At 33.7% G+C, this 57,671-nt stretch carries 58 protein-coding genes (2 of these 58 running past the window's edge); 34 read left to right on the top strand and 24 right to left on the bottom strand.

What is annotated here, in order from left to right:
• Together GQR60_RS04115 and GQR60_RS04110 are read left to right on the top strand one after the other, a co-directional pair.
• Positions 1 to 2,711 carry the 3' portion of a ligand-binding sensor domain-containing protein gene (locus GQR60_RS04115; protein WP_124991709.1) on the top strand. 478 nt of this gene lie to the left of the window's left edge, so 2,711 of the gene's 3,189 nt are visible here — the last part of the coding sequence; the start codon falls outside the window, past its left edge; the stop codon is at positions 2,709 to 2,711.
• A 162-nt stretch (positions 2,712 to 2,873) separates the two neighbouring features.
• Complete coding sequence (locus tag GQR60_RS04110; protein ID WP_160463408.1) at positions 2,874 to 3,554, top strand: TonB-dependent receptor plug domain-containing protein; 681 nt, start codon at positions 2,874 to 2,876, stop codon at positions 3,552 to 3,554.
• An 89-nt stretch (positions 3,555 to 3,643) separates the two neighbouring features.
• Here GQR60_RS04110 and cysK read toward each other — a convergent pair whose 3' ends face one another.
• Positions 3,644 to 4,555, bottom strand: a complete 912-nt coding sequence (gene cysK / locus GQR60_RS04105; protein WP_124991707.1) for a cysteine synthase A — start codon at positions 4,553 to 4,555, stop codon at positions 3,644 to 3,646.
• A gap of 13 nt (positions 4,556 to 4,568) precedes the next feature.
• Positions 4,569 to 5,408 (bottom strand): serine O-acetyltransferase, encoded by an 840-nt coding sequence (locus tag GQR60_RS04100; RefSeq protein WP_101311488.1) that lies wholly within the window; start codon positions 5,406 to 5,408, stop codon positions 4,569 to 4,571.
• A gap of 415 nt (positions 5,409 to 5,823) precedes the next feature.
• Between GQR60_RS04100 and GQR60_RS20340 the strand changes: the two genes are divergently transcribed.
• From GQR60_RS20340 to GQR60_RS04085, 3 genes are all read left to right on the top strand, one after another.
• Entirely contained in the window at positions 5,824 to 6,018 is a 195-nt protein-coding gene (locus GQR60_RS20340) for a zinc ribbon domain-containing protein (RefSeq protein ID WP_124991706.1), read from the top strand.
• Between the two features lie 80 nt (positions 6,019 to 6,098).
• Positions 6,099 to 6,569 (top strand): low molecular weight protein-tyrosine-phosphatase, encoded by a 471-nt coding sequence (locus GQR60_RS04090; RefSeq protein WP_124991705.1) that lies wholly within the window; start codon positions 6,099 to 6,101, stop codon positions 6,567 to 6,569.
• Positions 6,566 to 7,435, top strand: coding sequence for a fructosamine kinase family protein (locus GQR60_RS04085; protein ID WP_124991704.1), 870 nt, complete (start codon positions 6,566 to 6,568; stop codon positions 7,433 to 7,435). The genes GQR60_RS04090 and GQR60_RS04085 overlap by 4 nt, the downstream gene beginning before the upstream one ends.
• Here GQR60_RS04085 and GQR60_RS04080 read toward each other — a convergent pair.
• Both GQR60_RS04080 and GQR60_RS04075 read right to left on the bottom strand, forming a co-directional pair.
• Positions 7,432 to 8,730: a cobyrinate a,c-diamide synthase gene (locus tag GQR60_RS04080; RefSeq protein WP_124991703.1), complete on the bottom strand. Its 1,299-nt coding sequence runs from the start codon at positions 8,728 to 8,730 to the stop codon at positions 7,432 to 7,434. The two genes, GQR60_RS04085 and GQR60_RS04080, sit on opposite strands and share 4 nt — an antisense overlap.
• Before the next feature lie 132 nt (positions 8,731 to 8,862).
• Entirely contained in the window at positions 8,863 to 9,567 is a 705-nt protein-coding gene (locus GQR60_RS04075; RefSeq protein WP_124991702.1) for a TapB family protein, read from the bottom strand.
• 202 nt (positions 9,568 to 9,769) lie between these two features.
• Between GQR60_RS04075 and GQR60_RS04070 the strand changes: the two genes are divergently transcribed.
• Positions 9,770 to 10,273 (top strand): CAP domain-containing protein, encoded by a 504-nt coding sequence (locus GQR60_RS04070; protein ID WP_124991701.1) that lies wholly within the window; start codon positions 9,770 to 9,772, stop codon positions 10,271 to 10,273.
• A 100-nt stretch (positions 10,274 to 10,373) separates the two neighbouring features.
• On the opposite strand, the gene rplI is transcribed toward GQR60_RS04070, so the two are convergent.
• Genes rplI through rpsF form a run of 3 tightly spaced genes read right to left on the bottom strand, consistent with a single transcriptional unit; the run spans position 10,374 to position 11,460 of the window.
• Entirely contained in the window at positions 10,374 to 10,817 is a 444-nt protein-coding gene (gene rplI, locus GQR60_RS04065) for a 50S ribosomal protein L9 (protein ID WP_124991700.1), read from the bottom strand.
• A gap of 22 nt (positions 10,818 to 10,839) precedes the next feature.
• Positions 10,840 to 11,109 carry a 30S ribosomal protein S18 gene (gene rpsR / locus GQR60_RS04060; protein WP_101263476.1) on the bottom strand — a complete coding sequence of 90 codons (270 nt, stop codon included), beginning with the start codon at positions 11,107 to 11,109 and terminating at the stop codon, positions 10,840 to 10,842.
• 3 nt (positions 11,110 to 11,112) lie between these two features.
• On the bottom strand, positions 11,113 to 11,460 hold the full coding sequence (rpsF, locus tag GQR60_RS04055) for a 30S ribosomal protein S6 (RefSeq protein ID WP_197092725.1): 348 nt from the start codon (positions 11,458 to 11,460) through the stop codon (positions 11,113 to 11,115).
• A gap of 227 nt (positions 11,461 to 11,687) precedes the next feature.
• On the opposite strand from rpsF, the gene GQR60_RS04050 reads away from it, so the two are divergent.
• Positions 11,688 to 12,812, top strand: a complete 1,125-nt coding sequence (locus GQR60_RS04050; protein ID WP_124991699.1) for a universal stress protein — start codon at positions 11,688 to 11,690, stop codon at positions 12,810 to 12,812.
• Between the two features lie 49 nt (positions 12,813 to 12,861).
• Here the strand turns inward: GQR60_RS04050 and mtaB are convergent, their stop codons facing one another.
• From mtaB to bioA, 8 genes are all read right to left on the bottom strand, one after another.
• The gene (mtaB, locus tag GQR60_RS04045) at positions 12,862 to 14,142 is read right to left on the bottom strand and encodes a tRNA (N(6)-L-threonylcarbamoyladenosine(37)-C(2))-methylthiotransferase MtaB (RefSeq protein WP_124991698.1); all 1,281 of its coding nucleotides are present in this window, start codon (positions 14,140 to 14,142) and stop codon (positions 12,862 to 12,864) included.
• Positions 14,139 to 15,482, bottom strand: a complete 1,344-nt coding sequence (gene miaB / locus GQR60_RS04040; RefSeq protein ID WP_124991697.1) for a tRNA (N6-isopentenyl adenosine(37)-C2)-methylthiotransferase MiaB — start codon at positions 15,480 to 15,482, stop codon at positions 14,139 to 14,141. Before miaB ends, mtaB begins: the two co-directional genes overlap by 4 nt.
• 105 nt (positions 15,483 to 15,587) lie before the next feature.
• Positions 15,588 to 16,232 (bottom strand): ferredoxin--NADP reductase, encoded by a 645-nt coding sequence (locus GQR60_RS04035; protein WP_124991696.1) that lies wholly within the window; start codon positions 16,230 to 16,232, stop codon positions 15,588 to 15,590.
• A 405-nt stretch (positions 16,233 to 16,637) separates the two neighbouring features.
• Complete coding sequence (gene bioD, locus GQR60_RS04030) at positions 16,638 to 17,321, bottom strand: dethiobiotin synthase (protein WP_124991695.1); 684 nt, start codon at positions 17,319 to 17,321, stop codon at positions 16,638 to 16,640.
• A 7-nt stretch (positions 17,322 to 17,328) separates the two neighbouring features.
• On the bottom strand, positions 17,329 to 18,090 hold the full coding sequence (gene bioC / locus GQR60_RS04025) for a malonyl-ACP O-methyltransferase BioC (protein WP_124991694.1): 762 nt from the start codon (positions 18,088 to 18,090) through the stop codon (positions 17,329 to 17,331).
• The gene (locus GQR60_RS04020; protein ID WP_124991693.1) at positions 18,071 to 18,763 is read right to left on the bottom strand and encodes a DUF452 family protein; all 693 of its coding nucleotides are present in this window, start codon (positions 18,761 to 18,763) and stop codon (positions 18,071 to 18,073) included. The genes bioC and GQR60_RS04020 overlap by 20 nt, the downstream gene beginning before the upstream one ends.
• Positions 18,753 to 19,874 carry an aminotransferase class I/II-fold pyridoxal phosphate-dependent enzyme gene (locus tag GQR60_RS04015; protein WP_124991692.1) on the bottom strand — a complete coding sequence of 374 codons (1,122 nt, stop codon included), beginning with the start codon at positions 19,872 to 19,874 and terminating at the stop codon, positions 18,753 to 18,755. Before GQR60_RS04015 ends, GQR60_RS04020 begins: the two co-directional genes overlap by 11 nt.
• A gap of 7 nt (positions 19,875 to 19,881) precedes the next feature.
• Positions 19,882 to 21,171, bottom strand: coding sequence for an adenosylmethionine--8-amino-7-oxononanoate transaminase (gene bioA, locus GQR60_RS04010; protein WP_124991691.1), 1,290 nt, complete (start codon positions 21,169 to 21,171; stop codon positions 19,882 to 19,884).
• Between the two features lie 192 nt (positions 21,172 to 21,363).
• On the opposite strand from bioA, the gene GQR60_RS04005 reads away from it, so the two are divergent.
• The 20 genes from GQR60_RS04005 (at position 21,364) to GQR60_RS03910 (ending at position 40,193) form a co-directional block, all read left to right on the top strand.
• Positions 21,364 to 21,849 carry a thioredoxin family protein gene (locus tag GQR60_RS04005; protein ID WP_124991690.1) on the top strand — a complete coding sequence of 162 codons (486 nt, stop codon included), beginning with the start codon at positions 21,364 to 21,366 and terminating at the stop codon, positions 21,847 to 21,849.
• 118 nt (positions 21,850 to 21,967) lie between these two features.
• Positions 21,968 to 22,510 carry an FKBP-type peptidyl-prolyl cis-trans isomerase gene (locus tag GQR60_RS04000; RefSeq protein WP_101311511.1) on the top strand — a complete coding sequence of 181 codons (543 nt, stop codon included), beginning with the start codon at positions 21,968 to 21,970 and terminating at the stop codon, positions 22,508 to 22,510.
• Positions 22,511 to 22,615: 105 nt separating this feature from the next.
• On the top strand, positions 22,616 to 23,914 hold the full coding sequence (locus GQR60_RS03995; protein ID WP_124991689.1) for a dicarboxylate/amino acid:cation symporter: 1,299 nt from the start codon (positions 22,616 to 22,618) through the stop codon (positions 23,912 to 23,914).
• 116 nt (positions 23,915 to 24,030) lie between these two features.
• Entirely contained in the window at positions 24,031 to 24,318 is a 288-nt protein-coding gene (locus GQR60_RS03990; protein WP_101311505.1) for a hypothetical protein, read from the top strand.
• 51 nt (positions 24,319 to 24,369) lie between these two features.
• Complete coding sequence (locus GQR60_RS03985; RefSeq protein ID WP_124991688.1) at positions 24,370 to 25,092, top strand: M48 family metallopeptidase; 723 nt, start codon at positions 24,370 to 24,372, stop codon at positions 25,090 to 25,092.
• 1 nt (position 25,093) lies between these two features.
• Complete coding sequence (locus GQR60_RS03980; RefSeq protein WP_124991687.1) at positions 25,094 to 25,465, top strand: hypothetical protein; 372 nt, start codon at positions 25,094 to 25,096, stop codon at positions 25,463 to 25,465.
• Between the two features lie 1,048 nt (positions 25,466 to 26,513).
• The gene (locus tag GQR60_RS03975; protein WP_124991686.1) at positions 26,514 to 26,942 is read left to right on the top strand and encodes a helix-turn-helix transcriptional regulator; all 429 of its coding nucleotides are present in this window, start codon (positions 26,514 to 26,516) and stop codon (positions 26,940 to 26,942) included.
• Positions 26,943 to 27,004: 62 nt separating this feature from the next.
• On the top strand, positions 27,005 to 27,766 hold the full coding sequence (locus GQR60_RS03970) for a dihydroorotate dehydrogenase electron transfer subunit (protein ID WP_124991685.1): 762 nt from the start codon (positions 27,005 to 27,007) through the stop codon (positions 27,764 to 27,766).
• On the top strand, positions 27,760 to 28,674 hold the full coding sequence (locus tag GQR60_RS03965) for a dihydroorotate dehydrogenase (RefSeq protein ID WP_124991684.1): 915 nt from the start codon (positions 27,760 to 27,762) through the stop codon (positions 28,672 to 28,674). The genes GQR60_RS03970 and GQR60_RS03965 overlap by 7 nt, the downstream gene beginning before the upstream one ends.
• A gap of 169 nt (positions 28,675 to 28,843) precedes the next feature.
• Positions 28,844 to 29,872 (top strand): pyridoxal phosphate-dependent aminotransferase, encoded by a 1,029-nt coding sequence (locus tag GQR60_RS03960; RefSeq protein WP_124991683.1) that lies wholly within the window; start codon positions 28,844 to 28,846, stop codon positions 29,870 to 29,872.
• Entirely contained in the window at positions 29,851 to 30,798 is a 948-nt protein-coding gene (gene cbiB / locus GQR60_RS03955) for an adenosylcobinamide-phosphate synthase CbiB (RefSeq protein ID WP_124991682.1), read from the top strand. The genes GQR60_RS03960 and cbiB overlap by 22 nt, the downstream gene beginning before the upstream one ends.
• 99 nt (positions 30,799 to 30,897) lie before the next feature.
• Positions 30,898 to 31,410 (top strand): bifunctional adenosylcobinamide kinase/adenosylcobinamide-phosphate guanylyltransferase, encoded by a 513-nt coding sequence (gene cobU, locus GQR60_RS03950; protein WP_124991681.1) that lies wholly within the window; start codon positions 30,898 to 30,900, stop codon positions 31,408 to 31,410.
• A 136-nt stretch (positions 31,411 to 31,546) separates the two neighbouring features.
• Positions 31,547 to 32,599 carry a nicotinate-nucleotide--dimethylbenzimidazole phosphoribosyltransferase gene (gene cobT, locus GQR60_RS03945; RefSeq protein WP_124991680.1) on the top strand — a complete coding sequence of 351 codons (1,053 nt, stop codon included), beginning with the start codon at positions 31,547 to 31,549 and terminating at the stop codon, positions 32,597 to 32,599.
• A 42-nt stretch (positions 32,600 to 32,641) separates the two neighbouring features.
• Positions 32,642 to 33,691 carry a nicotinate-nucleotide--dimethylbenzimidazole phosphoribosyltransferase gene (cobT, locus tag GQR60_RS03940; protein WP_124991679.1) on the top strand — a complete coding sequence of 350 codons (1,050 nt, stop codon included), beginning with the start codon at positions 32,642 to 32,644 and terminating at the stop codon, positions 33,689 to 33,691.
• Entirely contained in the window at positions 33,692 to 34,453 is a 762-nt protein-coding gene (locus GQR60_RS03935) for an adenosylcobinamide-GDP ribazoletransferase (protein ID WP_124991678.1), read from the top strand. It abuts the gene before it with no gap.
• A 1-nt stretch (position 34,454) separates the two neighbouring features.
• The gene (gene cobC, locus GQR60_RS03930) at positions 34,455 to 34,991 is read left to right on the top strand and encodes an alpha-ribazole phosphatase (protein WP_124991677.1); all 537 of its coding nucleotides are present in this window, start codon (positions 34,455 to 34,457) and stop codon (positions 34,989 to 34,991) included.
• 185 nt (positions 34,992 to 35,176) lie between these two features.
• Positions 35,177 to 36,019, top strand: coding sequence for a glucosaminidase domain-containing protein (locus tag GQR60_RS03925; protein ID WP_124991676.1), 843 nt, complete (start codon positions 35,177 to 35,179; stop codon positions 36,017 to 36,019).
• Between the two features lie 126 nt (positions 36,020 to 36,145).
• Entirely contained in the window at positions 36,146 to 36,877 is a 732-nt protein-coding gene (locus GQR60_RS03920; RefSeq protein WP_124991675.1) for a tetratricopeptide repeat protein, read from the top strand.
• Positions 36,878 to 37,222: 345 nt separating this feature from the next.
• Positions 37,223 to 39,481 (top strand): NADP-dependent malic enzyme, encoded by a 2,259-nt coding sequence (locus GQR60_RS20480; protein ID WP_124991674.1) that lies wholly within the window; start codon positions 37,223 to 37,225, stop codon positions 39,479 to 39,481.
• 106 nt (positions 39,482 to 39,587) lie between these two features.
• Positions 39,588 to 40,193, top strand: a complete 606-nt coding sequence (locus GQR60_RS03910) for a trimeric intracellular cation channel family protein (protein WP_124991673.1) — start codon at positions 39,588 to 39,590, stop codon at positions 40,191 to 40,193.
• A gap of 41 nt (positions 40,194 to 40,234) precedes the next feature.
• Here the strand turns inward: GQR60_RS03910 and GQR60_RS03905 are convergent, their stop codons facing one another.
• Complete coding sequence (locus tag GQR60_RS03905) at positions 40,235 to 40,636, bottom strand: hypothetical protein (RefSeq protein WP_124991672.1); 402 nt, start codon at positions 40,634 to 40,636, stop codon at positions 40,235 to 40,237.
• A 222-nt stretch (positions 40,637 to 40,858) separates the two neighbouring features.
• Between GQR60_RS03905 and GQR60_RS20475 the strand changes: the two genes are divergently transcribed.
• The 4 genes from GQR60_RS20475 (at position 40,859) to GQR60_RS03890 (ending at position 45,484) form a co-directional block, all read left to right on the top strand.
• Entirely contained in the window at positions 40,859 to 41,233 is a 375-nt protein-coding gene (locus tag GQR60_RS20475; RefSeq protein ID WP_442358281.1) for a DUF7670 domain-containing protein, read from the top strand.
• A 94-nt stretch (positions 41,234 to 41,327) separates the two neighbouring features.
• Entirely contained in the window at positions 41,328 to 42,494 is a 1,167-nt protein-coding gene (locus GQR60_RS03900) for an adenylate kinase (RefSeq protein WP_101309572.1), read from the top strand.
• Positions 42,495 to 42,705: 211 nt separating this feature from the next.
• Entirely contained in the window at positions 42,706 to 43,764 is a 1,059-nt protein-coding gene (locus GQR60_RS03895) for an FIST signal transduction protein (protein ID WP_160463407.1), read from the top strand.
• Positions 43,765 to 44,275: 511 nt separating this feature from the next.
• Entirely contained in the window at positions 44,276 to 45,484 is a 1,209-nt protein-coding gene (locus GQR60_RS03890) for a response regulator (protein ID WP_160463406.1), read from the top strand.
• Between the two features lie 136 nt (positions 45,485 to 45,620).
• Here GQR60_RS03890 and GQR60_RS03885 read toward each other — a convergent pair whose 3' ends face one another.
• Both GQR60_RS03885 and gyrA read right to left on the bottom strand, forming a co-directional pair.
• Entirely contained in the window at positions 45,621 to 46,790 is a 1,170-nt protein-coding gene (locus GQR60_RS03885; protein ID WP_124991669.1) for a tetratricopeptide repeat protein, read from the bottom strand.
• A gap of 100 nt (positions 46,791 to 46,890) precedes the next feature.
• A complete protein-coding gene (gene gyrA / locus GQR60_RS03880; protein WP_124991668.1) occupies positions 46,891 to 49,383 on the bottom strand; it encodes a DNA gyrase subunit A in 2,493 nt (830 codons plus the stop codon).
• Between the two features lie 303 nt (positions 49,384 to 49,686).
• Here gyrA and GQR60_RS03875 point away from each other — a divergent pair, with 303 nt between their 5' ends.
• From GQR60_RS03875 to GQR60_RS03865, 3 genes are all read left to right on the top strand, one after another.
• Positions 49,687 to 52,188 carry an ATP-dependent Clp protease ATP-binding subunit gene (locus GQR60_RS03875; RefSeq protein WP_124991667.1) on the top strand — a complete coding sequence of 834 codons (2,502 nt, stop codon included), beginning with the start codon at positions 49,687 to 49,689 and terminating at the stop codon, positions 52,186 to 52,188.
• Between the two features lie 114 nt (positions 52,189 to 52,302).
• Positions 52,303 to 52,818 (top strand): thiol peroxidase, encoded by a 516-nt coding sequence (tpx, locus tag GQR60_RS03870; RefSeq protein ID WP_124991666.1) that lies wholly within the window; start codon positions 52,303 to 52,305, stop codon positions 52,816 to 52,818.
• Between the two features lie 58 nt (positions 52,819 to 52,876).
• On the top strand, positions 52,877 to 53,521 hold the full coding sequence (locus tag GQR60_RS03865) for a 3'-5' exonuclease (protein WP_124991665.1): 645 nt from the start codon (positions 52,877 to 52,879) through the stop codon (positions 53,519 to 53,521).
• Here GQR60_RS03865 and rimO read toward each other — a convergent pair.
• The 6 genes from rimO to GQR60_RS03835 all read right to left on the bottom strand — a co-directional run.
• Complete coding sequence (rimO, locus tag GQR60_RS03860) at positions 53,501 to 54,799, bottom strand: 30S ribosomal protein S12 methylthiotransferase RimO (protein WP_124991664.1); 1,299 nt, start codon at positions 54,797 to 54,799, stop codon at positions 53,501 to 53,503. The genes GQR60_RS03865 and rimO overlap by 21 nt on opposite strands.
• A gap of 147 nt (positions 54,800 to 54,946) precedes the next feature.
• The gene (gene ftsY / locus GQR60_RS03855) at positions 54,947 to 55,897 is read right to left on the bottom strand and encodes a signal recognition particle-docking protein FtsY (RefSeq protein ID WP_124991663.1); all 951 of its coding nucleotides are present in this window, start codon (positions 55,895 to 55,897) and stop codon (positions 54,947 to 54,949) included.
• A gap of 164 nt (positions 55,898 to 56,061) precedes the next feature.
• On the bottom strand, positions 56,062 to 56,214 hold the full coding sequence (locus tag GQR60_RS03850) for a DUF4295 domain-containing protein (RefSeq protein ID WP_101309562.1): 153 nt from the start codon (positions 56,212 to 56,214) through the stop codon (positions 56,062 to 56,064).
• A gap of 7 nt (positions 56,215 to 56,221) precedes the next feature.
• Complete coding sequence (rpmG, locus tag GQR60_RS03845) at positions 56,222 to 56,404, bottom strand: 50S ribosomal protein L33 (RefSeq protein ID WP_101309561.1); 183 nt, start codon at positions 56,402 to 56,404, stop codon at positions 56,222 to 56,224.
• A gap of 13 nt (positions 56,405 to 56,417) precedes the next feature.
• A complete protein-coding gene (gene rpmB / locus GQR60_RS03840) occupies positions 56,418 to 56,660 on the bottom strand; it encodes a 50S ribosomal protein L28 (protein ID WP_096432400.1) in 243 nt (80 codons plus the stop codon).
• A gap of 291 nt (positions 56,661 to 56,951) precedes the next feature.
• A protein-coding gene (locus GQR60_RS03835; RefSeq protein WP_124991662.1) for a YitT family protein crosses the window boundary here: on the bottom strand, positions 56,952 to 57,671 show its 3' portion. It continues 183 nt past the right edge of the window; 720 of the gene's 903 nt are visible here — the last part of the coding sequence; the start codon falls outside the window, past its right edge; it ends in the stop codon at positions 56,952 to 56,954.

Here is a 57,671-nt window from a genome sequence, read left to right as displayed (position 1 = left end):
ATTTTTTGGAAGGTTTATTTCCTGTTTTTTCCTTTGAATTTATTAATTCTAATGAGCTTATAGTCGGAACCATAGATGGTTTAAAACATTGCCTGATCAATGAAAATAAACAACTGGTTGTTGTTAATGACATTGACGGAATCAATAAGAATAAAATAAATTGTATTTGCAAAGCTAGAAGCGGGAAGGGTTTCTTTATTCTAAGCGACACCAACAGTATTTATTTTTTAGAAATAACAAAAAATGGTTTTACTACGTCTAAAATTGGTGAAGATACCGGTTTGCAGATGGAAGGGATTCAAAACATTTTTGAAGATCAAGATTCTAATTTATGGATTTCTACATTTGGAGAAGGAATTCATAAACTAGCAAAAGATGCAAAAGGATTTCATTTGGTTAAAACTTATGATACAAGTAATGGACTTCAAAGTGACAATATAAAGCTCGTTTTTGAAGATTCTGAAGGAAATATATGGCTAAGCGTTTATGGGAAAGGTTTAGCGCGTTTAATTGATCCTGCATACACATTCTATTCTCCGGAAGGAGAGCAATACGGTTCTGAAATTTCAGCTATTTCAATAGATGGAAAATACGAATGGTTTGGCTCAGAGAAAGGCTTACTGCGAAGGAACATTTCCAATCACAACGAAATTCGTTTTTTCGATAGTTACAGAGGATTGCCCTTTGATAAAATTACAGCATTATATCCTAGAAATGAGAATGATTTATGGATTGGTACTGAAAAAAATGGTGTTTATCGATTAAATATCAAAAATGACAAATTAGTTCGTCAATTTATTGCCAATGGAATATTGGAGAATTCTATTAATTCAATTACAGGAACTAAAGATCAGATTTGGATTGCAACTAAAAAAGGAGCTTGCTCCTATGATGTGTCTGCAGATGAATTTAATTGGTATACAATTAGTAAGGGCGGATTACCTCACAACTGTGTTAATCACATAATGATAGATTCTAAAGGTCGAATTTGGTTGTCCACACTTAGTAATTCTATAGCTTTTATTCAAAATAATGAAATTGCAAAATTCAATTTATCAGCAGACAATTCGTTTATAAATATTCGTTCTATTGCAGAAGACTCAAAAGGGAATATTTGGGTCGGAACATTAGGCAATGGGGTTTTTATCTATCAGGAAGATTCCATTACAAATATTACCTCAAATGATGGACTTTTATCTGATTATTGTTATTCTCTGACTCCTGATAAGCAGAATAGAATGTGGGTAACTCATCGTGGTGGATTAAGTAGGATAAATATATCTGATTTTAAAATTAAACTACTCCAAGAAAATATTGGGATTAGTAAAAGTGATGAATTTCAAGTTAATTCTAGTTTTAGGGATAGAAATGAAAATCTGTGGTTTGGTCTAAATAAGGGAGTGCTAAGATTTAACCCTTCACTTGAAAAAGTAACAACTCCACCTCCGGTACTCAAAATTAAAGCTGTTAAAATAAATGATGAATTAGTACCTGTAAGCGAAAAAATAGTACTTTCTCCAGGACGATATAAAATAAAAATAGAGTTTGTTGGTGTATATTTTAAGGAACCTGAACTAGTCAAATATCGTCATACGCTTGAAGGATATGACGAAAAATGGACTGATTTTTCAACGACAAGTGAGGTTACCTACCATGGAGTAAGTGATGGTCGTTTCAAATTCTTATTAGAGGCCTCAAACGGTGATGGTGTTACGTGTGAATATCCTGTAAGTATTAATATTTATATTAAAACTCCTTTTTGGAAGCAGGCATGGTTCTATTTGGTTCTATTTTTCTTTTCACTATTAGTAATAGTATTTTACATTAAAAACAGAGAAAAAAAATTAAAGAAGGAAAACAGAATTTTAGAAGAGAAAATCAATGAAAGAACTATCGAAGTAGTCAGACAAAAAGAAGAAATTGAGAAACAGAAAGACCTTATAGAAAGTGCTAACAAAGACATCACCGATAGTATTAAATATGCCAGTAAAATTCAGGCTGCTGTTATTCCGCCCACTAAATATTTAGAAAAGGTTCTTAACGAAAGCTTTATAATAAATAAACCAAAGGCAATTGTAAGTGGTGATTTTTATTGGGTAACTAAAGTTGATGACAAAACTATTGTTGCCTTGGCTGATTGTACAGGTCACGGTGTTCCCGGAGCCTTTATGAGTATGCTGGGTGTTACCCTTTTGAACGAAATAGTAAACCACAAAAAGATTACCGACACAAGCGAAATTTTAAATATTCTACGTAAGAATATCATCATTTCACTTCGACAAAGCCATGAAGATACCACGCCAAGTGATGGCATGGACATATCTTTAATAGTACTTGACCATGCCAATAGTAAATTAACTTTTTCAGGGGCTTTTAATCCCCTTTTAATATTGCGAAATGATAAGATAATTACCTTGAAGGCAGACCGAATGCCTATTGGAATTTATCATCAAAATAATATAGATTTTACCAGTCATGAAATTGATTTAAATAGTGGAGATATGCTCTATCTGTATACCGATGGATATCCTGATCAGTTTGGTGGGGAAGAAGATAAAAAATTTACTACCCGTCAATTTAGAAATGTTTTGCTGGATATACATCAAAAACCTATGATGGTGCAGAAAATAATTTTAGAAAACACGATGGAGAAATGGATGAATGATACCGAACAATTGGATGATATCACTGTTATGGGTATTCGAATTTAAATATATTTCAAATTAACCAAGCTTTGATTTTTTAAATAAATATATGGTTGTTAGTTCATATAATTAGAGGAAGACAATCTATTTTGTTTTAACTTAGTTCAAAGTCATGAAAAATAAAAGGCTTAATTTTAGATGTCAATTACGAATCAAATCTATCGTAAAATGAAAAAACTAAACGTTTATGGATTGTTAATTTTATTTTTATTCATTTTTTCATCAAGCTATGGTCAGAAAAAAACATTTACAGGAACCATTTTTGTTTTTGATAGTATTCCAGTCATGAATGCAGAAATTCTGATTTCCAGCTCAAAACAGATTGTAAAAAGTGACTCAGAAGGGAATTTTAGTTTTGAAGGAATATTAAATGAAAAAATAAAAATAAGTGCGGATGGATTTGTAAATGAAAGTCAAAAATTAACAGGAGATTCAAATTTTTACAAAGTTAACCTTAACTTAAAAAATTCTAAAAAATCTCAGAAGTTAGCCATTGATTCCGGGCACATAAAGGATTCAGATCAATTTTCCACTTTAATACTGTACTTTAAAAACAACACTGATTATTCGCATTATACAGACGCTCTTCAGATTATTAAGGATAAATATCCTGGGGTAAGAATAGAAGATAACAGAGTTATAATTAGAGGAAGACAATCTATAAATGGCCCTATCAACGCTATTGTTGAAATTGACGGTATAATTGTTGATTTTGATGCTCTTACGAGTTTACCAACTGCGACAATAAAAAGTATAAAAATATTGACACCAAGCTCATCTGGAATGTATGGATCACGAGGAGGTAACGGAGTTGTTGTTGTTAAAACAAAACAAGGTGTTAGAAAATAATTGTTCTAATTAAAAAAGGAAGAGAATATTAAACTTGCAACATCCAAAATTTCATACTACTGTTGCAAATTTAATATTCTCTTTCCAGTCTAAAACAATCCGTCAATTGAAAGGTATCTTTCACCAGTATCATAATTAAAGGTGAGTACAGTGGCACCATTTTCAATTTCAGTAAGTTTTTTGGCAACTGCAGCCAGTGATGCTCCCGTCGAAATTCCAGCGAGAATCCCTTCCGAGACAGCTAATTCTTTCACTTTCATGAATGCTTCCTCTTTCCCAACAGAAATAGCACCGTCTAAAATCTCAGTATTCAGATTTTTTGGTAAAAAGCCCGCACCAATACCTTGTAATGGGTGAGGCCCCGGTGCACCCCCTGCAATAACAGGTGAAGCTTCGGGCTCAACAGCAAACACTTTTAATTTAGGAAATTTAGCTTTCAATATTTCTGCGACACCGCTAATGTGGCCTCCGGTTCCAACACCTGTAATAAGATAATCCAGACCATCAGGAAAATCAGCAATAATTTCTTTAGCGGTTGTAGTTCTATGAATCTCAACATTTGCTTCATTGTCAAATTGTGAAGGCATCCATGAATTTTCATTACTGGCAAGTAACTCTTCTGCCTTTTGAATAGCACCCTTCATCCCAAGTTCTCTTGGCGTAAGTACAAATTCAGCTCCATAGGCAGCCATTAAACTCCTCCTTTCAACCGACATGGACTCAGGCATTACCAGAATAATTTTATATCCCTTAACGGCAGCAACCATTGCTAATCCAACTCCTGTATTACCAGAGGTCGGCTCAATTATTAAAGATCCTTCTTTAAGGGATCCATCCTTTTCCGCTGTTTCGATCATTGACAGAGCAATTCTATCCTTAATACTTCCACCAGGATTAGATCGTTCCAACTTCATCCATACGTTAGCATTTTTACCAAAAACTTTATTAAGTTTTACTATTGGAGTATTCCCAATCGCCTCTAAAATGTTATTTATTTTCATACAACTAAAATTTTTATATTTGAAAATTTATAATTTTACTTTCATCAAGGTTTGTTCTAACCTTAGTCTCATGTTTATGATATACAATACTATTTGATTCTACACTTGACGTTAACCAAACATTACCGCCAATAATACTGTTTCTTCCAATTACTGTATCACCTCCTAAAATGGTTGTGTTCGAATAGATAATTACATTGTCCTCAACAGTAGGATGTCTTTTTTTCTTGGCAAGACTCTTCTTTACCTGCAAAGCTCCAAGGGTAACTCCTTGGTAAATCTTAACGTTGTTTTTAATAATTGCCGATTCTCCAATAACAACACCTGTACCATGATCTATAAAAAAAGATTCCCCGATAGTTGCTCCGGGATGAATATCTATGCCTGTTTTTGTATGCGCGTACTCACACATTAAACGTGGAATTAAAGGAACATTTAAAAGATAAAGTACATTGCTTAGGCGATAAACCATAATTGCAAAAAAACCAGGGTAAGCAATAATTACTTCACCTATACTTCGCGCAGCAGGGTCAAATTTCTGAATTGCTTCAGCATCCATTAATAAATCACGATATACTTTTGGTAAGGTCTTCATAAAATCATGAGTAATCTTTTCCAGTGGCACATCCAGTTCATTTTTGACCGGAAGTAACAATAATCTTAATAATGACTCCAATTGATATAATAATGACTCTTGTTCATAGCAGCTATTAGATCTGCGGGCATTAATTGGAAACAATGAATTCATTGCTTCTTCCACAAACCGGTGGGCTAAATCCCTTCCAGGCATATCGTATTCTGAATTTTTTCTGGAAGCTTGCAGTTCTTCCATAACTTTGGACAAATAGGACATTGTTTTCTTGATTTAGAAAGTGATGAAAACACGTATGGAAAACTTATGGAATACAAGAATCCCCAGTGCAATATTTAATTATTTTGAAGTGGTTTGTCTTAATATTACCAACAACAAGAATACAAGTTACAACAACAACAACATATTTGATTGTTATTATAGTTGAAAGCAAATAATCTATGGCAATGCATTGGAGATTGAAATTCAGTAGAGTGCATAACTAACTTATCCGAAGAGATTCGGATTTGATTTTTGTTCGCGATATGCTTTAATTCTCTTTCCATTTAGAAATTTCTTGCTACAAACTTATAAAAAAAAAATTAATAAGGAGTTATAGGTCTTAATTTTTCTGTTAATAGAATGTTATTAATTTAGATAATGAAAGCAACAGTACAATTTTGTTATTATATTAATCATGAATCAGACAGGCTATAAGTGTCCTAAATGCGGGAATTCAAATTACGAATCAGTTGAATTCAGAGTCGCTGGTGGCATTTTTTCAAATATATTTGATGTTCAAGATAAGAAATTCACCACTATGAGTTGCATCAAATGTTCATATACTGAAATTTATAAGGCAAGTAAGTTGTCAATTGGAAAATATATTTGATTTCTTCACAAATTGATTTAGTAAATTTTCATTTTAGAATTCATATTTATACTTTGCTGAATAAACTTTAAAAACTTTGGATGAAAAAACGATTACTTTTTGTTTGTTTGGGAAATATTTGCCGATCTCCAAGTGCAGAAGCTGTAATGAATGCATATATAAAAGAAAATCAGCTTAATGATGAATTTGAATGCGATTCAGCAGGAACAGGAGGGTGGCACACTGGCGATAGAGCCGATGAAAGAATGCGGCGACACGCTTTACGAAGGAATTATAATTTAACGAGTATTGCCAGGCAGTTTAATGAGAAAAACGATTTTGATAAGTTCGATCTTATTTTTGGAATGGATCAGCAAAATGTGAATGATCTTAAAGCTTTAGCAAGAAATGAATCCGATTTAAAAAAGATCAAATCCATTACAACTTATTGTTCCCGTTTTTTAAATTACAGCTCAGTCCCTGATCCATATTATGGTGGTGATGACGGATTTGAATTAGTACTTGATATTCTTGAAGATGCCTGCGAAGGTTTACTTAATGATTTAACATGAGAATTGAGGGAGTTTTTTCTAGAATTGAAGATTTAGTTGGTCAGAAAATTACTGGTTTTAAATCTATTTCTGGTGGGAGTATTGCCACAACAAATCAAATTCGGTTTGAGAATGGTCGTTACGCCTTTTTAAAAACAGAACCTTATTCTGATGATATGTTTTTTAAGGAAGCAAATGGCTTAAAGGAAATTCGTAAAACTACCTGCATAAGAGTTCCAGAAGTTTTATTGGTTGATTCAGACGTTTTATTGCTTGAATTCATTGAGGAGGGGAGAAAGGACAAAGATTTTTTTAGTCGTTTTGGTACACAAATGGCAAATTTGCATAAAATAAGCGCAGGTAAATTCGGATTTAAAGAAGACAATTACATCGGAGCTACACCTCAATTAAACATAGCTGTAAATACAGAAAGTGATAATTGGTGTGATTTTTACTATAATAAACGTTTATTGTATCAATACAAGTTGGCCGAAAAAAACGGGCTGGTTGGTAATGAATTGAAAAATGGTTTTTTGGTTTTAGAAGGACGAATAGAAGAAATTTTAGAAGGAAGTGAAGAAAAACCAACTTTATTGCATGGAGATTTATGGAGTGGTAATTTTATTTGTGATAAAGATTCGAATCCGTGCTTAATTGATCCTGCAGTATATTACGGTCATCGTGAAGCCGATTTGGCCATGACAAAGCTATTTGGAGGCTTCAGCAGTGATTTTTACAGTTCATATCAAAAAAGGAAGCCTCTTCCACAAGGATATGATTACAGAGAGAATATCTATCTTTTATATCATGTTCTTAATCATCTGAATCTATTTGGGAACAGCTATTATGGGCACGCGGTTCGGCTTGTGTGGTCTTATCTTCATTAAAATAACAAATCCATAATGTTTTTTTCGCCCCAATAAAAATGGATATAAGAAGCAATTGTATTGTTTTTTCTAAACAAAAACGTGTCTGATTTTTGATCTCTGGCCGAATAAATTTCGCCAACCGAGAATTTCATTGATGGATTAATAATGTGAGAATAATGAAATTCGTGTCCCAAAAATACATCCTCATTTACGTGAATTTTACGGTATCCCAATTTTAATTTCATGTTTTCCATACTGGTTTTTTGATCAAAATAGCCAACCATTGGGAATTCATTTGAATCTGAATCGATTATACTATCACCTAAATACATCATACCACCACATTCCGCTAACACACGTCCTCCTTTTAAACAAAACTCCTTAACGGCTTTTTTCATAGATTCATTTGAACTCAATTCATCAAGATAAAGTTCAGGATAACCGCCTGCAAAATAGAGCAAGTCCGTAGCCGGTAAATGCTGATCCCTCAGGGGAGAAAAGAAAGTAACTTCGCCTAATTTTTCTAACGCAGCTAAATTTTCATGATAGGTAAAATTAAATGCTTCATCTTTGGCAACTGAAATTTTAAGATTACCTCGTTCAATAGTTTCATCAATTTTCGGTTCATGAAATGGAATTGTAATTAATTCCAATAGTTTCTCAATATCAACTGTTTTAGAGATATGTTTGGCAATTTCTTCAATAGTAGAGTTATATTGCGACGAATCGGAAATCTGCAAACCAAGGTATCGGGAAGGCAGATGAAGCTTTTCATTTTTAGGAACGTAACCAAGCGGAGTCACTCCAACATCTTCACATGCATCTTTTAAAAACTGATAATGTGATTCGCTGCCTACAAAATTAAAGATTACCCCGGCAATTTTAATACCTGGATAAAAGTTTTTAAATCCAAATAGTAAGGGCGCAACCGAATAAGCCGTTGCCTTTGCATTAACCACAAGAATAATTGGAATATCTAACAATTCAGCAATTTGTGCAGAACTTCCTTCCATTTTCTTTGCCCCGTCAAACAAGCCCATTACGCCTTCAACTACAGAAACATCAGCTTCAATAGAATATTTACCGTAAATACTCTTAACATGACTCTGACTGCTCATAAAGGTGTCTAAATTGATTGAGACATTGCCAGCAGCCCAGGAATGATGTTTTGTGTCAAGATAATCCGGACCGCACTTAAATGGCTGAACTTGCAGCCCTTTGTTCTTTAAATAGCGTAATATACCTTGAGTAATAGTTGTTTTTCCTGATCCGCTGGAAGGTGCAGCAATTAAAAACTGAGGTTTCTTCTTCATATCTAACTTTCAAAAACGAAATGTCAAAAATAAATGAATATTCTTAGCATTAAAGCAAGATTTGGAATTCATTTCGAGAAAAGTTGAATGTTCGCGGTTAAGAAAACGATAAAATCTGTTGTATAATATATCTTAGGGCAATAAAAAATCTTCGGCGAGAGATTCCAATATCTTATATGAAATTAATTTTCCATTAGGATGATATTCCTCCATTCGAACCAACCCCACATTAATAGCATACCATTCAAATATCTTGGTTTTATTTTTTGAAATTCCTCCATAGGTAATTTTATCCGACGAAATTTTGAAACAGTTAAAGTTTCCTGCCGGAGTTCTTATATTTTCAATCGCATCTACCTTTCTATTAATAAGAAGAACATTCATAGACATCAAAACAGATCCGGTTCCTCTTAATATACTAGCCTCACAACCCGATTCCGGCAGTATTTGTCCAACCGTTGGTTGAATAGGAATAGCAACACTATCCGACGAAATTTTTATAACCATCTTCTGATAAGAATCCAATTTTATAGGATCCATATATCGCTCTGAACCCACAAAAAAAGTAGAGTCATTGCTAACCATGCGAAAATACTGATAAAAGGTGTTTTGCTTTCGGGTAGTAATCTCTGACTCAATGTTATACTGAATTAATCCATCTAGTTTTGATTTACCAACCAATTGCCAAACCTCTGAATATTGTCTTCTATCTTTAGAATCGTATGAAATGTATTTAATTCTGAAATTCCTTTTCGAAGGCAGATAAGTATTGTCCCTTTGTCCGAAAGAAGAAAGTGAAATTGAAAACAATAGTAATGTGGTGTAAAATATTCTCATATACAGTATTTTATGGCTTATCCATAGCTTATCAGTACTTAAAATTACACATAATCCTTCAAGTTGAAAATAATATTTTACATATTTCTGATAATTTAGAAAATCAATCTAAATTAACCTCTTATTGAATTAGAAATATAGAAAATATTTATCTTTCCTCAATATCAGAGCTAATGCGCAAGCAATATTCAAATTATTTGTCATGAATAAAACCTTTTTTACAGTTTCCCTGATATTAGTATCAGGTATATTTATTTCTTGTTCCAAAGATGATATCGATCTTAATGAACCTATTACTGAAAATAAAATTGATATACAAAAACTATTAGATTTAGTTAACGATGTAAGATCAGCAGGGACTACCTGCGGAACTACATATTACCCTCCGGTTAATGCAATTGTTTGGAATAGTAAACTGGAAGATGCAGCTCTAAAGCATAGTAAAGATATGATGGACAACAACTTTTTTAGTCACACATCATCGAATGGAGATAAATTTGTTGACAGATTGAATGCTGCAGGTTATTTCTACAACAGTGCAGGTGAGAATATTGCCAAGGGATATTTATCAGAGGAAAGTGTTATTAATGGCTGGTTAACCAGTCAGGGACATTGTGCCAATATAATGAATCCTGATTTCACCGAAATGGGAGTAGGGCGAATAGGCGACTACTGGACTCAGGATTTTGGAAAACCTAAGAAATAAAAAACCACTCCAAGCGTTAATCGGAGTGGTCTTAATCTGTCTGTTTGAAAAGATTTAAGTTTGTCTGTTATAAACTTAAATTAATTAATTATCGAAGCGATTATTCAGAAACAACGTCAAATTCGATATCAACCTTAACTTCTTTGTGAAGTTTGATAGTTGCGGTGTATTTACCAATCTCTTTAACTGCGTCTTTAATTGCAATCACTTTTCTGTCAATTTCAAATCCCTGAGCAGTTAATGCTTCAGCAATCTGAATGTTGTTAACAGAACCGAAAATTTTACCGGTAGTACTGGTTTTAGCACCTACACTTAAGGTAACGCCTTCAAGTTTTTTAGCAATTTCTAAAGCTTCGTTTTTGATTTTTTCTTCTTTATGAGCTCTTTGTCTCATATTTTCAGCATTCATTTTCTTAGCTGATTCTGTTGCCAAAACAGCTATTCCTTTAGGAATTAAATAATTTCTACCGTAACCGTTTTTTACAACTACGATGTCATTCATATATCCTAAACTATGAATATCTTGTTTTAAGATTACTTCCATTTCGTTTCCTCCAGTTTAAAAATTATTTCATCATGTCAGTTACGTATGGCAGCAATGCAATGTGACGAGCACGTTTAACAGCTGTAGCTACCTTTCTTTGGTATTTCAAAGAAGTACCAGTGATACGACGAGGTAAAATTTTACCTTGTTCGTTTAAGAATTTTTTCAAAAACTCAGGATCTTTATAATCGATGAATTTAATCTTGTTTTTCTTGAAACGACAATACTTTTTCTTTTTAATCTCAACTGACGGAGGTGTCAAATATCTGATTTCTGATTGATTCTGTGCCATAGCTTACTTCTCCTCTTTAGATTTAAGTTTTCCTTTTCTTTTAATAGAATACTCAAAAGCATACTTATCAAGTTTGAAAGTTAAGAAACGGATGATTCTTTCATCACGTCTGTAGTTAAGTTCCAATTTCTCGATTAGTTCGCCTGGAGCATCAAATTGAAGCAATTGGTAAAAACCAGTGCTTTTCTTTTGAATTGGATAAGCCAGCTTGCGCAGTCCCCAGTTCTCCTCATTAACCATCTCACCACCATTCTCGGTGATAAGGGCTTTAAATTTTTCTACCGCCTCCTTTACCTGAGCCTCAGATAAAACGGGAGTTACAATGAAAACGGTTTCATAATGATTCAACATAACTTTAATTGTTTAATTAATTACTTAATAAGTAACTGTTTTTTATTGAGCCGCAAAATTAACGATTCTTTTTTGATATTTCAAGAATGCCATAGATTTATTGCGATTTAGAACACATATTTATCCTACAAATCTATTTAAGCATGTATTTGGTGCACCATAATCCTCTTGTTAGCTTTGGCTTTTTTTTGTAACTTAAACGTAAGGATTAACTTAAACCCACAGCTATGAAGGACAGGATGATAACATTAGCAACTTATGGTTACGCCAGAGCACAGTTGCTTAAAACTCGTTTAGAATCAGAAGGTGTGGAGTGCTTTCTGAAAAATCTTAATTTAATTCAATCTGTAGTTGGAGGTGGCGTAAAATTAAGAATAAAAGCGCAGGATTTAGCTAAGGCTCTCAAAATAATTGAGGAATTAGAATTAAGCTATGCTCAGGAGGATTTTGAAAAATCATTTCCCCGAAAAAAAATAGATGTAAACCGCATTTTGGTCCCCGTTGACTTTTCTGACTTTTCGCCACGCTTATGTGAGTATGCAATGAATATTGCGAAGAAGTTTAATGCGGATATTTTGTTATTTCATACCTATTTTGCTTCAGCAATCGAGACAATTCCATTTTCTGATAGTTATACTTATAATGCTACCGTTGTAGAAGTTCTTTCGGAAGTAGAAAAAAATGCCAAAGCTAGAATAAAGGAATTGTATTATGATATACGCAATAAATTGGAATTAGAGAAAGTTGAAGGAATTGAAGTCGATTATGCTTTAAGCGGAGGAACAGCTTCTTCTGAAATATTGAATATTTGCAACACTTACCAACCCGATTTAGTAATTATGGGAAGTCGTGGTGAATCTGCAGGAACAACTAACCTTTTGGGCAGTGTTGTTTCCAACGTTATTGAGGAGTCCGAGGTTCCAATTCTAATCTTGTCTGATCAAGGAGAGAATATAAGCATTGATCATATAGATAACATCATGTATGCGACAAACTTTGATAAGGCTGATTTTAGAGCAATTGCCAATCTTAAGTTTATCACCAAGCCTTATGATATGAAAATTCATTGTGTCCATTTTAACGATATTGAGGATGACAATGTAATGGAAGAACATCAAATGGAAGTATTGAGGAAATATTTAGATAAAACACTTGGCGATTCAAATGTTAATTGCTCCATAATACAGATTGAGGAAAAAATGAAGGGAATTGAAGAGTACGTGCAGAAAAATGATATTGGTATGATTGCCATTTTAGCAAGAAAACACAATTTATTAGAGCGTTTATTTTTTGGACAAATGTCAAGAAAACTATTCATAAAAACTCATATCCCAATTTTGGTATTTCATTAAGTTATGGTATCAAAAAAGGGCACAATTTATAAATTGTGCCCTTTTTTCGTTATAATATTTCTCCTTTTAATACAGGGTCAGAGCCGTCTTCAATATCAGTAATCTTTACTTTATAGAATTGATTCTTTTCGATGTTTTCACCAGTGAACTGAACAGGAATATAATGTTCCCCGTAACCATTGGCAATATTTCCGTCAATCTTTTCAACCAAAACAGATTGGGTTTTCCCGATGAAACTTTTTCTATAATTAACTTTTATCTCATCAGATAGATTTCTAAGAATCTCACTTCTCTCAGTTTTTATCCTCTCATCTACCTGATTAGGCATTCGCTCAGCTCTTGTTCCTTTTCTAATGGAATATTTAAAAGTATGAACATGTCCAAAATTCAATTCTTTAATTGCATCACAAGTGGCTGAAAAATCTTCTTCACTTTCATTTGGAAAACCAATTATGATATCGGTTGTAATATTAAAATCAGGGTTTTTAGCTCTTACGGTTTGCACTATTTCTTTAAACCTTTTGGCTGTGTACATTCTTCTCATTTGAAGTAAGACAGGTTCCGATCCACTCTGCAAACACAAGTGCAAATGCGGTGTCATTTTAGGATGGTTCAAAAGTCCAAGAAATTTCTCTCCAAAACCATCAGGTTCTATAGAGGAAATACGAAGTCTAAAATCACCTTCAAGGTTAAGAATTTGCTCAACAACATCATCAAATTGATATCCTTCATACTCATATCGTCCAATATTTACGCCGGTTATTACAATTTCCTTCGCTCCATGAGAAATTACTTCACGAATATTTGTCAGAATATCCTGTATCGGTCTGCTTGCGGCTCTTCCGCGAACCGAAGGAATAATGCAAAATGTGCAAAAATTATCACAACCATCTTGTATTTTAATCATACTTCGGGTATGAAAACCTTTATCTGTAGCTCCATAGGAAAACAGATCCGCATTCAATTTCGAAGGATGAATAATTTCGCCATCAAAATGTGCTTCAACCAAAGAAAAAACAGAAGTTTTCTGATCATTTTCAACCACATAATTAATTTCTTTCCTATTTTCTAACTCTTCCTTAGCATTATTAGCCATGCACCCTGTAACAACAAGAACGGAATCTTTATTTCGTCTGTTTGCCTGATTAATAAAATTTCTCGATTTGTGATCGCTTTGATGAGTTACTGTACATGAGTTAATTACGTATACGTCAGCAGACTCATCAAATTGAACAAGCTCATAACCTTTATCTTGAAATTGAGATGCCAATGCATCCGTTTCATATTGGTTTAATCTACACCCTAAGGTTTTAAACGCCACTTTCTTCACGCTACACTTTCTTTTATCGTTATCATTTCACCTTCAACTGAAAAATCAGCGGCTGATGTAATTTTTACATCTACAAATTGGCCGATCAAATTCTCATCCTGTGATAAAAACCGTACATTAATTCTTCCCTCTGTTAATCCCGCAAGGTAACCATCATGTTTAGCCTGGCCTTTAACCAATACCCGATAAGTTTTACCCACCATTGAAGAATTGTAATTTTTAGAATGAATCTTCAAATCCTGAGTTAAAATATGGTGTCGCTCTTTCTTAATATCCAGACTTACATCATCAAACCAACGATGACTTAATGCTCCCGGACGAGGAGAGTACATTGCAATGTACGCCATATTATATTTAAACTCATTCATTGCTTTTCGGGTGTTTTCAAATTGATCATCACTCTCACCAGTAAAACCAACAATAATATCTGTAAAGAGGGTAGCCTCAGGAATTAAGCGTTTAATTGTATGAACAATTTGCCTGTATTTTTCCATACCATGCTTGCGATTCATGTGGATAAGGACTTTATCATCACCCGATTGAATTGGTAAGTGAATTTGTTTAGCGAGACATTTATACTGGGCAATTACTTCAATAACTTCATCTGTCATATCGCGCGGATGCGGAGAAGTAAAGTAAATCCAAAACTCTTTATTAAGTTGATTTCCCAAATTTCCAACTCTACGTAATAATTCAGGAAAATCAATTTCATCACCTTTTTTATCAAGACCATATGAATTTACATTCTGTCCAAGTAAGGTAATTGATTTAAATCCACACTCCACCAAACTTTGAACTTCAGTTACAATTTCATCGGAGGGACGGGAGACTTCTCGTCCTCTGGTATATGGAACCGCACAAAATGAACAAAACTTATCACAACCGTTTTGAATAGGGACAAAAGCCTCAAATTCTGAAGTATAACTAGGTTTTACATGCCAGAATTCAGAAATATTTTCATTCTGAGAATCAAACCCCTGCTGCAATCCTACAGGAGTGGTAATTCCATATTGCTGAATCATTTCCGGCAACTTTGGTAAATCCTTCATCTGAAAAATGATGTCAAATAACTTGAGAAATTTATCCAAATCGGAGGGGAGGATACAACCGGAAACAAAAGTGATTAGATTCCGTTTGTTTTTCCACAAATTCCACTTATGAATTTTAGAATAAACCTTGTCGATTGCCTTTTGACGCACAGAACAAGCTAAAATCCCAATTAAATTAGCCTCTTCTTCGTTATCTGTCCATTGGTAGCCCATATTTTCGATTACCGAACGAACTCTTTCTCCATCCGAAGCATTCATTTGACAACCTAATGATACAAGATGATATTTCATTTTTAATAATTATAAATTACAAGTTAAGAATTATGAATTTGGAAATATTCCACTGCTATATATTGAACTACCTTAGCTCAATTTTCATAATTCTTCATTCTCCGTTTAAAAATATACTTCAGTGTGAATTGGACCTAATGAAATTCCTTGCTTTTCAAGAATATCGTAAGCCTCATAAATCATATGACAATTACCACATAAATAACAAACTGTATCTGAGGGGATTGGATTTTTCATTAAATAATCAGTTACTCTTCCATGATAATCACCTGATTTTTCGCGGGAGGTACATAAAATATACTTTCCATTCGGATAACTATCTTTTTCATACGCTTCTTCTTCAATTCGCACGCCATGCAACACTTGATAATCCATTTCAGGATGCGTTTCAACAAAACTGTGAATTGGAGATATACCGGTACCAGTTGCTATAAAAAGGAATTTTTTCCTGCCGATTTCAGACTCCTCTAATGAGAAATGGCCAAAAGGTCCATCAACATCTAAATAATCACCAGGCTTACATCGTTTTAGTTTTTTTGAAACCAAACCGTTTTCAACTTCTTTAATTAACACTTCTAAAAAATTATCATTTTCAGAACTATATATAGAATATTCTCTTCGATCAATACTTCCGGAAAATCCAAGGGTTATGTATTGCCCTGTTTTAAATGTAAAATCATTTTTTTCCATCCTTATAACATAGGTGGAAGAAGTCAAATTTCTTATCTCAATAACTTTGTGTGATCTCATTCTTAATTTATGTATTCAATTTTGTTCTTCCATAAATTCATTCGCATTTAACTCAATAATAAACCGAATTATTTATATGGAATCGTTACAAATAAGCGAGTACAAAAAAAGATAAAATCCATCTAATAAACAAGAATAATAGGATCTTTAGATCTGTTTTAACAAAAATCAATAATATAATGTGTGAAATTCCGAAAAAAAAACCAATTTCTTCTAGAATGTACATAAATCAGACATTAGTAGATTCTATTTTATTTATTGATTATGTGATCTTTAATCTGCTATTTTTATTTTTTAAGCGCCTGAGAATTGAATAAATTACATGCTCGTTGAAGTAGGGTAAGACTATTTCTTTCTGAAAGGCTTTAAAAATAATCTGGATTTTGTGATATTACTCACATGCTATTATTCTGCAAAAAACAGTTTGCTAAAATCAACATTTGACAGTTCGTTTTTCTTCAATTCCGGAATCTCGATAATTGGACAATCAAATCCATATTTTTTCAAGTAAGTTTTAAAAACCTGAACAGAATCTTTTAAAATGAATTCACTGTTTGCAGGATATTGATTGTAGATTAATCCTTTAATTGGAATTTGTCTTTGTTTCGCAATTTCAAGACTGAGAAGAGTGTGATTAATACTACCAAGCTTTGATGAAGTAACTAAAATTACCGGATATTTTTTCTCTTCCATGAAATCAAGAAGCGAATAATCCAAAGTTATTGGAACATGCATACCACCAACTCCTTCCAAAAGAAGGTAATCAAATTGATCTTCAAGAATTGCAGTCGATATTTCAATTCTTTTAATATCAATTTCTTGATTTTGCATTTGAGCGGCAAGATGTGGTGATGCAGGATAATCAAAAACATACGGACAAGTAGTTCCGTCTTTATCAACCTCTTGAATTTCCATTCCCATTATTTCCCGATGCATTAAAATATCTTCAGAGATTCCTTTGCAACCGGTTTGTGCAAATTTTTGAGTTATCACTGATTTTTTCTGATCCGATAAATACTTGGCCATTAAGCCTGTTGCAAATGTTTTACCGGTATCAGTATCAATTCCTGCAATAAAATAGGTTGGCATTATTAATTTATTTTTTAGGTTTCGCAATAAAATATAAGGGTTGATAGGTGAGGGGGACACCCAAATCGGTACCAAACAAATCCTGATAATCCTCTTTAAAATTCTTCAAATCACTTTTTGTCCAAGCCTTTCCAGGAATTCCGTTTACACCTGTTTGCTTCATATGATAGAGGACTCCAAGAGGATCTGAAAAAAAACGGGTAATTATTTCTTTGTCACTCCAAATAATTTCAAATTTATCAGACAAAAGCCTTTCATGCTTTCCAAAAGACAAATAATTTAATCCTTTCCCATTCACTTCGCGTATTTCTCTGTAATTATCAGGACCAAAAGTGCTAAATACAAGTAACCCGTCAGGCTGTAAAGCTTTGTGTATTTTTGTCAAAAAACCATCTAAGTTATTGAACCATTGGAATGTTGAACTCGAAATAATTAAATCCAAAGAATCTGGTAAGTCCATAGACTCAATATCTCCACCCAAAAATTGTATGTCCGAATGAATAGAGCTAAGAATGTCTGAATATTCTTCTACAATATCATTTGCATAATACAAATCGGTATTGAATTTTTGGAAAAATTTATCAGTAAGTACAGCCGGACCGCACCCAATCTCCAGAACTTTCGAAAAATGGCTTACGGGTTGACGCAACAATTCATTAATCAATCTGGAGGCGATAGCTTCCTGAACAATAGCATGTTTACGATAGGTTTCGATACTTTTTACGAATCCTTTTTGTACTTTATCTTTATTAATATTTTGATGCTGCACTTTTACATTCCTCCATTAAATCATCCCACGAATTCCAACTGTAAAAACAAAAGTGAGGAGTATTTTCCATTTTAATTATATTATTTTGCTCACGCCATGCATTTTCTAAATTTTCAAATGGAAAAATTAAATCGTTTTGCCCCAATAATACCGAATCATATACATTCCAATCAATAAAATGATTTTGTACAAGCTCTTGAAGTACAATTAATTCTTCCTTTTGATCCTCAATATTCCGTTGTGGCATTTGCATTTTGAAACGATCAAACCCATTTTTACCGCCACACATTCGAAGCCAAAACTTCTCAATAGTTCTTGAATTCAATCCATTTATAGTACCCTGAAAAATAGCAGGAGGAATGCCTTTCAAATTATCAATTGCTTGTAAAGTTCCATTTATGGCAATTTTACTGGCGAATAGATCCTTCCATTGGTGGTAAAGCATGTTCGCGACATAAACACCAAGTGACCATGCAACCAAATGTACTTCCTGATAATTTTCAAACAGCCTTTCAACCTGTTTAGGAATTAATATGTCCCGGTAATCAAAACACATAAGCACATCGTACTCTTTTGAATTTATTGATTGAAAAGGATTTGCATCGCATCCCCAACCATTCATAAACAAAATGCACTTCTCGTTAGCAGATTTATGTAACCATTCACTTTTCATCGCAATAATTCTTTATCAGTTCTGGTAAATCTTTAAGATCTTCCCAATCCATATCTGCACAAACAGAAATACGCAGTCTGGCAGTATCTTTAGGCACTGCAGGTGGGCGGATAGGGAATACCAAAAATCCTTTTTTTTGCAAATACTCAGCTAAATTAACGCATTTTTGACTGTCTCCAACCAGAACAGGAATAATATTTGAGCTTCCCATTGTTTCTATTCCGGCATTCTTCAGGCCTTCTCTTAATTGTTCTGATATTGATTGTAAATGCTCCCGTTCCATTTTCATTTTTACAATGGTTCGCAACATGATATAGTTCCAGCTGATTACAATTGGAGGTAGAGCAGTGGTGAAAATCAAAGAACGCATTTTGTTAATTAAATACTCTTTAAGAATAGCATCACAAATAACATATGCACCAATTGAGTTCATTGCTTTACCGAAAGTGCCAATCAGTAAATCAATTTCTTTAAGACATGATTTCTCTTCCGATAAACCAAGACCTTTAATTCCTCTAACTCCTAGAGCATGAGCTTCATCAATATATAAAAAGCAATCAAATTGTTTTTTAATTTCAATCAGTTTTTCAAGATTAGCTTCGTCGCCATCCATACTAAAAACGGATTCACTTACAATAAAAACACGATTGTAATCTTTTCGTTTTGTAGTAAGAATATGTGTTAAGTGATTGTAATCAGCATGTTTAAAACGAACTTGTTCGGCACTACTTAAACGAATACCATCAATTATACTGGCATGATTCAACTTATCAGATATTATCAAATCATCTTTTCCTGCTAATGCTGCCAAAATACCAATATTAGCATGATATCCCGAATTAAAAAATAATGCAGGCCGGCCATACAAATTTTCGAGTTCAGTTTCCAGCAACTGATATTCCTTAAAGTTTCCGGTAAGCAGGCGAGATGATCCTGAGCCAAAAGAATTCCCCTTTGGCCGCGGTATATTCTTCTTACTAACCCCTAAATAATCATTTGAAGAGAGGTTAACCTTATAGTTACTTTCTGAAATCATTTTTAGGGCACGAAGGTTACCAGATTCCTCAAGCTTCTGTAATTCCTCTTTGTATTTAATCAGTTTTTGATCCATTTCGAATTTATTGCATTGCTACTACTTTAACCAAAGCTTTGCAAAGGAAAGATAAATCTTCTTCAGATATAATAAATGGAGGCATAATGTAAACTAATTTTCCAAACGGGCGAACCCAAACTCCATTCGCCACAAATTGCTTTTGAATAGAAGCCATATTTACCGGTTCATTCATTTCGATGACTCCAATAGCACCTAAAACTCGAACATCCTTTACTTGTTTTAATTCTTTCGCCTTCGATAAATTTCGTAATAATTGTTGTTCAATATTACGAACCTTCTCCAAACACGATGATTCTAATAGTAAATTGATACTCGCAACGCCAACAGCGCATGCCAAAGGATTTCCCATAAATGTGGGGCCATGCATAAAACAACCTGGTGCACCAGCTGAAATCCCATCACTTACTTTTTGTGAAGTTAAAGTGGCTGCAAAACTTAAATAACCACCAGTTATGGCTTTTCCTACGCACATAATATCCGGAGATATATCGGCATGTTCGCAAGCAAATAATTTCCCAGTTCTACCAAAACCTGTGGCTATTTCGTCGAGAATGAGCAGTATGTTGTAAGTATCACAGGCTCTTCGTAATTCGATTAAATATTGAGGATGATAAAACTTCATTCCTCCAGCCCCCTGAACAACAGGCTCTAAGATGATCGCAGCAAGCTCCTCATGATGCGCTTCAATCATATTTTGCATAGACTGAAAGGAGTTGGAATCCCATTCATCGTAAAACCCACATCTTGGCGATTCTGCGAAGTAATTAACAGGCAAAACTCCTCTGAAAATTTCATGCATTCCGGTTACAGGATCGCAAACAGACATGGCGTTAAAAGTATCACCATGATATCCTGAGCGAATGCTTAAAAATTTATTTTTATTTGGATTCCCTTTGGTGAACCAATATTGAAGAGCCATTTTCATTGCCACCTCAACAGACACAGAACCAGAATCGCAGAAGAATACTTTTTCCATTCCATCCGGACTTATATCAACCAATAATCTGGCCAACTCAATTGCAGGTTTATGAGTAATTCCGCCAAACATCACATGCGACATCTGTTTTAATTGGTTTTGAACAACTTCATTCAAAACAGGATGATTATATCCATGAACAGCACACCACCACGAGGACATACCATCAATAATATCTTGACCTGAATCCAATGTAAATCTTACACCATTGGCCGAAACCACAGGGTAGACGGGTAGTGGCTCATGCATTGAAGTGTATGGATGCCAAATATGTTCTCTATCAAAAACGAGATCAGATGGCTTAAACTGTTCCGACATAGGAGTTTTTTTTTCATGTAAATTCTTTGTAAAACTAGGGTTTATCCGTCTAAACCGTGCTAATTCTAAAGTATTTTTACAACATATGTTGTTTCGCTTAACCTTTAAAATGTTATTTGTTCGTTAAAAATCTGAAATCTTCTTGATTTCCCTTCAATTTAATTTAAATTGCTTCAAATTTAAAATGCAAACATGAAAACGAAAAAAATTGCCCTTCTAGTAAGTTTATTCCTTGTATTTAGCCTGACTACAATAGGTCAAAAGCCCTACGATCCATCTCTTAACGGGAAAGAAGAAATTGCGAAAGCAGTTAGTAAAGCTAAAAAAGAAGGAAAACATGTTCTGCTTCAGATAGGAGGAAATTGGTGTCCTTGGTGCATAAAAATGCATAACTACCTGCATAGTGAAACAACATTAAATAAGCTTCTCGAGGATAATTATATCTTCCTTGAGGTAAATTACAGTAAGGAAAATAAAAATTTAGATGCACTAGCAGAACTTGGTTATCCTCAGCGTTTTGGATTTCCTGTTATGATCGTTTTAAATGGAGAAGGAGAAAGACTTCATACACAAAACACTGGTAATTTAGAACAAGACAAAGCTTACAATTTCGAGAAAGTTAAATCATTCCTATACAATTGGCGTCCTGATGCTTTAAATCCTGAACATTACAAATAAATTTAGACTATCAACTCCTTTTTTATTTGAATAAAGAAATAATTGTACTTTCTTTGTACAGAATTCTCTGGTTTTAGGATTCAAATTGAGGATATAATACTAAAAAAAAGAAAATATTATGACAATTTCAAAAGATAAGGTTGTTTCAGTTATTTACGAATTAAAAACTGATCTTTCGGGAGAGATTATTGAAAAAGCAGTAGCAGAAACTCCACTTACATATTTATGTGGTGCTGGACAGATGTTAGAAAAGTTTGAAGAAAAATTGATGGGGCTGAAAGTAGGTGATTCTTTTGATTTCAAATTGGAAACTGAAGAAGCATACGGTGAGGCATCAGAAGAAGCAGTAATCGATCTTCCTAAAAATATATTTGAAGTTAACGGTGAATTTGATTCAGAAGTTATTGCAGAAGGAAATGTAGTACCAATGCAAGATAACTCAGGTCGCAGAATGAATGGAATCGTTCTTGAAGTAACAGATGCTACTGTAAAAATGGATTTCAATCATCCACTTGCCGGAGATGCTCTATTCTTTAAAGGTGAAGTTATTGAAGTTAGAGATGCTTCAGAAGAAGAAATGAAAGAAGCTTATGCACCTCAGGGCGGTTGTGATAGCGGAAGTTGTGAAAGCGGCGGATGTGGCAGCGGATGCGGATGCTAATTAGTTTCTGAAAAGATATTTCAGCCCGAAAGCCTTTGGTTTTCGGGCTTTGTTTTTCTAGTCTTATCAAGTATCTTTAAAGCAAAATAAAAAAACATATCGATTATGTGGAAAAGGCTGCCTCTTTACGTGAAAATTTTAGTTGGAATGGTATTTGGAATTATAGCGGGATTAATTGCCGTTTATTTTGAATTATCTGAATTAACCAACGATTGGATTAAACCTTGGGGTGATATTTTCTTAAACTTATTAAAATTAATTGCAGTTCCTTTAATTTTTGTGTCGCTGGTAAAAGGAATATCAAGTCTCTCCAACATTTCAAAATTATCACGAATAGGAATTAAAACCATTTCCCTTTACGTTCTATCAACAGTAATTGCTGTAAGTTTTGGGTTAATACTAGTAAATACCATAGAACCAGGCAATACTTTCCCCAACTATAAAAAGGTAGAGTTACAAGAAAAATACCATACAACAATTGATTTAAAGAAAAATCAGGCTTCAGATTTGAAAAATGAGTCTCCACTCAAATTTCTTGTAGATGTTGTTCCATCCAATTTCTTTCAGGCAGCCACAGATAATTCTAAAATGCTTCAGATCATATTCTTTGCGATTCTATTTGGCATTGCAATGGTTGTTTTGGAAGAAAAGAAAGTCAAGGTAGTCAGAGATTTTTTTGATGGGATAGATGCAATTATCCTTAAGATAATTGACCTCATTATGCTTTTTGCTCCTTATGGAGTATTTGCCCTTATTGCTGGTTTAATAGTCGATTTTTCCGGTGATCTTGATTTATTTTCGGCTTTAGGATTGTATGCAATAACTGTAATTCTAGGGCTTTTAATAATGATATTTGTAATCTACCCTTTATTCCTAAAAATCTTTACTCCAGTAAGATACTCTGATTTTTACAAAGCCATTTCGCCTGCTCAGCTGTTAGCATTTTCAACAAGTTCAAGTGCGGCAACCCTTCCGGTTACTATGGAGTGTGTTGAAAAAGAAATAGGTGTTGCTAATGAAGTTGCGAGTTTTGTACTTCCGGTTGGTGTTACTATTAATATGGATGGAACCAGTTGTTATCAGGCAATTGCTGCAGTCTTTATCGCCCAGGTGTTTGGTGTAGATTTAGATATTTACGACCAATTGATAATTGTGGTGACAGCTACACTGGCATCTATCGGAACACCCGGAGTTCCAGGCGGAAGCATTGTGATGTTAATTATTGTTTTAACATCAGTGGGAATACCCATTGAGGGACTGGCATTAATATTAGGTATTGACCGGCCGCTTGATATGCTTCGAACAGTGGTTAATGTTACAGGTGATGCTACTGTTGCAACAATAGTGGCCACAAGTGAAGGTAAATTAAATACTGCCCGGAAAATTCAAGTCGAAAAAATCTAGATAATAATAATATCAATCCATATTTTCAAAGGAACAAGGAAATTCAATAAGTGTTTATTATCTTTGTCATCGAATAGCAGTATCTTCTGTTATACAACTTATTCAAAAATATAGATATGGCAAGTAGAAAACGCTTAAAAAAGGATATCGATTACCTTAGCTTTGAGGTAATTTCAGATTGCTACAATTACAATTATTTACATCCTGAGAACAAGGATAAAGTAATGGAAATTGTAAAGAATACAATTGTTTCCCGTAATCAGTTAATTGCACGTGTAAATCATCCGGATGGTAAGGACAATCCTAAAATTGTTAAAGCTTACTACAAGGCTGTATATACTGATTTATTCAAGAATGTTGACGAATCTTTTACAGAATTGAGCAATTTAATTAAAGAGAAATAATTTCTTTCAAAAGATATTTCTGATAGCTTTGCGTATTGCAAAGCTTTTTTTATGCCCGAAGAAAAAATTATACTATTAGAGGATATTGGGGATATTCTCTTTAAAAAGAGTCGGAGATTCAAACGTTTATCGGTACGGATAGCACCTAAAAAAGGAATTTGGGTTAATGTACCATATGGTATAAGCTATCAGGATGCGATTAATTTTGCCAAGCAAAATAAAGCATGGATTATCAATAATAAGGCAAAAACAAAATTAAAAGAGAACAAACAAACAATTTTCACTCCTGAGATCCAATTTAAAACACGTTTCCATCAATTAAAGCTAAGTCCAGGAGAGGTGAGTTATTATTCCGCAAAACTCTCTAACGGAGTATTGGAAGTAAGGTATCCTGCCAATACCGAGATTCAAAATTCAGACTTACAAATATTCATTCAAAATTCTATTATAGAAACCTTGCGCAGAGAAGCAAACCATCATCTTCCAATTAGAATCAAGGAATTAGCAAAACTTGGTGGGTTTTCCTATAAATCCCTTAAAATTAAAAATACAAAAAGTCGTTGGGGGTCATGTTCACATGACAATAATATTAACCTCAATCTTCATTTAATGAGGTTACCTAATGAACTATGCGATATGGTAATTCTGCATGAGTTATGCCATACTAAAGTTAAAAATCATTCCAAAGAATTCTATCAATTACTGGAAATCCATTGCCCGGAATTGACCAGAAAAAGAAAAGAAATTAAAAAATACTCTACAACAATTTATTAATATGAATAAGGAAATTTATATTTTAGTTGGCATATGTGTATTAACATTCTTAATAGGACATAAACTAAAACAAAAATTAAGCAACCCGGAACCAAAGAAGCTGACAAAAAGAGGCAAAAAGACAAAAAATAACGTTGCTTTATCACCACTGGCTTCCCGCAGAAAAGAAAAGCTAAAAGTTATCTTTTTATACTTACAGCTTATTTTAGTATTTGGCTTGTTAATCTTTATGATTCCTGCCTTATCGCGCGATATCCTCGCAAACAATCATGATAACTACCAGAATTTAATACTTCGAATACTAATCGTTGCGTTCGCTGCTTACATTTTATTTATTGGTTTCTTACAACTTAGAAAACCTCCTGAGAAATAATAATTAATCCCCAAAAAATATTAGACTTTATTACAGAATATCCAAATTAATAGGAGAAAAGCTCTTTTTATCTTATTAACAACACTATGTGTCATAAATAAAACCCTCTCATTTGTTTAATTTTGTGACACTTACAAGAGAAATACCCTCCTTTTAACCTTCTTAGAATTTAATATCTGTAAACTAACGGAGTGTTATTTACAAAAATCACTTGAATTTAGTATGACAGTGTAACTAAAAGTTCAAATAACCCAATTCCAATTTTACAATATTCAACTTAATGGAGTTTAAGTTTGTAACTTACATTAATTTCATTCAATGATAATTGTAACCAATTCAAGAGTTGCACCTTGTAACTAATTTACAATGTAATTTACATGAGTAATACCATAATGAATACAAATGTTTTGTGTTTTAATTGAATTTACAATCCAAACAAGTCCCGATATTTTTTGATCTAACACCACGAACAATACACTATTATTCTAGACACCAGACATTTAACTGATTGTAATTAAGTAATACTTTAACTTATTAATTACAGATGTATAAAGTAGTATTAATTCATGTATAAAATGTAATTTATTAATGCATAATCATCAATAAATCAGTAAAATATGTGATTTACTTACAGTAAAATAATAAGTGAAATAACCTATCAATATCATTTAATTGTGAATATTTGTAAATAATGAGAATATAGTATTGTAAATCTATTAAATGGCTTGATATTCAGGTATTTTATAATTTCATTGCTAATGAATTCAATATTGTTCATCAAATAGAATCTAACAGGTTAATTAATTAAATATCTTTTAAAGACTGATACTACGTATAAACACTCTATTAGCCAGATAAATAAAATGTTTACAAAAGTAATAATGCTTGATGATTACAATTTGAATATGTCGTTTCATGTAGATTACATTAGTGAATTACTAATGTGAATATTCTTTTTGCATATATTTTGACTTTTGTAATTATTATTTTAAATTTGTAATGTTATTAAAGTTAACATCTGTAAAATTCACATATAAACAACTTAAGAATGAAGAATCGAATAGTTCAGCTGATTAATAGTGAAGGTTTAACCTCTTCAAAATTTGCAGACACAATTGGTGTTCAGCGGTCTAGTATTTCTCATATTCTATCCGGTCGTAACAACCCAAGTCTGGACTTTGTTCAAAAAATACTAACATCATTTCCTTCAATTGACCCTAATTGGCTTATTTCAGGAATGGGCAATATGTATAAGTCACAAGATTCACCTTCTTTATTTCAAGAACCGGAAACAAGCCGGACACCACTTGAAACTCAACCTAATCATCCTCCTAAATTAAATAAGGAAACAATTAATATTCCGCGCTCAAACCCTGAACCTATGCTGGAAATGAGTGCATTTACATCTGGAAAACAGATAGAGAAAGTAGTTGTGTTTTACACAGATAAAACTTTTAAAGAATACAATCCCTCTTAAATATTTTTTAGCTTATCTTTGCCTGCGTTTATACTTAACAGTTTAAAATACAACCAGGCAACATGAAAAAATTAGTACAGGACTTTGAGGTACTGCACAAGGAAGAGCTTAATGATGGGACTTTTGTTATTGATGTAAAGGCATCTGCGCCTTTGCCAGACATTAAACCAGGGCAATTTGTTAACGTTCTTGTCGAAAATGCAGCCAATACCTTCCTCAGAAGACCTTTGTCCATCCATTTTGTTGATTACGAAAAGAATATCATCAAATTATACATTAAAAAGATTGGAGAAGGCACTACCAAATTAGGCGAATTACTCCTTGGTGACAAGCTTAATATCGTTTTCCCATTAGGAAATCAATACTCTATCCCTAAGAACTCTAAAACTCTTTTAATTGGTGGTGGCTGTGGTGTTGCTCCTTTATTATACTTGGCAAAACATCTTAAAGACGCCGGAAATGAAGTAACAACCATATTGGGTGTACGGTCGGCCTACGATGCTGTTGAATTAGATCCTTACAAACAGTACGGTCGTATATTCGTAACTACCGAAGATGGCTCAATCGGCGAAAAAGGCTATCCTACGCAACATTCAGTTCTTAATGAGAAATTTGATTATACTTTCACCTGTGGACCAGAGCCAATGATGAAGGCTGTAGCAACTTATTCCAAAAGCAAAAATATTCCATGTGAGGTTTCATTGGAAAACACTATGGCTTGTGGATTTGGAGCTTGTTTATGCTGTGTAACTGACACAAAAAGAGGTAATATATGTACATGCACTGAAGGTCCGGTGTTCAATATAAATGAGTTGAAATGGTAAATTTGGAAGTTAAGCTTAAAGATCTGATTCTTAAAAATCCGGTAATGACTGCTTCCGGAACCTTTGGTTACGGTGAAGAATTTGAAGATTTTATTGATATCAGCCAATTAGGCGGCATTTTAGTTAAAGGCACTACAAGACATCATCGGGAAGGAAATCCTTACCCCCGAATGGCTGAAACACCTTCTGGAATGCTAAATGCTGTTGGTTTGCAGAATAAAGGAGTTGAATATTTTTGTGATAATATTTACCCCAGAATTAACCACTACAATACAAATATCTTGGTTAACGTTTCCGGTTCTGTAATTGAAGATTACGTAGAAACGGCAGCAATGATTAATGAATTGGATAAAATACCGGCAATAGAGCTGAATATATCTTGTCCGAACGTTAAAGAAGGCGGAATGGCTTTCGGAACTAGTTGTGCTTCTGCAGCATCTGTTGTTCGTGAAGTTCGTAAAGTGTATAAAAAGCATTTAATGGTTAAATTGTCACCAAATGTAACGGATATTACTGAGATCGCTAAAGCGGTTGAAGAGGAAGGTGCTGATTCTGTGTCTCTTATTAATACGCTATTGGGAATGGCTATAGATTCAGAAACAAGAAAGCCTCTTTTATCAACAGTTACAGGAGGTTTATCCGGCCCATGCGTGAAACCGGTTGCCTTGCGAATGGTTTGGCAGGTTTTTAACGCTGTTAATATACCCATTGTTGGCTTAGGTGGTATTATGAATGCAAAGGACGCCATTGAGTTTATTCTGGCCGGAGCTTCTGCAATTCAAATCGGAACGGCTAATTTTATTGATCCTCAGATAACAGTTAAGGTTGTTGAAGGAATCAAAGAATATATGATCAGACATCAGGTTGAAAATGTAACAGATTTAATTGGGGCGATTAAAACTCAATAAATCAACCCATTACAATAAAGAATTATTTCTTTATTTCACAATATCAGAGTTTACAAATGCGATTACATTTGTAAACTTTCACTGTTTAATTTAAGTTCTGTTCTATATTTTATAAAAATTTCAGACGCAATTAATAAATATATTTTACCATTAAAACCTATATAACAGGATGTTACACGGACATGGAGATGATGGTTACCAATATAAACAAGCAATTGTTGCTAATTTTAGCAGTAATGTATGGTTTGGTGGGAAATCCGAAAATCTAAAACAACACCTATTTGATAATTGGGATACTATACATTCTTATCCGGAAGCATCTGCTGAGAGTCTGGTAGATGCATTGGCGATTTGTTTAAATGTTAATAAGAATCAAATCATTGCAACCAATGGCGCTACGGAAGCCTTTTACCTTATTGCACAATGTTTTTCTGAATCTAATTCAAGTATCATCATCCCTACCTTCTCCGAATATGAAGATGCCTGCAGAGTCAATAAACACAAGCTATTCTATATTAATTGGGCCGAATTAACCAGCAAAACCATTTTTGAAGAAGGTTTGGTCTGGATTTGCAATCCTAATAATCCAAATGGGAATATTTTAGAATCGGATGAACTTGAGGAAATGCTAAAAATTAATTCGAAATCTATTTTTGTGATTGATGAAGCTTATATTGATTTTACTGATGAGATTAACTCATGTATAGATTTACTTGATAAGTACGAGAATTTCATTTTAGTGAAATCTCTCACTAAAAACTTTTCAATTCCCGGCCTGAGATTGGGATATTTGATTTCAAACAAGGTATTGGTACAGAATATTCAATTCTACAAGGCTCCTTGGACGGTAAATTCACTGGCAATTGAGGCTGGAAAATTCCTTTTGGCAAATAAAACCGATTTTCTCCCACCTGTAAATTACTATAAATCAGAAACTAAAAAATTTCAAAAAAATCTCCAGAAAATTTCAGGTCTGCAAATTCATCCTTCAAAAACTTCTTTCTTTTTGGTTGAACTAGAAGAATCATCTGCTTTTGAGCTGAAAAAGTTCTTAATTTTAAATTTTGGAATATTGATTCGTGATGCAGCTAATTTTCGTGGTTTAAGTTCTTGTTATTTCCGTCTTGCGACACAAACCAATGAAAAAAATCAATTATTAATCGACGCATTAATCCAATGGAGCAAATTAAACTCATAATCCTCCCTCTTGTTATAGGATACATTTTAGATCTTGTTTTTGGTGATCCAAGAAGCTTGCCACACCCAATCGTTTTATTCGGTAATACGATTTCCTTTTTTACTAAACATCTGAATAAAGGAAAATACCAATTATTCAAAGGAGCTGTAATGGCCTTAGGATTAGCAACAATTGTATATATTATTTTTTCATACCTAAGTATTGTCACTTTAAACTGGAATAGTACAATTTATATAGTGCTTACCTCAATAATGGTTTTTTACGGATTGGCGAATAAAAGCTTGTTGCAGGAAGGATCAGAAGTATTTAAACACCTTAATGAAAAGGGATTGGAAGCAGGTCGGAAAAGATTATCATGGATTGTTGGTCGGGATACATCCAAATTATCGGAACAGGAAATACGTTTGGCTGTATTAGAAACTTTATCAGAAAATTTATCGGATGGTGTTGTTGCTCCTCTTTTTTACTATGCCATTGCCGGAGTGCCGGGAATGATGTGTTATAAAATGATTAATACAATGGATTCCATGATTGGATATAAAAATGAGAAGTTCATTTTGTTTGGACGGGTTGCTGCCCGATTGGATGATGTTGCGAATTTTATTCCCGCTCGTATTACTGCTTTTCTAATGGTATTACTCACCCTCAATGCGAAAGGCTTTTTATACATTTTTAAATATGGACATGCTCATCTTAGTCCAAATGCCGGCTACCCGGAATCAGCTCTTGCAGGAATCATAAATTGTCAATTTGGTGGACCTCATGATTACGACGGGAAAAGTGTTTACAAACCATTTATTGGAGATAATAATCGGAAAATAACGAACGAAGACTTTTGTAAACTTTTTTACATCAACCATTCGGTGTGTTTTGCCAGTATTCTTTTCATTATTGCTATCTATTTTCCATATGGAATTCTGTTATAAAAAAGGAAAATTTAATTCCGGCTGGAGTCTTTAATTTGTAACTTCACACTTTAAATATTCCATATTAATTAAGGATACTGATCCTAAAAGAAGTTAGCAATGATTCATTTAATTACAGGAGGACAACGTTCCGGGAAAAGTTTATTTGCTGAAGATCTGGCACTATCCTTAAGTAATCAGCCTGTTTATCTGGCAACCTCACGAATTTGGGACGAAGCACATCGTGAAAGAATTGAAATACACAAAAAAAGACGTGGAAATCAATGGACTACTATTGAAGAAGAGAAGTTTTTGAGTCGACATGATTTTTCGGGGAAAGTAGTACTTTTAGATTGCATCACCTTGTGGATTAACAACTTATTTTTTGATAATGAAGAGGATGATAAAAAATCTTTGCAAGAAGCAATTCAGGAATTAGAAATACTATTCGACCAAAATTGTGATTGGATAATCGTTACCAATGAATTGGGATTAGGTGGACATCCCGAAAACAAATTGGCTATGAGGTTCAATGATTTGCAAGGAAGCATTAATCAATACATTGCAAAAAAAGCAGACCGTGTTACCTTAATTATATCTGGTTTACCACTTGAAATTAAAAATACTTTATAACAGAACCGATACTATTTTTGATTTGGAATAGACAATAAGACAAATTCGGAATACAGGGAGATAATAATTTATGATCTTGGTATTTTAAAAGCCATGATTAATCGATAATCAAATTCGAAAACTTTAAATAATTGTGATGGAATTTAAAATATCCTCCTTATCCACATCCTTGGATCAGGAGCTGTTAAATAAAATCAATGGGAAAACAAAACCCCTTGGTTCACTTGGAATGCTTGAAAAGATTGCATTTCAAATAGGGAGAATTCAAGAAAGTTTATCTCCGGAAATTAAGAATCCTGCAGTAGTTGTATTTGCCGGGGATCATGGAATAGCAGATGATGGTGTAAGTTTTTATCCTAAATCTGTTAGCTATGAAATGCTTTACAATTACATGCAGGGAGGAGCAGCCATAAATGTATTTTCCCGTCAGCATAATATTAATTTTAAAGTTGTTGACGCAGGTATTGATCATGATTTTGATCCATCATTAAATATTATCAATAAAAAAATTGCTTACGGAACTAAGAACTTTCGATTTAGCCCTGCAATGACAAAAAATCAATGTCTTGAAGGATTTAGGAGTGGAGCCGAAATTATTGAAGGAATTCATGAAGAAGGATGTAATTTTATTGCTTTTGGAGAAAAAGGCATCGGAAATACATCCTCGGCGGCGTTAATACTTAGCCTTTTAGCTGATATTAGCCTGGAAGAGTGTGTAGGAAGAGGAACTGGATTGGATAATAATGGCGTAAAATCAAAATTTGAATTATTGAATGAAGCCTTGCATAAATACAATGGTGGTAATAATCCCCTTGATGTACTGGCTCAATTTGGCGGATTTGAAGTGGTTATGATTGCAGGTGCCATGTTGAGAGCTGCAGAATTAAAAATGACTATGTTAATTGATGGATTTATCATTACTTCAGCATTGCTTGCTGCATCCAAAATCAACCCTAAAGTATTGGAATATTGTCTTTTTGCCCATAAATCGAATGAGCAAGCTCATATTAAAATGCTAAATTACTTAAAGGCTGAACCAATTTTGGATATTGGCATGCGGTTGGGTGAAGGAACAGGAGCCATGGTTTGTTATCCGATTGTAAAAAGCGCCGTTCAATTTATTAATGAAATGGCTTCATTTCAGGATGCTGGAGTCAGTGAATCAGAAGAAATCAAAACAATCAGCTAATTGTTTTATATTTAATTTTACATTACAAAAAAAATCGAATCCATGAATTTCAATATAAGTAAACCTAACAATGAGTTAAAGGAACAACTTCAAAGTAAAATTGATTTAAAAACCAAACCGATTGGATCGTTAGGTGTTTTAGAAAAGTTGGCCGTGAAAATTGGATGTATTCAAAACACTTTGAGTCCGGAATTAAAACAACCGACTATCATGGTGTTTGCCGCAGATCATGGAATTGCACTTGATGGTGTTAGTCCATACCCGCAAGAAGTTACCTGGCAGATGGTCGCTAATTTTCTTAGTGGCGGTGCGGCAATTAATGTTTTTGGTCGTCAGAATGGAATTGATATTCGGATTATTGATGCTGGTGTAAATTTCGATTTTGACAAAAGCTCCGGAGTTATTAATGCAAAAGTAAATTACGGAACAAAAAGTTATTTGAATGAACCGGCAATGACTGCGGAGCAATTTAAAACAGCAATTAAGCGCGGTGCAGATCTGTGCGATAAAATGCACCGGGAAGGCTCCAATATTATCGGTTTTGGTGAAATGGGAATTGGAAACACTTCGTCGGCAGCTATTTTATTACATATTTTAGCTGGAGTCGACTTAAAAGAATGTGTTGGCCGTGGCACCGGATGGGATGACGAAGGTTTGAAAAAGAAATATGAAATACTGAAAAATGCTGTTGCTAATTATAACGGCGATAATTATGTTGAAAATATTCTAACGCATTTCGGTGGTTTCGAAATTGTCATGATTGCTGGAGCAATGTTAAAAGCAGCTGAATTGAAAATGGTGATTCTGGTTGATGGTTTTATTATTAGTTCTGCACTTTTAGCCGCATCAAAAATAAATTCTGACGTTCTGGAATATTGTATTTTTACACACAAATCGAACGAGAACGGTCACAAACACATGCTTCAGCATCTTAAAGCGGAGCCAATTCTCGATTTAGGAATGCGCTTGGGCGAGGGCACAGGAGCTGCGGTTGCTTATCCAATTATTGAATCTTCGGTAAATTTCCTAAACCAAATGGCTAGTTTCGAAGATGCTGGCGTAAGTAACAGCGATCAAATTTCACAGGCATAGATGAGAAGAGAAATTGACATATTTTTTACAGGCTTATCTTTTTTTACAAGAATTCCATTTCCCAAATGGGCTCGGTTTGAGAAGGAATATCAACATGAAGCTATCAAATATTTCCCCATTTCAGGTACAATTATTGGTGGGCTGGCAGGTTTGGTTTTTTATCTTGCCAATTTGGTTTTCCCTTTTAATTTATCGGTAATGCTAAGTATGGGATTCACCGTTCTTTTTACAGGAGCATTACACGAGGATGGTTTTATGGATGTTTGTGATGGATTTGGTGGAGGCTGGACACGTGAGCGGATCCTTGAAATTATGAAGGATTCCTTAATTGGAGCATTTGGAGTTACAGGTATTGTTTTCCTGGTGATGACAAAGTTTTTTTGTCAGTATTCCATATCTGCGGCTCAATTGCCCTTGATTTTAATTGCAGCCCACTCAGTTTCAAGAATGTTTGCTGCTACCTTGGTAAATTCGCACCAATATGCACGAACCGAAAATTCAAAAGCAAAAGATTATTCCCAAAAACTATCTGCCAAAAATCTAATTTTCACAATTATTACAGGTATTCTGCCTTTAGCATTATTGGGAAATATAAAGTTTTTCCTTATTCTGATTCCTGTTTTTTTGAGTAAAGTTTTATTAGGCAGATATTTTAATAAATGGATAGGAGGTTTTACCGGCGATTGCATTGGGGCAACACAGCAGGTTTGTGAAATCGTATTTTATTTATCCTATATGGTAATTATTAATCAAGTTTTATAAGATGGAGATATATTTAATCAGACATACAAAAGTAAATGTTGAGAAAGGCATTTGCTATGGGCAAAAAGATGTTGATTTAGCTGAAAGTTACAAGGACGATTTGGCAGCTGTAAAAGAACAGTTGAAAGATATTGAATTTGATCTTATTGTATCAAGCCCGTTATCAAGAGCCAAGAGGTTAGCCAGTGATATTTTTGGAGAACAAGTAGTAGAGGATATAAGATTAATGGAATTGAACTTTGGAGATTGGGAAGGAAAAGTTTGGGACGAAATTAAAGATCCTTTATTCCCAGCCTGGATGGAAGATTTTGTAAATAGGAAATGTTCTAATGGAGAATCATTTGTAATGCTTCGCGATCGGGTTTTTGAATTTTGGAACGAAATCAAACTAAAAGACTGTAAAAAAATAGCGGTTTTCACTCATGGTGGTGTTATACGCACTATAAATGCTATAGTAAAGGATATTAAATTAGAAGATTCATTTAACGAGCCAGCAGTAGATTTTGGTGAGGTAACGATTATATCAATCTCAAAATAGCAATTGCACCAGAATATATGAAAATCAGAGACAAATTTGTTTCTGATTTTTTTGTTTCAAAACAAGTCTATTTAGTTTATATTAAATCTCGTGTTTCATAGAATTTATCTTATTTAAAATGTTTAAAAGCTAATTCTGAGAAAGAAATAGCTATTTTAGCAATCCTAAAATAACAATAACAAGTAATGCGCGTTGTAATTCTTTCCATTCTTAGCTTATTTATTCTTGTAAGTTGCAAAAAATCCAGCACCTTCACTCAAATATCTATTCTTCCTCAATTTGCAGTAATTGAGAATGTCGAGGATGTACATGCAATTTTAGACTCATGCGTAACCCCTTATATTTATACTAAAGTGGTATCGTTAAGAGGTTTACCTGTTGATGAGAAAAAGATGAAGTTTGTAGAAATGTTATTACCATCTATATTAGTTTCTCAATACTCTTTATATCAAAAAATTACAAGAGTAGAACACATCGAACATTGGTTGCTTTCACATCCGATAATGATGAAAAAAGATAGTCTTTTTCTTTACAAATTGTTTGAAACCTACAATTGTAATGAAATTCCGGAGTTAAAAATAAGACTGAAGCCACATCCTGCAAGTATCGTTTTGGGACAAGCAGCATTAGAGTCAGGCTGGGGATCGTCACGCTTTTTTAACGAAGGCAATAATGTTTTTGGTATATGGTCTTATGATGCAGGCGAAAACCGCATACAGGCACTCGTAGGAAGAGATTCAACAAGAATTTATGTAAGAAGTTATGCATCTATCGAAGAATCAGTAAACGATTACTTTGAAACAATTGCCAGAGTGAATGCTTATGATGAATTTAGACAAGAAAGATATATATCTGAGAAACCATTTGAATTAATTCCTTTACTTAATAAATATTCAGAAATAGGAGATGTATATACAGACAAGCTTAAGCAATTAATCGAAAGTAACGACTTAACTAAATATGATTCTTATGTCATTAAAAACGATTATTTTGTTGAAGAGGTAATTAAACTATCTCAGGCGATATAAAAATGATAAAAAAATATTGAATAATATTTTTCCATTATTTTTATTTGATTTTTATATGAAATCGTTATTTTTAGGCTTGTTTTAAAAGAAAATCAATTATATAATTAATCATAAAAGTAATTTAGTATGAAAAAATTTATTCTGATTCTTGCGATTTGTTTTAGTGCAGTTGGTGTGTTTGCTCAATCAGCAGCTCAATTTAAAAATGATGGCAATACCGCTCTGAAATCGAAAGATTATAAAACAGCTCTTGTAAACTATGAAAAATATTTAGCTGCTGAAGACACAGAAAAAGATCCTGCGTTGGTGTTTAATTTAGGATATTGCGCAATTAAACTGAAAAATTACGCGAAAGCGGAACAGTATTTTGGTCAATCAGTTGAAAATAAATACAAAACATCCATCGCATATCTGTACGAAGCTAAAGCTCAAAAAAGCCAGAAAAAATATGAGGATATGATTGTGACTTTAAATAAAGGCATTGCAGCTTGTCCAACAAAAAACTCTAAACTAGTTTCTGAACTTGCAAAGCATTATCTACTTGAAGGACAAACTGCTCAAAAGGCTGATAAATTTGAAGTTGCAGAAGATTTGTACAAAAAAGCCGGTAGCGTAAAATCTAAATTGCAAGTTGATGCATTGTTTAGCTTAGGTACTTTGTACTATAACAAAGGAGCTAAAATTATGCAGGCCGCAACTCCTACTGCAAATACTGATCCTGAAAATTATAAAGCAGAATCTGCGAAAGCTAAAACTTACTTTCAAAAAGCTATTGTTGAATTAAACAAAGCAAAAGCTATAGCTCCTGCCAGAGAGGATGTTACTTCTACAATTACAACTATCAAAGGTTTGTTATAGTAATTTCCAAAAAATATAATTAAACTGGGATACCTTTTTTGGGTATCCCTTTTTATTTGCTTTCGAATCTAATATTTCATTGCTCCATTAGGAAAGCCCACTGGAAATATCCTTAAAAAAGAGATCAATAGCAGATCCAATTCCATATGTAACAATCTGACTATATAAATCTAGAAATATTCCTTTATTTGCCATTTTTTCTAACCGGTAGAGTCCCAGTCAAATACTGATTTCATAATTATTTTGAGACGTTTCGCATATTAATCCGATACAATAATTCCCATCTTTGTAGCTAACAACAATAATAAACTATTGATTCAATATTTTAACAAAACACTAAGGATAATGTCAAAAAAAAACACAGATGCTTTAAAATATCACTCAGAAGGTCGCCCCGGTAAAATTGAAGTGATTCCTACAAAACCCTATAGAACTCAACGAGATTTAGCTTTAGCCTACAGTCCCGGGGTTGCAGAGCCATGTCTGGAAATCGAGAAAGATCCTGAGAATGCTTACAAATACACTGCAAAAGGTAACTTAGTCGCCGTAATTTCTAACGGAACAGCTGTTTTGGGATTAGGAAATATTGGTGCATTGGCAGGCAAACCCGTAATGGAAGGAAAAGGTTTATTATTCAAAATATTTGCAGATATTGACGTATTCGATATTGAAGTAGATGCAACAGATGTGGATAAATTCGTTGAAACCGTTAAAGCGATTGCTCCAACTTTTGGCGGAATAAATCTTGAGGATATCAAAGCTCCTGAATGCTTCGAAATTGAACAACGCTTAAAGGATGAGTTGGATATTCCTGTTATGCACGATGATCAACATGGAACGGCTATTATTTCAGCAGCAGGTTTATTAAATGCTTTGGAAATTAATGGAAAGAAAATTGAAGATATTTCTGTTGTTGTTAATGGAGCAGGTGCTGCAGCTGTTTCATGTACAAAATTGTATATTTCTCTTGGTGTTAAACCGGAGAACATAATTATGTGTGATAGTCGTGGGGTGGTAAATAAAAAAAGAACCGATTTAAACAGTCAGAAAAAACAATTCATAACCGAACGCAATATTGACACATTGGAACAGGCATTGGTTGGTGCTGATGTATTTTTAGGATTATCTATTGGAGGAATCGTAAATAAGAAAATGGTAAGTTCCATGGCTGATAAACCTGTTGTATTTGCTCTGGCAAATCCTGATCCTGAAATTGACTACAATGAAGCTATTGAATCCAAAGAAGGTGTAATTGTAGCAACGGGGCGCTCAGATTATCCAAACCAAATTAATAATGTATTGGGATTTCCTTATATTTTTAGAGGTGCTCTGGATGTTCGGGCAAGTACAATTAATGAAGAAATGAAAATAGCATCGGTTCATGCCATTGCAAAACTGGCAAAAGAACCTGTGCCGGAATCTGTACATGCCGCTTATAATGAATCAAATATCATATTTGGTCGTCATTATATTATCCCCAAAGCTATGGATCCACGTTTGGTCTCAAGTGTAGCAGTTGCGGTTGCTAAAGCAGCAGTAGAATCGGGTGTCGCCCGAAAAATAATTACTGATTGGGATGCTTATTCCGAAGAATTAAAACAACGCTTAGGAACTGAAAATGAACTAATAAGGACAATCTTCGACAAAGCAAAATGCAACCCAAAACGTGTGGTTTTTGCTGAAGGAAATAACTTTAATGTTTTAAAAGCAGCACAAATTGTTCTTCACGATGGAATTGCAAAGCCTATTATTTTAGGTAACCCTGAAAACATTCAAAGAATTGTGTTGGAAAATGAATTGGATCTCAACGGGGCTGAAATTATCGATATCCGTTCTCAAGCAGAAGCGGGAAGAAGGAACCATTACGCAAATGTTTTGTGTGAAAAACGAGGTCGTAAAGGTTTAACTCTTAAAGAAGCTGTTGAAAAAATGTTCGACCGCAACTATTTTGGAGCAATGATGGTTGAAAATGGTGATGCTGACGCTTTTATCTCCGGATATGCTACACGCTATTTTGAGGCTCTGAAAGTAGCAAGTAAAGTAATTGGTATAGAAGAAGGTATGAAAACTTTAGTTGGCATGAATATCATCATGACGAAAAAAGGGCCTCTGTTTTTTGCAGATACCACTGTTAATGCGGAACCCACATCAGATTCGTTGGTTGACACTACATTGAGTACTGCCCGAGCCTTAAAAACATTTAATATCGAACCGGTAATGGCTATGGTTTCCTACTCTAATTTTGGATCAGTGAGAAAGGGAAGTCCTGTAAAAGTTAATAAAGCAATTTCAAAATTACACACAAATAATCCTGATTTATTGATAGATGGAGAAATGCAATTGAACTTTGCTCTTGATAAGAATTTAAGAGATCAGACATTTGGCTTTACTAAAATTAAAGGGAAAGATGTAAATACCATAATATTTCCAAATCTAAGTTCCGGAAATATTGCCTATAAATTAATGAAAGATTTAGATGGATCAGAAAATATTGGACCAATTTTATTAGGAACAGCAAAACCATTCCACATTATTCCAATGGGTTGTTCGGTTCGTGAAATTATTAATATGACAGCCATTGCTGTTGTTGATGCTCAATCGTAACAATTAGGATATTTAGTAGATAAGGATGAGATTTATTAAATCTCATCCCTTTTTTTTCTCTATTCAATTATTTTATTGATTTTTGTGTGGCATTATAAATATGACTATGACGATCTTATACGGATTTGATTTATTAGGAACTCTTGTATTTGCTATCAGTGGCACATTGTCTGCGGCAAATAAAAAGCTCGACCTTTTTGGCGCTTACTTTATTGGATTCATTACTGCAATAGGCGGAGGAACACTTCGCGACGTAATTTTGGGAAATTTCCCGGTTGGCTGGATCAGTGACATTAACTACCTTATAGTTATATCTATTGGTGTTGCGCTAACTTTTCTTTTTAAAGAGCACATCATGACTTTAAAACGAACTCTCTTTTTGTTTGATACAATCGGTATTGGTGTGTTTACCATCATAGGAATAGAAAAATCCCTAAACTTGGGAATACATCCCTTTCTATCCATAATAATGGGTTTGTTTTCTGCTGTAATGGGAGGTGTTATTAGGGATACTCTTTGTAATGATATCCCGTTAATTTTCAGAAAAGAGATTTATGCAGTAGCTTGTTTGGTTGGAGGAATTCTTTTTATTGCTCTCAATTCTCTTGGTATAGCCTCTGCTCTAAATCAATTCATTACCATTGCCTGTATTATAATTATAAGAATAATCTGTATACGTTTTAAAATATCGCTGCCCGTATTAAAATACTAATAGTCAAGTGATACTATTTTACTAATAATTTTGTCACTCTTCTAGGACATGTTAATTAGATTTGTGAAATTGAGATATTTCCCAGCATCTTTTCCAAAGGAACTAACTTTTTCCTCCTTAATTTGATAGGTACATCTTTCTCCGTACACACCCGAGAATAGAATTTCATATTCCTGATCTTCAGCATCCTGCATTAAAATTTTGAAAATATTATTGTGTACCTTTGGATGTCTTAAACTTTTATGACAACAAGGGCAAAACATGCTGAGGCTTTCATTCTCCTCGATATCAAAATTGGAATGCTTTTTAATTTCATAATCTCCTAAATGAATACTAAATAATAGAATCCCTTTATATCCTCTCGCATTTTTAGCCGAAATAACAATTTTATCTCCAACATTTAGATAAGTTCTGCACTTCGGACATAAATAATTAGCCTTCATAACAATATATTTAAATGGATTATTCCATAAATAAAATATAAGGCTTTACTAGAAGAATGTCAATTTAAATCCACTAATATTCAACGAACTACACCATCTGTTTGATACTCAAGTATCCTTTTTTAATTTATTCTAGTGCCGTAATTTTCAATTACCTATTAATTCGGCTATATTTGATAAAAGCATATTTAAAAATCTTCCAAATCGTAAAAAGGACAAAACTTGAAACTATTCGTTACCATACTTCGTTGGATTGCACGTTTTTTAGGAATTTTCTTATTCCTATTTTTTATTTGGTTTGCAATCCAAATTGGTTCTCCCGATTTAAATTTGATGTCTGAACAAGAAATCAAGTTGTTTTCAGCCAATGTCATAATGCTAATGGGATTAATTGTAGTCTGGAAATTTGAATTTATAGGAAGCCTTCTTTTAATTTGGGGATACATATTTTTTGCAATAGCCAATTATTCCTTTTGGAACGGGCCTGTTTTTCCAACCTTCTTTTTTTTGGGATTATTACATCTATTATGCTGGGCTCTCAGCACTTTTAGAAATTTAAATAGTCATAAAATCTCATTTCTGATTTTTCTTAAATAATTCGAAGAGTAACATTTGAATAATTTCTTTTATCAAATCAAATTTTTATTATTTTTAAACCAATTACAACCGTAACAAATCTAAATTTCAGTACATGTTAAATATTGCACTTTTTGGCCCACCTGGAGCAGGTAAAGGAACTCAATCAAAAATGCTTATCGAAAAATACAATCTTGCCTATATATCAACAGGTGATATTCTAAGAGGTGAGATTGCCGAAGGAACCGAGTTGGGTCTGCAAGCTAAAGACATAATAAAAAGGGGAGGACTTGTTCCCGATGAAATTATCGTTCAAATCATGGAAGAACGTATTCAAACCGATACTGAGGTAAATGGTTTTCTTTTTGATGGATTTCCAAGAACAACTGTACAAGCCTATATTCTTGAAGGCTTGCTGTTAAAAATGAATACTAAACTTGACTGTATGCTAAGTTTAGAAGTTCCCACAGATCAACTTCGCAATCGTTTACTGGATCGTGCAAAAAAGGAGAATCGGTCAGATGATACCGAGGAAGTAATTAGTGTTCGATTAAAAGAATATGATACCAAAACTGCTCCGGTTGCAAATTTTTACAAGGAGAAAGAAATATATCATGGTATTGATGGGTTGGGTGGTATTGACCAGATTTTTGAACGATTGACCTCAGTAGTAGACCAAACTCTTCAAAAATCATGGATTAACCTGGTTTTATTAGGCCCTCCCGGATCAGGAAAAGGAACTCAAGGAAGAAAATTAGCCGAACAATTTAATCTCGAATACATTTCAACAGGACATTTGATGCGTCAGGAAATCAAAAAGGACACAGAAATGGGACAAAGCGCAAAGACATATATGGAAAAAGGAGATATTGTTCCTGATGAAATTGCTATTCGACTAATTGAAAGACAAATTCGGAAACATCCGGATGCCAATGGTTTTATTTTTAAGGGGTTTCCCCGAACAATTGTTCAGGCATACATATTAGATGGTCTGTTAAGAAAACTTGGCTCGGTTGTAACTTCTTCAATTAATTTGGATGTTTCTACGCTAGAATCGATTAAACGTTTGACCTACAGAGGAAAAACAGAAGGAAAAAGACTTTATGATGATACTGATATCATTATTCACAGACTTGAGCAATTTGAAAAAAGAAGTATAAAAGTGAGTAACTACTACTCCAAACAGGATAAATTTGAAATTGTAAATGGATTGGGAAGTGAGGAGGATGTTTTCAAACGACTCACAGATGTAGTCAATAAATCATTCAAAAAAATTAGATAACCTAATAGAAAACTGGCTTTGCATTCAAAAAGTCAGTTTTTTTTTAATTTCTCCCCTAATAATACAATTGAAAGCCTTGACATGACATTATTGATCTTTAATCAAAAGCAATCGGTTAATAGTCATAAATTCGCTAAAATTGTAATGAATATAATCGAAGAGGAGAGAGGTAATGTATCTGGAAAATCCATGTCTGAACGAAATACTTTATTTGTTAGAAACCAATACGTTTTCTAACAATGCATTTGCCTTCATCCTTATTGGGGAAGATTCTAAAATCCCGTTAAATGAATTAGTCAATTCCCTGAATAGTAAAAAGATAAGATTTACTGGTGGTGTTTTTCCTAAAATAATACACAACAACGAGACTTCCAGCACAGGATTCGTAATCAAGTGGTTACCCAATAACGCCATTTCAATTTATTTTGATTCATCTAAAACTTTTAGCCGGCAAATTTCTGAATTTAGTAACGTGATTTTTTCAACGGTTTATGTTCTAACTTCCGGTTTATCTTCTGATAGTTCAGAACACTTAAGATCCTTATATACTCATTTAGGAAATGATGTTAAATTTCTTGGTGGTGGTGCTGGCCGAACTAAAAAGCATAATGAAGGTGTTTTAATAAGTAATGATGGCGTTTTTAATACAGGAACAATCATTACACTAACAAGAAATAAGGCTACAACAGGCTCATTGCACGGTTGGACAAAGCTTTATGGTCCTTTTATTGCCACAAAAACAGATAAAAACTTTATTAAAGAGCTTAATTGGGAAAATGCATTTGTTGTTTATCAACGATTTTTAAAAACTGTATTAAATATTAAAATTAACAAAGAGAATTTTGAGACAAATGCAATTCATTATCCATTTGGAATCTATAAGGAAAATAGTGAATATATAATTAGAGATCCAATGAGAGTTTCTGAAGAAGGTTATTTACAATGTGTAGGTAACATTCCTGAAAATTCAGTTATTGACCTCATGACAATGGAAAAAGAAAATTTTAAATCTGTATCTAAGAATCTTGTTTATCAAAGTATCGATGCCGACTTGAAAATAGCGGATGCATTAATTTTCAATTGCATCTCAAGAGCAAATCATTTAAATGACGACTTCTATGTGGAACTCTCTAATTTAACTGAAGAAATAAAAACCAATCAAAATAAAGTTAATTTAGAAGGAGCCCTTTCAATTGGAGAGATATATTCAAGTGGGGAAGGATATCCAGAAATATTAAATAAATCAATAGTTTTAGGTTTTTCATATTAAGATAAGAATGCAAACTAACGATATTATAAAAGACATTTCATTTCTGTACGAATTATCCTTATCTATTGGTCAGTCATTAGATTTGAAGGAAAATTGCAGAAGGTTTTTAGATACACTAATGTCAATCAAAAACATAGAGTTTGGAGGTGTTTGGATTCGGAATAGTTATATTTCATTTACAGAGCAAGAACATGGATTAAAAGCGGTTTATTCTCATCCAATTATCAAACTTGAGAATTGCTCAATATGTAATTCTAATTTTATTGATCGTTGTTTTGCAAGCCAAAATTCATTTTCATGTATTCTTACTCAGAAAATTAGTAATGAAATTGGTTTTAAAGTAAAAGAAGGAGGAGCAATAACCTTTTTTCAATTGCGCGAGATCGGATTTCTGGTGCTATATTCATCTTCTGAGAAACGAATCTGGAGCCAAATCGACCAAACCAAATTAAAGAATGTTTTAGACAAATTTTCCGTATCTATTCAAGCATGTATTTCCCACACAACATCGGTGCAGGATTTAATAACGATAACAGAAACAAAAAAAGAACTTGAAAAAGCGAAAAAAGAAGCCGAAGAATCTGAAAAATTAAAATCAGCTTTTCTTTCTAACATAAGCCATGAAATTCGAACACCTATAAATGCCATGGTAGGATTTTCGAACTTGTTATCAGATAACAATCTAAATAAAAATCAACGAGATGGTTTCATTAATCACATTTCAGATAATGGCAAAAAACTTTTAAAACTTATAAATAACTTGATTGATGTTTCCAAAATGGAAACAAACCAATTGGCAATTCAAAAAGAAAATTTTGTTCTAAATCCAATCATAACTGACTTGTATAAAGTTTTTGAAACAAGTCACAGACTTAATAAAAGTCTTGAATTAAGACTTGTTTTGCCAAAGAACAGTGAAGAATTTTCTATTAATTCAGACAAAAACAAAATAGTTCAAATACTTGAAAATCTTATTGATAACGCAATTAAATTCACAACAAAAGGAATTATTGAAATAGGGTATTTCATAGAAGACGAAACTAACCCAATTTTTTACATAAAAGATACGGGTGTTGGTATTTCTTCTGAAAATCAACATGTTATATTCGATTTATTTAGACAAGGAGAAAGCAGTTCCACCAGAAAATTTGAAGGTTCAGGCATCGGATTAACTCTTTGTAAAAAAATGGTACAACTTTTAGAGGGGGAAATTTGGTTTGATTCTAAAATTGAAATCGGTTCTAATTTTTATTTTAAAGTACATAATTTGGGGCAGTCAAATCTTAAACTATTAAGAGAATCTTCAGATAAGTTTGAGTGCAGAATTGAAGGTTCAGGGGTAAAATCAATAGATTATACCAATCGTAATATTTTAATTGCAGAAGATGTTAAATCTAATTTCAATTACTTAAATGCAATAATTGAATTAACTGATGCAAATGTAATCTGGGCTCGTAATGGCAGAGATGCCATCGAAATATGTCAGGCAAATGATCCGCAAATTGACTTGGTATTAATGGATATGAGGATGCCTGAGATTGGTGGATTGGATGCAATAAAACAAATTAAAGCCATCAATAATAGAATCCCGGTTATAGTGCAAACAGCATTTACATTTAATAATGAAAAGGAAGAGTGTTTTAAAGCTGGTGCCAATGAATTTATTACAAAACCTATTGATCCTCATAAACTAATGGAAGTCTTACAGAAGTTTCTTTAAATCCAATTCTTAATTCATTGCGTTTTGTAGTGTAACTTTTGAAAACTCCATTTTGTCTTATAATTCATATTATGTAAAATAATATACATGTAATAAAAGGAAGCCTAAACTTCCCTTTATTTCTAACTTATTTTATTTACTCCATACCATCCAACTTATCTTTAATCTTATTGTATTTTTCTAGGTAAACTTCGTTTTCATTTCTCAGTTTGAAATACAATTCTTTCAAAGTAATCATTGAATTTTTCTCATCAGGCTGCATTTCAAGAACCTTTTCGAAATAAGGAATCACAGCTTCATACTCCGCATAAACAGCCTTAATTGCTTCGTTATACTTTTTAGCATCCATTATTTCATTGGCAACCTTATGCTTTTGAATAGCAGCATTAAGTTTTAGTAAGCCAAGATTATACTGAGAAGTAAAATCATTTGGATCCATGCTTAATGCTTTAGTATACATCTCTTCAGCCTTAGCAAATTCTTCAGTCTTTTCGTACAAAGTACCTTTTGCACGGTAAAAAGAAGCATTAGTTGGATCCAACTCAATCGCTTTATCTAAATAATCAGCCGCTTTTTGAGGTTCTCCACCTAACATATAATGGTTGATCAACTCAACCAACATCCATGAATCATTAGGATATAGCTCGAATCCTTTATGAAGATATTTAACTCCTTCTTCTTTATTCCCAGAATCAGTTAAAACTTTGGACAAATTAGCATAGGTTTTAGCTCCACCATAGTTGTATTCAATAGATTGCTTGTAATATTTTGCCGCTTTATCTAATTGATCTGCCTTTTGAGCAGTCATACCTGCATTAAAAATGACAGCAGTATCAATCGTAGCGTTTTCTTTAAACATATCCATTCCCTCAATTTCCAATACACGCTCAAAAGCAGCTAAAGCGCCAGGAAAATCTCCCGCATTATATAAATTAACAGCTTCGTTTGTGTAATCAGGAATCATGTTTGTCATCTGCGCTTTAACAGGCTTTTCCATTTTCCCTTTTTCATCTAACTCAAGAGCCTTCATATAGGCATCGAAAGCAATATCAAGCGGTTTTTCTGCCAATTTCTTGTACGCAGGAAGAGGACTTTCAAAAATTCCTTGATACACTTTTCCTTTTACAAGATATGCTTTAGCATATGCCACACATTTTTCGTCCTGAATCCCTTCATCAATAGCTTCTTTTGCTTTATCCAACTTACCAGAAGTAAGATAATTCTGGGCTCCAGTCACTTTGCTTTTCTGTGCACTTACACTTGCAACACACATAAGCATAACTAGAATGAATGATAATTTTCTCATAATCAATGTTTAGTTTTAATAACAATTTCGAACAAAAATATATTTTTATTCTATACCATGAACAAGATTGTTTTCTTTATATTTAGTCTAAGTATCTATTTTACACCTCTTCTTGAGTTGATTCCTCAATATCTAATTCTGAAACTTCATCTGAAGAGTTTACTTTAGCAACCGCTGCAATAGAATCGTTTTTCTTACTCAAGTTAATCAAACGAACACCCTGAGTAGCACGCCCCATAACTCTTAAATCAGAAACAGCCATTCTAATTGTTATTCCAGATTTATTAATGATCATCAAATCCTCATTATCTGTAACATTTTTAATGGCAATTAAATCACCTGTTTTCTCAGTAATACTAATGGTTTTAACCCCTTTACCACCTCTATTGGTAATTCGGTAATCATCAATCTTAGAACGTTTTCCAAAACCATTTTCAGAAACAACAAGAATATCCTCTTCTCCATTCTCAACACATATCATGCCAACAACTTCGTCGGTCTCATCTTTCAATGTGATTCCACGCACTCCTGAAGCTGTTCTACCCATTGGGCGAACTTGACTTTCGGCAAATCTAATTGCTTTACCGGAACGTCCGGCAATTAAAATTTCATTATTGCCATTAGTCAGTTTTGCCTCTAATAATTGATCTCCTTCGCGAACGGTTATTGCGTTTACTCCGTTAACTCGAGGTCGGGAATATGCTTCTAATGAAGTTTTCTTAATGACCCCTTTCTTGGTACAAAGAACAATGTTATTATTATTTATATATTCTTCTTCATTTAAATTAAGAACATTGATATAAGCTTTTACTTTATCATCTTGTTCTATATTTAATAAATTTTGAATTGCTCTACCTTTGGATTGCTTAGTTCCTTCAGGAATTTCATAAACTTTCAACCAAAAACATTTTCCTTTTTCGGTAAAAAACAACATAGTATTATGCATTGTCGCCATAATCATATGCTCTAAGAAATCCTCTTCTCTTGTTATACTTCCTTTAGAACCTACTCCACCTCTATTTTGTGTTTTAAACTCAGAAAGAGGAGTACGTTTAATATATCCCATTCTTGAAATAGTAATAACCATTTCTTCATCGGCATAAAAATCTTCAGGATTGAACTCTTCTGAAGAATAGACGATATCTGTTCTTCTTTCGTCACCATACCTCGCTTTTACATCTATAAGTTCATCCTTAATTATACCCATTCGAATGGATTCATCATTGAGAATTGAGTTCAGATAATCAATTAACTTCATCAATTCTTCATATTCTGCATGCAGCTTATCTCTCTCAAGACCGGTAAGTTTCTGCAAACGCATATCCAGAATAGCTTTAGCTTGAAGTTCATCCAATTCAAAATTAGACATTAAGCCTAATTTTGCCTCTTCTGGTGTTTTGGAGCCTCTTATTAAGGCAATAACCTGATCAATATGATCTAATGCTATAATCAAACCTTTTAAGATGTGCGCTTTAGCTTCAGCCTGCTTTAATTCAAATTGGGTTCTTCGAACAACAACATCATGTCTGTGTTCAACAAAATACATGATCAAATCCTTAAGATTCAGCATCTTTGGACGCCCTTTAACCAACGCAATATTATTTACGCTGAATGAGGTCATCATTTGAGTGTATTTAAACAATTTGTTTAAAACAACATTTGCAATTGCATCTCTCTTAAGATCGAAAACGATGCGCATACCGTTACGGTCTGATTCATCATTTACATTTGAAATCCCTTCGATTTTTTTATCATTAATCAGGTCTGCAGCTTTCATTATCAGCTCAGCCTTATTAACCATGTAAGGAATCTCTGTTACAATGATCTTTTCACGACCAGTATCAGTCGTTTCTATAATTGTTTTAGAACGAACAACAACACGCCCTCTACCCGTCTCAAAAGCATCTCGAACCCCTTGATAACCGTAAATTGTACCACCGGTAGGAAAATCAGGTGCCTTTACAATACTAATTAAGTCGTCCATCGAAACATCATTGTTCTCAATGTACGCAATAATAGCATCTATAACATCAGATAGGTTGTGTGGCGCCATGTTTGTGGCCATACCTACAGCAATACCCGAAGCACCATTAACCAAAAGATTTGGAATACGGGTTGGAAGAACAGTTGGCTCCTTCAATGATTCATCAAAATTGGGAATCATATCAACTGTATCCTTTTCAAGATCCGCTAAGATTTCTTCGGCAATTTTTTTCATTCTTGCCTCAGTGTAACGCATAGCTGCCGGGCTATCTCCATCAACAGAACCAAAATTTCCCTGACCATCAATGAGAGGATAACGCAAAGACCAGTGCTGAGCCATACGAACCATTGTCATGTACACAGAACTATCACCGTGCGGATGATACTTACCTAATACTTCTCCAACAATTCTAGCTGATTTCTTATAAGGTTTCGTTGAAGTCATTCCCAACTCACCCATTCCAAATAACACTCTTCGATGAACAGGTTTTAATCCATCCCTAACATCTGGCAAAGCTCTGGAAACAATCACCGACATTGAATAATCAATGTAGGCAGATTTCATTTCCTCTTCTATATTAATACGTATAATTCTCTCTCCCGTAGTCATTATATTTCTTTTAAAATTCTAAACATTTATCGGAATAACAAAAGTAACAAAATATGTAGATTTTGCGTAACAATGGAAGCGTTATTTACACATGGATTAAGATAAATATTTACTCAATTAAGCATTACAGCTTGATTATTAGATTAATTCATTCTTAAGATATAATTAGTGTAAAAAATTGATGGCCCATTTAGGCTTGTATCTAATTATTTTTCGTTATTTTAATGTTGCATTAAAATAACCGGAATCTATTTTCCGATTGATTTACCATTAATTTGTTAAAAAATTTAAAAAACCTACTATATGGATTCTAAATTTTCACCTCGTATTAAAGATGTACTTTCTTATAGCAAAGAGGAAGCTGAAAGGCTTGGAAACAATGCCATTGGAACAGAACATTTGTTTTTAGGGATTCTTCGTGAAGGTGAAGGTATTGCTGTCGACATTCTAATTTCTTTAGGAGTTGACCTTTACGATATTCGAAAAAACATAGAGAAAAATCTAAAATCAGATACTGTTTCTGACTTGGATCAAAATAATATTCCTCTGCAAAGGTCAGCAGAACGTGTTCTTAAATTAATATATCTTGAAGCTAAGGCATTAAAAAACAACACCATAGATACAAGTCACCTTCTTTTAGCCATTTTAAAAGATGAAAAAAGTTTGGTGACTCAAGTCCTAGAAGACAATACTATTGATTACAATAGGGTGAAAGAGAATTTAAAAACACTCTTCCCAAAAGCTCAGGCTGACTATACACCAGAAGACAGTGAAGGAAAAAGTGGGCAATTTGGTGGAGAATCCAAAAGAACAACTGCCAGAGGAAAATCTGAAACTCCTGTACTGGATAATTTTGGTATTGACATCACAAAATCAGCAGAAGAAGGTACACTGGATCCAATTGTTGGAAGAGAAATTGAAATTGAAAGACTTGCGCAAATTCTAAGCCGTAGAAAAAAGAACAATCCTATTTTAATCGGGGAACCAGGCGTTGGAAAATCAGCTATCGCTGAAGGACTTGCATTAAGAATCATTCAAAAAAAGGTATCGCGGGTTTTATTTGGAAAAAGGGTTGTCTCTCTTGATCTGGCATCAATTGTTGCAGGAACAAAATACCGGGGTCAGTTCGAAGAACGTATGAAAGCAATTTTAAATGAGCTCTCAAAAACGAATGATATTATTCTTTTTATTGATGAAATCCACACAATTGTAGGAGCTGGCGGTGCTACCGGATCGCTTGATGCAGCAAATATGCTTAAACCTGCCTTGGCTAGAGGTGAAATTCAATGCATTGGTGCTACAACCCTTGATGAGTATCGTCAAAACATTGAAAAAGATGGTGCTTTAGAAAGACGCTTTCAGAAAGTTATGGTTGAGCCAACTTCTCCTGAAGAAACAATAGAAATCCTAAATAATATCAAAGAACGATACGAAGACCATCATAATGTTTTCTATACAAAAGAAGCAATTGAAGCTTGTGTAAAGCTAACATCCAGATACATAAGTGACAGGCATCTTCCTGATAAAGCAATTGATGCTCTTGACGAATCCGGTTCGCGTGTTCACATATCAAATATTCATGTGCCTGTGATCATCGAGGAACTTGAGAAAAAAATTGAGGAAACCCGTCAAAATAAAATTAAAGCTGTTAAGGCTCAGAAATTTGAACTGGCAGCCAGCTTCAGAGATAAAGAAAAAAGCTACTCGGAAGATTTAGAGCGGGAAAAAGACAAATGGGAACAAGAACTTAGCCTTAAAAAAGAAAAGGTTTCAGAAGATGATATCGCGGAAGTAGTAGCTATGATGACTGGCGTTCCTGTAAAAAGAATCGCTCAGGCAGAAGGCTCACGACTCGTTAAAATGGCTAGTGAACTTCAAGGGAGGGTCATTGGACAAGAAGATGCCATTAGTAAAGTAGTTAAAGCAATTCAAAGAAATAGAGCCGGCTTAAAAGATCCAAACAAACCAATTGGTACATTTATATTCCTTGGACCAACTGGAGTTGGGAAAACGCAACTAGCCAAAGTTTTATCAAATTATTTGTTTGATAGCAACGACTCACTGATACGGATTGATATGAGCGAATATATGGAGAAGTTTGCCGTATCAAGATTAGTTGGAGCTCCTCCGGGATATGTAGGATATGAAGAAGGTGGGCAATTGACTGAAAAAGTTAGACGTAAACCCTACTCTGTAGTACTTTTAGATGAGATAGAAAAAGCTCATCCGGATGTATTCAATATACTGTTACAAGTGCTGGATGATGGCCAATTGACTGATAGTTTAGGCCGTAAGGTTGATTTTAAAAATAGTATTATCATAATGACTTCCAATATAGGAAGTAGAGAATTAAAAGATTTTGGAAAAGGAATCGGCTTCCAATCCGGAGGAACTGATGCTAATGATTACACTAGTAATATTATACAGAAAGCACTGAAAAAAGCATTTGCGCCTGAATTTCTAAATAGAATTGATGATTTGATCATGTTTAATTCTCTAACGCAAAAAGATATCCATAAAATTATCGATATCGAACTTGATGGATTATATAAGAGAGTTAATGACTTGGGATACAACATTAAATTGTCTGCTCCGGCCAAAGACTTTATTGCTGAAAAAGGATATGATGTCCAATTTGGTGCTCGTCCATTAAGACGTGCTATTCAAAAATATTTGGAGGACGAAATGGCTGAAGTCATTATTAGAGCAAATATTTCAGAAGGTGATACAATTTCTGTTGGGTTTGATAAAGCCAAACAAAAAATAACAACCAAAATTCTGAAACAACACAAAGAAGTTGAATAGAAATAAAGCCGGAATATCTTCCGGCTTTATTTTTTATATTTCAGTTCTATTTTTATTTAGAGTAATTCAAAACAATTATTACCTTTGATTGAAACGACAAAATATAGTATTATTATGAATAAGAACAATAAAAAAGTTGCATTTGCAGGAAACCCAATGACTCTCCTTGGAAATGAAGTAAAAACTGAAATGACTGCAAGTAATTTCACAGCCCTTAACCAAGAACTTGCTCCTGTTCAACTATCCGATTTTGATGGAAAAGTGAAGATTCTTTCTATTTTCCCATCAATTGATACCGGCGTTTGCTCAGCTCAAACTCATCGATTCAATAAAGAAGCTGCTTCTCTTGATAAAAATATTCAAATCATTACTTTATCCAACGATTTACCATTTGCATTAGGTCGTTTCTGTGGCGCTGAAGGGATTACAAATTTAGTAACGCTTTCGGATCACAAAGAACTTGACTTTGGATTAAAATATGGTTTTGTTGTAGAAGAATTACGCCTTCTTGCGCGTGGCGTTGTCGTTGTTGATAAAAATAACAAAGTAAAATACGTAGAATATGTAGCAGAAATGACTGAAGAACCTAACTATGAAGCAGCATTAAAAGTTGCTAAAGCATTGGTTTAACATTTACAGTAATTAATTAAAAAAGCTCCTTTATGGAGCTTTTTTTTAAAGAAAGAATATGTATTTATTTTTCGATACAGAAACAACTGGCCTGCCAAAACGCTGGAATGCTCCCGTTACCGATTTGGACAACTGGCCCAGACTCGTTCAGCTGGCCTGGCTTCTTTATGACAGCAGAGATAATGAAATTAAGAGAGCAAATAGAATCATCATTCCGGAAGGATTTATTATTCCTCCTGAAGCTTCTAAGGTACATGGTATTTCAACACAGAAGGCTATTGATGAAGGAATTGACTTGTCTGAAGTATTGAATGAATTTTCAAAAGTATTAAATGAGGCTGATTTTTTAATTGCTCACAACATTAGCTTTGATGAAGTAATTATTGGAGCTGAATTTCTGAGGAAAGATATCAAAAACAGATTGATCGACATCCCTAAAATTTGTACCATGAAAACCACCACCAATGTCTGCAAGATTCCGGGAAGAAGTGGTTACAAATGGCCTAATTTAACTGAACTTCATCAATTCCTGTTTCAAAAAGGTTTTGACGGTGTTCATGATGCTCTCGCTGATGTAAAAGCATGTGCCGATTGTTTCTTTGAGTTGAAGAAAACCGGAATGTATCAAGTACAAGGAAGTTTATTTAAAAAAATAAGGCAGACCAAACGATCTGCCTTATTTTTATATTATTTCTCCAAATAAATCGTAATCTTCAAAATCGTTAATTCGAACAGTGTAAAACTCACCAATTTTAAGATCGGCTCCATTTGTTGGAATTAAAACCTCAGGGTCAACCTCATATGAATCGAATTCTGTTCGTCCGTAATAGAAATCAACATCCTTTCTATCAATTACAACTTTTAATTCTTCCCCCACTCTTTTTTCGTTCACGACTCTCGAAATCTCCTGCTGTAAAGCCATGATATCATCCCTCCTGCTTTCCTTTATCTCTAAAGGAATATTATCATCATAATTGATTGCCGCATAGGTATCATCTTCATTTGAATATGGAAAAACTCCCAAGCGTTCAAATTTCATCTCCGACACAAATGCCATAAGATCCTTCATGTCGGCTTCGGTTTCACCAGGATGACCAACCAACATTGTAGTTCTAAGAGTAATTCCTGGAACCTCCGCTCTAATTTTAGCAATCAACTCAATAGTTTTCTCACGATTAATACCTCTACGCATCAAGTTTAATACATTATCGCTGGAATGCTGAAGGGCAATATCAAGGTAACGACAAACTTTAGGATTCTCCCGCATCAACTTAAGAATTCCGTATGGAAATTGAGTAGGATATGCATAATGCAACTTAATCCACTCTAAACCATCTATTTCAGAAAGCAACTGAACCAATTCAGCAAGTTTCGATTCGTTATATAAATCATATCCATAGTAGGATAAGTCCTGAGCAATCACCAACAACTCCTTTACCCCATCTTTTACCAGTCCCCTTGCCTCTTCCAATATATCTTCCATAGGTCTGGAGACATGCTTCCCTGTAATAATAGGGATGGCGCAATACGAACAGGATCTATTACACCCTTCAGAAATTTTTAGATAGGCAAAATGCTTAGGTGTAGTAATCATTCTAAAATTCTTAAAGTCAGGCTTATAATCCTTGTTTAATTCTTTCACAATCAATTGCCATTCAAATTTACCAAAAAAGTGATCTACTTCAGGAATCTCTTTTACCAAATCATCACGATATCGCTCCGACAAACAACCCATTACAAACAGTTTATCTATTTTTCCAGCTTTTTTTGCTTCTACATATTGCAGAATCATATCAATCGACTCCTCTTTAGCATCACCAATAAATCCACAGGTATTAATAATGATAGTTCTTGCATCACTATTCTCTTCATCACAACCAACCTGAAATTGATTGGCATCCAGCTGTTTCATCAACAACTCAGTATCAACTAAATTCTTTGAACAACCTAAACTAACAATATTTATTTTCGTCTGATTCATATATAGATTTCCTTTTAACAACTTAAATTTTGGCAAAAATAAGAGAAAAAACTCTTTTTTCCATTTGAATTGGGATTATTAGCGAGTTAAGAATAACGAAGGCTGTCTTTTGGGGACAGCCTTTTCAATTATTATCAAGAGATTCGCTTAACTAAATAACGAATCAACAAATTCGTTTCGATTAAATACCTGCAGATCTTCCATGCTTTCCCCTATACCTATATATTTTACAGGCACTTTAAATTGATCAGAGACACCAATAACAACTCCTCCTTTTGCAGTACCATCCAGCTTTGTAATAGCCAATGCATTTACTTCGGTTGCTAAGGTAAATTGTTTTGCCTGCTCAAAAGCATTCTGTCCAGTTGATCCATCCAACACCAATAAAATTTCATGAGGAGCTCCCGGAACAACACGATCCATAACACGCTTAATCTTACTTAACTCGTTCATTAAGTTGATTTTATTGTGCAGACGACCCGCTGTATCAATAATTACTACATCAGAACCATTTGCCTTTGCCTGAGTAAGAGTTTCAAAAGCTACAGAAGCCGGATCAGCGCCCATTCCCTGATTTACAACAGGAACCCCGACCCTCTCGGACCAAATTATTAACTGATCAACAGCAGCCGCACGAAATGTATCTGAGGCACCAAGTGTTACTTTTTTCCCAGCCTTTTTAAACTGATAAGCTAATTTTCCAATGGTTGTTGTTTTACCAACACCATTAACACCCACAACCATTATTACATAAGGATGATCTGATTTTGGCAAATCAAATGTTTCGTAATCACCCTTATTATTTTCCTTCAACAAACCCGCAATTTCCTCTTTAAGAATACGATTCAATTCGGATACCCCAAGAAATTTATCTTCTGCTACACGTTTTTCTATTCGCCCAATAATTTTCAAGGTTGTATCAACTCCTACATCTGAAGAAATCAGAACCTCTTCCAGCTCATCAAGAACATCATCATCTACGGTTGCTTTACCTACAACAACGCGAGTTAACTTCTTAAAAACACTATCCTTTGTTTTAGCAAGTCCTTTATTAAGATTTTCTTTTTTTGATTTCGAAAAACTTCCAAATAATCCCATTTCTAATTAAATTTTAGCCTGCTAAAGTACAAAAAAATGAGCTTACAAGCAATTAACAATAAACGTAATAGAGTTGAAAAGCAAACTTATGTTTTTAGATAAAAAAAAAGCTTCCTAATAAAATTAGAAAGCTTTTAATATTCAATGCTATATGAACATCTTTACTATTTAGCAAAGAAATCCTTAACGTTTTCGTTCGGTACGATTTCCTCTTTAAAAGAATATGCACCAGATTTAGGAGATTTCACCATTTTGATTACTTTAGCGAAACCACGGCCTTCACCTTTTTGTAGGGATGCTACTACTTTCTTAGCCATATCTCAATTATTTTATTTCTCTGTGAACAGTTACTTTTTTCAAAATTGCATTATACTTCTTCATCTCCATACGATCAGGAGTGTTTTTCTTATTCTTAGTAGTAATGTATCTTGAAGTTCCAGGTATACCACTGTCTTTATGCTCGGTACACTCAAGAATTACTTGCACTCTATTACCTTTTTTAGCCATTTTCTATGCCTTTTTAGTATTTTTTAATAAATCCTTTTTCTTGAGCTTTAGTAAGTGCACCTTTTACTCCTAATTTATTAATTAGTCGTACTCCTGCAGCAGAAATCCTTAGCTCAATCCAGCGATCCTCTTCAGGAAGATAGAACTTCTTATCGAAAAGATTTGGATAGAATCTTCTCTTAGTTCTTCTTTTTGAGTGAGAAACATTGTTCCCAACCATTACGCTCTTTCCAGTAATTTGACAAACTCTTGACATAGTCCAGATTATTTTTTTCCTTAAACGCTTTTCAAACAGGTCGCAAAATACGTAATAATTTTCTTGAAAATCAAATTATTTCACAACTTTTTACAGATATATTTTAACGCGAATGAAATTGCTCCGTGCATTACAAACACAATACAAGTCTAAATTGCAGAGAGTCTCTTTTAACAAACAATAAATTCATTTTCTTCATGACAATGAATAAAGCTACATTAGACTTAACAACAAAAATAAAAAAATCCCTCCATATTCGGGAGGGATTTTTAAAAATATTTAAAAATAATCTTATTCTTCATTTAGCGATTTAAAACCTTCACCCAAAATTTCATTCGCTTCGGTAACATTAACAAAAGCAGAAGGATCCACCTCTCTAATATATAGTTTAAGAATCTCTAATTCCCTACGGCTCATTACAGAATAAACCATTTTTTTCTCTTCTCCTGAATAAACTCCGGTTCCGGTAAAAATAGTCGCACCTCGTTTCAAATCATCTCTGATTTTTGAAGAAATAGACTCAAATTGATCGGAAACTATCATAACTGTCTTGTGATAATTTGCGCCACTAACAACCATATCGATAATCTTACCTTCAATGTAAATAATGATTAAAGAATAAATTGCAAACTCCCATCCAATGGTTCCTGTTTCGCTAGGTTGAGCAAGTGTAAACAGAACAATTATACCATCTACAATCATCACCAACTTACCCAGCGAAAGCTTAGTATATTTGGCCAAAATCATTGCAATAATATCAGATCCGCCTGAAGTTGCACGTGATTTAAATATGAATCCTATTGAGATTCCATAAAATACACCTGCTACAATTGTATTCAGCATTGGATCTGCAATAACTTTTGCGTAATCCGGAGAAACAAAGGTTTCCATAAACCAAACTGTGAACAAAATTACACCAATACTCACAATTGTTTTAACCCCAAATCGAGGACCTAGAATTATTGTGCCTAAAATTATCAATGGAATTTCCATTGATATTGTACAATAACT

It is taken from the genome of Labilibaculum euxinicum, assembly GCF_009795715.1.
Classification (GTDB): Bacteria; Bacteroidota; Bacteroidia; order Bacteroidales; family Marinifilaceae; genus Labilibaculum; species Labilibaculum euxinus.
Note: the sequence above shows the minus strand (reverse complement) of the source record. Positions and strands in the feature narration are given on the sequence as shown.

Bases quoted from the DNA above. Each gene is read 5' to 3' on its own strand.
- GQR60_RS04110 (WP_160463408.1), top strand. From the start codon at position 2,874: ATGAAAAAACTAAACGTTTATGGATTGTTAATTTTATTTTTATTCATT.
- cysK (WP_124991707.1), bottom strand. From the start codon at position 4,555: ATGAAAATAAATAACATTTTAGAGGCGATTGGGAATACTCCAATAGTA.
- GQR60_RS04100 (WP_101311488.1), bottom strand. From the start codon at position 5,408: ATGTCCTATTTGTCCAAAGTTATGGAAGAACTGCAAGCTTCCAGAAAA.
- GQR60_RS20340 (WP_124991706.1), top strand. From the start codon at position 5,824: ATGAATCAGACAGGCTATAAGTGTCCTAAATGCGGGAATTCAAATTAC.
- GQR60_RS04090 (WP_124991705.1), top strand. From the start codon at position 6,099: ATGAAAAAACGATTACTTTTTGTTTGTTTGGGAAATATTTGCCGATCT.
- GQR60_RS04085 (WP_124991704.1), top strand. From the start codon at position 6,566: ATGAGAATTGAGGGAGTTTTTTCTAGAATTGAAGATTTAGTTGGTCAG.
- GQR60_RS04080 (WP_124991703.1), bottom strand. From the start codon at position 8,730: ATGAAGAAGAAACCTCAGTTTTTAATTGCTGCACCTTCCAGCGGATCA.
- GQR60_RS04075 (WP_124991702.1), bottom strand. From the start codon at position 9,567: ATGAGAATATTTTACACCACATTACTATTGTTTTCAATTTCACTTTCT.
- GQR60_RS04070 (WP_124991701.1), top strand. From the start codon at position 9,770: ATGAATAAAACCTTTTTTACAGTTTCCCTGATATTAGTATCAGGTATA.
- rplI (WP_124991700.1), bottom strand. From the start codon at position 10,817: ATGGAAGTAATCTTAAAACAAGATATTCATAGTTTAGGATATATGAAT.
- rpsR (WP_101263476.1), bottom strand. From the start codon at position 11,109: ATGGCACAGAATCAATCAGAAATCAGATATTTGACACCTCCGTCAGTT.
- rpsF (WP_197092725.1), bottom strand. From the start codon at position 11,460: ATGTTGAATCATTATGAAACCGTTTTCATTGTAACTCCCGTTTTATCT.
- GQR60_RS04050 (WP_124991699.1), top strand. From the start codon at position 11,688: ATGAAGGACAGGATGATAACATTAGCAACTTATGGTTACGCCAGAGCA.
- miaB (WP_124991697.1), bottom strand. From the start codon at position 15,482: ATGAAATATCATCTTGTATCATTAGGTTGTCAAATGAATGCTTCGGAT.
- GQR60_RS04035 (WP_124991696.1), bottom strand. From the start codon at position 16,232: ATGAGATCACACAAAGTTATTGAGATAAGAAATTTGACTTCTTCCACC.
- bioD (WP_124991695.1), bottom strand. From the start codon at position 17,321: ATGCCAACCTATTTTATTGCAGGAATTGATACTGATACCGGTAAAACA.
- GQR60_RS04020 (WP_124991693.1), bottom strand. From the start codon at position 18,763: ATGAAAAGTGAATGGTTACATAAATCTGCTAACGAGAAGTGCATTTTG.
- GQR60_RS04015 (WP_124991692.1), bottom strand. From the start codon at position 19,874: ATGGATCAAAAACTGATTAAATACAAAGAGGAATTACAGAAGCTTGAG.
- bioA (WP_124991691.1), bottom strand. From the start codon at position 21,171: ATGTCGGAACAGTTTAAGCCATCTGATCTCGTTTTTGATAGAGAACAT.
- GQR60_RS04005 (WP_124991690.1), top strand. From the start codon at position 21,364: ATGAAAACGAAAAAAATTGCCCTTCTAGTAAGTTTATTCCTTGTATTT.
- GQR60_RS04000 (WP_101311511.1), top strand. From the start codon at position 21,968: ATGACAATTTCAAAAGATAAGGTTGTTTCAGTTATTTACGAATTAAAA.
- GQR60_RS03995 (WP_124991689.1), top strand. From the start codon at position 22,616: ATGTGGAAAAGGCTGCCTCTTTACGTGAAAATTTTAGTTGGAATGGTA.
- GQR60_RS03990 (WP_101311505.1), top strand. From the start codon at position 24,031: ATGGCAAGTAGAAAACGCTTAAAAAAGGATATCGATTACCTTAGCTTT.
- GQR60_RS03985 (WP_124991688.1), top strand. From the start codon at position 24,370: ATGCCCGAAGAAAAAATTATACTATTAGAGGATATTGGGGATATTCTC.
- GQR60_RS03980 (WP_124991687.1), top strand. From the start codon at position 25,094: ATGAATAAGGAAATTTATATTTTAGTTGGCATATGTGTATTAACATTC.
- GQR60_RS03975 (WP_124991686.1), top strand. From the start codon at position 26,514: ATGAAGAATCGAATAGTTCAGCTGATTAATAGTGAAGGTTTAACCTCT.
- GQR60_RS03970 (WP_124991685.1), top strand. From the start codon at position 27,005: ATGAAAAAATTAGTACAGGACTTTGAGGTACTGCACAAGGAAGAGCTT.
- GQR60_RS03965 (WP_124991684.1), top strand. From the start codon at position 27,760: ATGGTAAATTTGGAAGTTAAGCTTAAAGATCTGATTCTTAAAAATCCG.
- GQR60_RS03960 (WP_124991683.1), top strand. From the start codon at position 28,844: ATGTTACACGGACATGGAGATGATGGTTACCAATATAAACAAGCAATT.
- cbiB (WP_124991682.1), top strand. From the start codon at position 29,851: ATGGAGCAAATTAAACTCATAATCCTCCCTCTTGTTATAGGATACATT.
- cobU (WP_124991681.1), top strand. From the start codon at position 30,898: ATGATTCATTTAATTACAGGAGGACAACGTTCCGGGAAAAGTTTATTT.
- cobT (WP_124991680.1), top strand. From the start codon at position 31,547: ATGGAATTTAAAATATCCTCCTTATCCACATCCTTGGATCAGGAGCTG.
- cobT (WP_124991679.1), top strand. From the start codon at position 32,642: ATGAATTTCAATATAAGTAAACCTAACAATGAGTTAAAGGAACAACTT.
- GQR60_RS03935 (WP_124991678.1), top strand. From the start codon at position 33,692: ATGAGAAGAGAAATTGACATATTTTTTACAGGCTTATCTTTTTTTACA.
- cobC (WP_124991677.1), top strand. From the start codon at position 34,455: ATGGAGATATATTTAATCAGACATACAAAAGTAAATGTTGAGAAAGGC.
- GQR60_RS03925 (WP_124991676.1), top strand. From the start codon at position 35,177: ATGCGCGTTGTAATTCTTTCCATTCTTAGCTTATTTATTCTTGTAAGT.
- GQR60_RS03920 (WP_124991675.1), top strand. From the start codon at position 36,146: ATGAAAAAATTTATTCTGATTCTTGCGATTTGTTTTAGTGCAGTTGGT.
- GQR60_RS20480 (WP_124991674.1), top strand. From the start codon at position 37,223: ATGTCAAAAAAAAACACAGATGCTTTAAAATATCACTCAGAAGGTCGC.
- GQR60_RS03910 (WP_124991673.1), top strand. From the start codon at position 39,588: ATGACGATCTTATACGGATTTGATTTATTAGGAACTCTTGTATTTGCT.
- GQR60_RS03905 (WP_124991672.1), bottom strand. From the start codon at position 40,636: ATGAAGGCTAATTATTTATGTCCGAAGTGCAGAACTTATCTAAATGTT.
- GQR60_RS03900 (WP_101309572.1), top strand. From the start codon at position 41,328: ATGTTAAATATTGCACTTTTTGGCCCACCTGGAGCAGGTAAAGGAACT.
- GQR60_RS03885 (WP_124991669.1), bottom strand. From the start codon at position 46,790: ATGAGAAAATTATCATTCATTCTAGTTATGCTTATGTGTGTTGCAAGT.
- gyrA (WP_124991668.1), bottom strand. From the start codon at position 49,383: ATGACTACGGGAGAGAGAATTATACGTATTAATATAGAAGAGGAAATG.
- GQR60_RS03875 (WP_124991667.1), top strand. From the start codon at position 49,687: ATGGATTCTAAATTTTCACCTCGTATTAAAGATGTACTTTCTTATAGC.
- tpx (WP_124991666.1), top strand. From the start codon at position 52,303: ATGAATAAGAACAATAAAAAAGTTGCATTTGCAGGAAACCCAATGACT.
- GQR60_RS03865 (WP_124991665.1), top strand. From the start codon at position 52,877: ATGTATTTATTTTTCGATACAGAAACAACTGGCCTGCCAAAACGCTGG.
- rimO (WP_124991664.1), bottom strand. From the start codon at position 54,799: ATGAATCAGACGAAAATAAATATTGTTAGTTTAGGTTGTTCAAAGAAT.
- ftsY (WP_124991663.1), bottom strand. From the start codon at position 55,897: ATGGGATTATTTGGAAGTTTTTCGAAATCAAAAAAAGAAAATCTTAAT.
- GQR60_RS03850 (WP_101309562.1), bottom strand. From the start codon at position 56,214: ATGGCTAAGAAAGTAGTAGCATCCCTACAAAAAGGTGAAGGCCGTGGT.
- rpmG (WP_101309561.1), bottom strand. From the start codon at position 56,404: ATGGCTAAAAAAGGTAATAGAGTGCAAGTAATTCTTGAGTGTACCGAG.
- rpmB (WP_096432400.1), bottom strand. From the start codon at position 56,660: ATGTCAAGAGTTTGTCAAATTACTGGAAAGAGCGTAATGGTTGGGAAC.